Genomic DNA, 56533 nt, shown 5'->3' on the forward strand with positions numbered 1-56533 from the left:
CGGCAGCCTGACCAAGGCCGGCAGCGCCAACCTGACCCTGAACGGCGTCAACACCTACACCGGTGGCACCGTGCTCAACGGCGGCAGCGTGACCCTGGGCAACAACGACGCCCTGAGCACTGGCACCGTCAGCGTGACCGGCGCCTCGCTGCTGGACAGCACCGGCGCCCTGCAACTGGCCAACGCGCTCAACCTGACCTCGCAACTGACCCTGGCTGGCAACCAGGACACCACCTTGAGTGGTGTCATCAGCGGTACCGGTCGCCTGGTCAAGAACGGCAACGGTTCTCTGGTCCTGAGCGGCGCCAATAATTACAGCGGCGGCACCGCTATCAACGCAGGCAGCGTCACCGGCGATACCACCAGCCTGCAAGGCGCCATCCTCAACAACGGCGCGCTGACCTTCGCGCAGAACGCCGACGGCACCTACAGCGGCAGCCTGAACGGTTCGGGTACCCTGACCAAGTCCGGTACCGGCCAACTGTTGCTCACCGGCACCAGCGGCCTCACTGGCAACACCCTGGTCAGCTCGGGCAGCCTGGTCAACAACGGCACCCTGGCCAGCGCCAACGTGCAGGTCGCCAGCGGCGCCAGCCTCGGTGGCAGCGGCACCTACAGCGGCACCGTGACCATCGCCGACGGCGCCAACCTGAACGCCGGCACTGCCACTGCACCGCTGAGCGTGGGCAACCTCAACCTGTCCTCGGGCAGCAACCTGAACTTTGCCCTCGGTGCGCCAGGCGGTTCCACCACCGTGGTTTCGGTGGCGGGCAACCTGGTCCTGGACGGCACGCTGAACATCAGCAACGCCGGCGGCTTCGGCCAGGGCGTGTACCAACTGTTCAGCTACGGCGGCAGCGTCACCGACAACGGCCTGGAATACGGCACCCTGCCAACCGGCACCACGCTGGCGGACCTTACCCTGCAGACTGCCATCGCCAACCAGATCAACCTGGTGGTAGGCAGCAACCTGCTGTTCTGGAACGGCAGCAAGACCACCGGCGATGGCTCCGTCAGCGGCGGCAATGGCACCTGGGCCAGCGGCACCACCAACTGGACCAATACCGCCGGTACCAGCAGCAATGCCTGGAACAACACCTTCGCTGTGTTCGGCGGCGCGTCCGGCACCGTCACCGTGGCTGGCAAGCAGTCCTTCACCGGCCTGCAGTTCCTCGCTGATGGCTACACCGTGCAGGCGGGCACCGACGGCGAACTGGAGGCGATCAACTCCAGCAGCGGCGACCTTGCGGTGGTCCGCGTCGGCACCGGTACGGCGGTCATCTCGGCGACACTGGTCGGCACCGGCGGTATCGAGAAACTGGATGCCGGCACCCTGTACCTTACCGGCGCCAACACCTACAGCGGTGGCACCACCGTTAGCGGCGGTACGCTGAAGGGCAACACCACCAGCTTGCGGGGCAACATCACCAACAATGCCAACCTTATCTTCGCCCAGGACACCAACGGGCAGTTCGGCGGCATCCTCAGCGGCAACGGCAGCATCACCAAGCAAGGCACCGGTGACCTGCTGATCGTTGGAAGCCAGCCGTTCAACGGCGCCTTCGAGGTCAAGGAGGGGAGTCTGACCGTCGGCAACGCGGCCAACACCTCTACCGTGTTCGGGGCCCAAGTCACCGTCGCCAAGGACGCCGGTCTGACCGGTACCGGCAGCGTCGGTTCGCTGGTCAACAACGGCACCGTGCTTACTGGAACCGGTGGCAACAACCTGTCGGTGGCGGGCAACTTCAGCAACGCCGGGACGCTGGCGATCACCCTGACGCCGAGCGTGACCAACTACCTCAACGTGGGTGGAACGGCGAACCTGGGCGGCACGCTGAGCGTGGCCAACATCGGTAGCACCGCGGCCCAGTACACCCTGGTCTCGGCCACCGGTGGCGTGACCGGCACCTTCGCCAAAACCAATCTGGAAGGCATGGTGTTCCTCGACACCACGCTGAACTACGGTGCCAACGCCGTCACCCTGGATGTAGCGCGCAACGGAACCTCCTTCGCCAGCGTGGCGCAGACCCGCAACCAGCGTGCGGTGGCGAACGCCCTGGAAAGCGCCTCGGCGCCGGCCAGCCTGCGTAATACCATCATCAGCTCCACGGCCAGCGAGGCGGCGGCGGCCTTCGAAAGCCTGTCCGGCGAGATCTACGCCAGCACTGCGACCGTGCTGATCGAGGATTCGCGCTACGTCCGCGACGCGGTCAACGACCGTATGCGTGATGCCGGTTGCAGCGACGAGCAGGATCCACGTCGTACCCTAACGCCAAACAGCAACCAACAGACCACCGGTCGCGGTTGCAGTGGCGAAGGGGTGGGCTGGATCCGTGCCGTGGGCGGCTGGGGTGACTTCGACGGAGGCCACAACGCGGCCAACGTCAAGCGTGACCTGTCCGGCTTCCTGATCGGCTTCGACAACAACCTCAACGACCAGGTACGCGCAGGTCTCGCTGCCGGCTATACCAACAGCAGCATCAGCGCCAAGGGCAAGCCGCAGGACTCCTCGGTGGACAGCTACCACCTGGCGGCCTACATGAGCTACCAGATGGACGCCTTCGCTGCACGTCTCGGCGCCGGCTACACCTGGCACGACATCGACAGCAAGCGTTACGTCGAGGCCGGCAGCTACAACGAACGCCTGAAGTCCAGCTACAAGGCACGTACCGCGCAAGTGTTCGGTGAAGTGGGCTATGCCATCGACGCGGGCGGCGTGGCGCTGGAGCCGTTCGCCGGCCTGGCCTATGTCAACTACGACAGTGACAAGGCCCGTGAAAAAGGCGGGGTAGGGCGTCTGGAGTCTGACGTCAAGCAGGATGTGACCTTCTCCACCGTCGGCCTGCGGGCAGGCAAGTCGTTCACCCTGGGCAACGGTACCACCCTGACCCCACGCGGCAGCATCGGCTGGCAGCATGCCTTCGGCGATACCAAGCCGGATGCGGACCTGCGCTTCGTCGAAGGCGGTGCCGGGTTCAGCAACACCGGGGTTCCGATCGCCAAGGACGCTGCGGTGGTCGAGGCCGGCCTGGACATGAGTGTCGGTCCGATGAGCAAGGTGGGCCTGGGCTACTCCGGCAAGCTGGCCAGCGAAAGCCGCGACCATGCGGTAACCCTGAACTTCAGCATGGAGTTCTGATCCGCGGCTGACCTGATGGCCTCAGCGCTGGCTTGCCAGCGCCGAGGCCATCAGGCACACCATCAAATTGCTGTATTGTCCTGGTTTCATCCCACCACCCAAGGTCGCCGTATGGCGCGTCTCTACGTCACCCTCAGTCTTCTCCTCTATCTCCTGGCCCTGTGCCTCGACGCCGTGAACCTGAGCGGCGGCAATGTCGTGACGGCCCAGCAAGCCCTGTTCCAGGGGCCCTGGGGCGTAGTCTTCGGCCTGTTCGGCTGGTTCGCCAATCCGCTGTTCGGTCTTGCCCTGCTGCTGCGTCGGCGGCTGCGCTGGCTGTCGCTGTTCTTTGGGGTTTGGGCGTTTTACCTGGCGGTGAAGAGTCATGGCATCGAGCGCTTGCCAGACAACATCAACTACAGCTTCCACGACGTCATCGGTTTTGCGCCAGGCTATTACTTCTGGGCGCTCTCCATCGCTGCCTTCTGTATCGGCCAGGCGTGGTGGTGCAGCCGCGGACGCAACGCCGAAGTGCCCCGCTGGAGCCTGCCGGAGGGCGCACTGGCGCTGTTGCTGCTGGTGGTGATGGTGATCGGTCTGCGCGACGACAACCTGCGTTTCGATCTCGACAAGCTATTCGATGTGCCGCCGTCGGTCTGGGAAATGCCGCCGCCGGCCCGGGACGAGTCGATCTGATGAGCCTCTGATCGGCAGGGTGCAAGGACCTGCGCAATAAACGTCTGATGGAGATCCTGGTCAAGCCAGCTCGTACAGGTCCAGCGGCGCACGTGATCCCTGTGTGGCTGGCTTGCCAACGATTAGTCCATCAGTTGCATCCCAAGGCTCAGGCCTTGCGCTTGAGCGGCTCACCCTCGAACTTCACCCCGGCCAGGCCGTGGGTGATCAGGGCGCGGATATTGCCGTGGTCGCTGCCTTCCGGCGTGGCGAGCACCGAGCGGTAGTGCTCGCCGAACGCCAGCAGCGCTTCCTGGTCGCTCAGGCCTTCCAGCAGGGCCAGGCCCAGGGTCTTGCAGGAGCCTTCGTTCTGCCCCGCATTGCTGACCAGGCCGCCGTTGTCGAAGGCGGTCTGCTGGTAGTCGTAGTGGGCGGCAACGAAGGCCAGGGTGTCGGCGAACACGTGCTCGCCGGTGGCGAGGCTGGCACGCAGGGGGGTCAGGTCAGTCATGCGGTTTTCCTTTGGCGAACGCGGCTTGCTGCTCGGCGCTGGCTTCTTTCTGGTATTGGTTTTTCCACTCGGCGTAAGGCATGCCGTAGACCACCTCGCGGGCGTCATCCAGGCTTACCTCGATCTGGCGTTCATCCGCAGCCGCCTTGTACCACTTGGACAGGCAGTTGCGGCAGAAGCCGGACAGGTTCATCAGGTCGATGTTCTGCACATCGGTGCGGTTGCGCAGGTGTTCGACCAGGCGACGGAACGCGGCCGCTTCGAGTTCAAGTTGTTCTTGCGGAGTCATGGCTGTCTCGGTTTCAGGCGATTCGGTTCTTCAGGTGGCGGCCACCGTTGATGACCACATTGCTGCCGGTGCTGTACTGGCTCTCGAGGAGGAACAGCACGGCGTCGATCAGCGGCTGGGCGCCGGGTTCGAATTCCAGCAGGGCTTTCTTCAAGGTCTGCTGGCGATAGTGTTCGTCACCGCCTTCCTTGAGGATCAGCAGCCCCGGTAGCACGCCGTTCACCCGCACCGTCGGCGCGTACTTCTCGGCGAACGACAGCACCATGTTCTGCAACGCGGCCTTGGTCGCGGCGTAGCCGATATGGCTCTTGCTGCCGCGGGACGAGGTTTCGTCGCAGATGTGGATGATGTCCGACTTGTCCAGCTTGAGCAGTTGCTCGCCCAGGGCCAGGTTGAGGTGATATGGCGCCTCGACGTGCAACTTGAACATGGTAGTGAGGTTGTCGAGGTCGTCGTCGAGCCACAGCGAGGCGTTGTGGACGATCGCCCGCAGGCCGTCATAGCCGCGCAGGTGGTCGATCAGCGCTTCGCGATCGTCTTCGCGGCACAGGTCGGCCTGGAACGGAATGATGTTCGGGTGCGCGGGATGGGTGATCTTGCTGCGGCTGGCGCTGACCACCGTGTGGCCGGCCTGCGCCAGTTGCGTGGCCAGCGCCAGCCCGACTCGCTGGCTGCCACCGGTAACTAGGATTGGGCTGTTCATATGCGGGGACGATCAACTTCTCAGGTTCGCGGTCAGTTGCCAGCATACCCGAACTCACCTGGAATGACCGCCCCCGGCGGGTCAGCGGCTTTCCAGCGATTCGCCGCCGCTGGTCGGTCGCTTCGGCGAGGACGGACGGGCATTCAGCCAGCCGGCCAGCAAGCGGGTCGACAGCGGGATGAAGAAGTACACCATCAATGGCGTCAGGCCCAGGGTGCTGAGCAGGATCCGCGGCAGCAGGCTCAGTTCCGCCAGCCAGTGACCGAACAGCAGGTTGAACGCCAGGGACACCGGGAAGAACGCCAGCCAGATCGCCACGGCCTGCTTCCAGCGCGGCGGACGTTGTGCGGCGTCATTGCCGAACCAGCCTTCGATACCGCTCACGCGTTTTTCCGTAGGCTGCTGGAACAGCCCGTTGCCGCGGGCCAGCCAGGCGCTGCGCGAGGCGGAAAACTCCCAGGCGTGAAGGGTTTTTTCGTCGACGAAGCGAAAGATGATCTGGAATTCGTCGCCCTGGGGTGGCGGGGCCAGCACCCCGGAGCCGAGGTAGCCGGGAAAGTCGGTGGCGAGCTGCTCGCCTTCGTGCAACCAGGCGATCATGTCCTGATAACGGCCCTCGGCAACGCGCCGCGCGACCATCAAGGTAACGGGTGGGGTAGACATCGTGTATCTCCTGGCAAACGGTCGCGGCGGGTAGCCCAGACCTGAACGCCGCCCGGGGTGTTGGGCGGCGTCGGAAAACAAGCAAGGATTATTCCGTAAATAATGTGACCCGTCAGTGTCAGCTTTGACGGACTTCACGCCGATGTTTGATCCGACCTCTGGCGTCCGGGCTAGAATGGTCATCCGTTTCCTACAAATCTGCGGCGTGTCAGGCGATGATCGAGCTTTCCCCGGCGTCACTCAGTGAACGCGGTCTGGACCATGAGGAGCTGTTTCCCATCCGCGAGGTATCGCGACTGACGGGCATCAACCCGGTCACCCTGCGCGCCTGGGAGCGTCGTTATGGGCTGATCCAGCCGACGCGCACCGAAAGTGGGCATCGTTTGTACTCCCACGCCGATATCGACGAGGTTCGCCATATCCTGGGCTGGATCGAACGCGGCGTGGCGGTGAGCAAGGTCGGCAAGATCCTTGCCCGCGACCGCGCGGCGGATAGCCAGCCTCCTGAGCCTGCTAGCACATCCGGCTCCCGGGATCATGAGCAGTGGCGCAATCAACTGCGCCAGGCGGTGCAGATGTTCGACGATCTGCGCCTGGAGCGGCTCTACGGCCAGGTATTTGCCAGTTATCCACTGGCCGTGGTGTTCCAGGACATCCTCATGCCGTTGTGGCTGGAACTGCGCATGGCCCACGAAGGTTTCGGTCGTGCCAGCGAATGGTTGTTCCTCGATAGCTTCCTGCGTGCCCGTGCCTGGCAGCGCCTGCAACTGGCGCGAGAGGAGCAGTCCAGTCGCGTACTGCTGGCGGGCCTGCCCGAGCAATGCCGCGAGCTGGAATTGCTGGTCTGCGCGCTGTTGCTGGGCAGTAGCGATGTTGAGGTCTTAGTGCTCGCGCCCGGGCAGCCGTTGGAGGAGTTGACCCTGGTTTGCGAACGCAGGTCGCCGGATGCGCTGGTGTTGTTCTCCAATCACGCGCCCGCCGCCGATTTGCCCAAGCGCCTGGCACGCACTGCCCTGGCACTGGACTGCCCGCTGCTGTTCGCTGGCGAGGCGTCGGAAATGGCCCAGGACAGCCTGGTCGGCTCGCAGATCGTCTGCCTTGGCGGGGAAGGGCGGTTGATGCGGCGGCGTTTGCAGCAGTGCCTGGACGGCCATCTCGACAGCTAGGCGAAATGCACTTGCGGATGGGTGCGGCGGTGCTGTTGCAGCATGTACTGACGTAGCCTTTCGATTTCTTCGGGCTGGCGCTGGCTCAACTGATAGGCCGCCAGGCCTTCGATGGTAAGGCGTTGCAGGGTGCCGCGCAGAGCGATGGGGGCAATGCCGTCGGGGGCGAACCAGAGGTTGAAGGTTTTCGGCGCCTTGCGCCCCTCCGGCAGTTCCACCAGCACGCCCTTGAAGGAAATCTCCCGCACTTTGAGGCCACTACTCAGGCCCAGTTGGTCTTCCAGCATCACCGGCTGCTCCAGGGTCAGGCGCCAGGGCCGCACCACCTCACCCTCCTCGAAGATGCTCGGCGCGCCCAGTTGCAGGTGCAAGGCATGGAATTCGTCTTCCACCAGTTGCAACGGGAAGCTCATCTGCTGGTTGTCCAGCCGTGCGTGCACAGTGACCTGCTCGCTGGCTACCAGGCGGGTGAGCAGCTGCTGCACCTCGCGGCGACCGTTGAGGCGTAACGTCGCGTTGGGGTCCACGCGGTTGAGCTGGGGCGAGCGGTGCACGCTCTGGATGAAATCCAGTTCGTCCTGGGTCAGAAGGGCATCGGCTTGCATGGGAATGACTGCTGCGATTTTCCGGGTGATCGATGGACCGCGAAACGGTGCCTTTGTTAGGACCGTTGGTCGTTTTCCAGGCGCTGGATGTGCGCCCGCGCTTCGGCCAGTTGCTGTTTCAGTTCGGCCACTTGCTGTTCGGCCTCGACCTGACGGGTGACATCCTTCTGGATGCCGATGAAATAGGTGAGCTGGTCGGCTTCGTTGAACACCGGCGTGATCGACAGCTCGTTCCAGAACACGCTGCCGTCCTTGCGGTAGTTGCGCAGGACCTCGCGGCACGGCTGGCGGCTATTCAGAGCCTGGCGGATCCGTGCGAGAGCCGGTTGGTCGCGGTCCTCGCCCTGGAGGAAGCGGCAGTCACGGTAGAGGATGTCGTTGGCCTCATAGCCACTCAGGCGCTCGAACGCCGGGTTCACGTAGATCAGGATGGTGTCTTCGTCGCCTTCCTGTTCGGCGACCACGATGCCATCGTTGGAGGCATCGATCATGCGTTGCAGCAGTGTGGCGTTGATCATCGCGAGGTCCGGCGCAGGGGCGAGAGGAGTGGGCGATTCTAGTGCATGTAGGGCCAAGGGATAAGGCCTTTTGCCAGCCATCGGTGCTAGTATCCTACGCTTTTGCTCAGATACGGAATTCGTCATGAAAGTGGTCATCCTGTCCGGTTCGGTCTACGGCACCGCCGAAGAAGTTGCTCGTCACGCCCAGTCACTGCTCAAGGCCGCGGGTTTCGATGCCTGGCACGCCGCCCGTGCCACCCTTGCCGATGTCCAGGCCTTCGCCCCCGAGGCGTTCCTGGCCGTGACTTCCACCACGGGCATGGGCGAGTTGCCAGACAGCCTGGTGCCGCTGTTCAGCGAGATCCGCGACAGCCTGCCCGCCGCCTGGCGCGGCCTGCCGGGCGCGGTGCTGGCGCTGGGTGATTCCAGCTATGGCGACACCTTCTGCGGCGGCGGCGAGCAGTTGCGCGAGTTGTTCGCCGAGCTGGGGATCAAGGAAGTCCAGCCGATGCTGCGCCTGGATGCCAGCGAAACCGTGACCCCGGAAGTCGACGCCGAGCCTTGGCTGGCCGAGTTCGGCAACGCGCTGCGCGGCTGAATCCCCGGCAAATCTCTTGGCAAACCCTGTGGGAGCGAGCAAGCTCGCTCCCACAGGTTCCTGTAGATACCCATGTCCCTCTGCGCCGAGCCATTCGGCGCCTGTCCTGCAAGGTCATCAAGCTGGCTGCCAAGGAAACTTTCGCTTCGCCTGCGCCTGACTATGCTGTCCGGCAGAGCACAGAAAAATGTGCCGTCACCCCGACACTTACAACAATCACCAGCCGAGAAAGCCGCAATGCCACTGGCAGAGATTCCTCTGTGCGTCTGGCGGACACGGAGCCTGGGATTCACGTTCCGCGGCCAGAGCATTCGCTATTGGACGGCAGGGCAGGGAGAGCCACTGCTACTCATACACGGATTTCCAACCGCCAGCTGGGACTGGCATTACCTCTGGCAGCCGCTGGCCCAGCGCTTTCGCGTGATCGCTTGCGACATGCTCGGCTTCGGCGATTCCGCCAAGCCGCCGGGGCACCGCTACAGCCTGCTGGAGCAGGCTGACCTGCAACAGGCCCTGCTGGCGCACCTGCATATCGAGGAGCCTGTGCATCTCCTCGCCCATGACTATGGCGGCAGCGTCGCCCAGGAATTGCTGGCGCGGCATAACGAAGGTCGCCTCGCTATCGCCAGTTGCGTCTTTCTCAATGCCGGGCTGTTTCCGGAGTGCCATCGTCCCTTGCTGCTCCAGCGCCTGCTGATCAGCCGCCTCGGCTGGCTGGTGGCCCGCACCTTCGACCGCGACGACCTGGTGCGCAATGTCGGGCAGATCTACGGCCCCGGCACCCAGCCCAGCGAAAGCGCGCTGGATGATTGCTGGAGCCTGATCGTGTCGAACCGCGGCAATCGCATCCTGCACCGTCTGTCGGCCTATCTGACCGAGCGCCAGTCCCACCGCCAGCGCTGGGTCGGCGCCCTGCAGGCGGCCCGCCTGCCGCTGCGTTTCATCAATGGCGCTGCGGACCCGCTATCCGGCGCCCATATGGTCGAGCGCTACGAGGAACTGGTGCCCGAGCCCGATACCGTGCTGCTGCATGGCATCGGCCACTACCCCCACACCGAGTCGCCGTGCCAGGTGCTCAGCCATTACCTGGACTTCCGTCACCAACCGCTGGCATGGAGCCCGCAGAAGGTCGCCTGGTCCTGACCCAAGCGTCACTTATTACCCGCCATTCAGCGCCCGCCCGGTTCGTTGTCCGGGGCCGGGCGCTGGCTGACACTGGCCGTTCCGTTCCCTGTTCAGTTGGAGTTGAGCCATGACCGATTCGGTGCGCCTGGAAGATAGAGTGGTGATCGTCACGGGGGCCGGTGGCGGCCTGGGCCGGGCTCATGCCCTGTTGTTCGCCCGCCATGGGGCGAAGGTGGTGGTCAACGACCTGGGCGGCTCGACCCACGGCGAAGGCGCCAATGCCTCGGCGGCCGATCGGGTGGTCGCGCAAATCCGCGAAGCCGGTGGCGAGGCGGTAGCCAACCATGACTCGGTGACCGATGGTCAGCGCATCGTCGAACAGGCCCTGGACAGCTTTGGCCGGGTCGACGTGGTGGTGAACAACGCCGGCATCCTGCGCGACAAGACCTTCCACAAAATGGAGGATCCGGACTGGGACCTGGTCTACAAGGTTCACGTCGAAGGTGCCTACAAGGTGACCCGCGCCGCCTGGCCGCACCTGCGCGAACAGAACTGGGGGCGGGTGATCTTCACTTCGTCGACCTCGGGCATCTACGGCAACTTCGGTCAGGCCAACTACGGCATGGCCAAGCTCGGCCTCTACGGTCTGACCCGCACCCTGGCCCTGGAGGGGCGCAAGAGCGGCGTGCTGGTCAACGCCATCGCCCCGACCGGTGGCACGCGGATGACTGAAGGACTGATTCCGCCGCAGGTCTTCGAGCAGCTCAAACCCGAACTGATCAGCCCGCTGGTGGTGTACCTGGGCAGTGAGCAGTGCCAGGACAGCGGCAACCTCTATGAGGTGGGCGGCGGCTGGATCGGTCAGGTGCGCTGGGAGCGCAGCCTGGGTGTCGGTTTCGATCCGCAGGGCGGTTTCAGCGTCGAGGAAGTGGCGGCCAACTGGGGCCGGATCGGCGACTTCGAAGGCGCCGTGCACCCGCGTGACAGCCTGGAAGCCTTGCAGCAAATGATGGCCAACCTGCAGAAGTTCGCCAAGGTCTGAGTTCGCGTGCGTCCTGTCGCTGTCGCCTATGCTGGAATGCTTTGACCGCGACAGGAGTACGCAGCATGTATGAATCGAAGAACGAGGCCGTCATTTCCGCCGCAGCCTTTCGCAGCCGCCTGCTACTGCATGCGCTGGGGGCCGTGTTGCTGCTGGTGGGCTCGATCCTGATCGGCGTGGCCGGGCACTTGTATTTCGAGAGCGGGGTGCAGTGGTACGACGCGGCATTCAACGCCACCTTGCTGACGGGGGGGATGGGGCCGGTGACTTTGCCGGAGACCCAGGGCGGCAAGCTGTTCTTCGCGGTGTACGGGTTGTATGTGGGGCTGGTGTTCGTCGCCAGTATCGGGCTGATCCTGGCGCCGGTGGCGCATCGGTTGTTGCACCGGTTTCATTGCGATTGAAGCCGACGCGGCCGGTGTGGGAGTGCAGTACAGAAATAAAAAAGGCCGCTGCAAAGGCAGCGGCCAAATAAGACGCAGATCAAGGAGCTTCAAAATCAACGTCGGTGAACTGAAGGAAGACACTTCACAACAACAATCGGGGAGCACTCTAGGGGGAGAGCATTAACCGATCGTTAAGGGGCGCGAGGTGTCAACTTCGCGCCTTGGCGAACACCGGGTCGTCAAGGCAGGAGAAGGATAGTCAGACCTGACCCGCGGAAAAATAGTGCTTTCTGACATTCACTGTTGCATCGACGGCAACAGTGCACCAATTCAGTTCACTGCGCCTGCTCATAGCCCATGCGCCAGCTGATGGCCTTCGCGGCAGCGAGCAACTGGCGCGCCGCCGGGCCTTCTTCGTCGGCGTGGAAGATCGAGGTCGGGCCGACCACGGTGATCACCGCGACGATCTGGCCCATGGCGTTGAACACCGGCGCCGACAGGGCATCGACCCCCGGCATCAGCAGGCCATGCACATGGTGCAGGCCGCGTTCGCGGATGCTGGCGAACAGGCTGACGTAGTGGCTGGCATCCTGTCCCGACTGCGCCAGCTCCCGGTCCCGCAACTCGATGGTTTCCCGCTCCGGCAAATAGGCGCCGAACACCAGGCCGGTGGACGAACTGAGCAGCGGCAGCACCGAGCCGATCTGGGTGACCACGGTTACCGCGCGCACCGCCGGTTCGATGTTCACCACGGTGGCGCCCTGGTTGCCCCATACCGCGATGAAGCAGCTCTCGTTGAGCTGGTCGCGCAATTCCGAGAGCGGCACCGCCGCCACCTTCAGCACATCCATCCCGCCCAGCGCGGCCAGGCCCACGCGCAGTGCCTCGCGGCCCAGGCCGTAGTGGTTGGTGGCCGGGTCCTGCTCGGCGAAGCCACTGGCGATCAATGCCTGCAGATAGCGGTGCACCTTGCTCGCCGGCATGTCCACATGCTCGGCCAGGCGCGACAGCGAAGTGGCCGGCGCCAGCTGTGCCAGGGCCTTGAGGATATCGGTGCCGACCTCCGCCGAGCGGACCTTCTGTTTGCCGTTGTCGGCGGGGGGCGTGGCTTTGCTCATGGTCGGTTTCACTGTGCGGAGCGGGGGGAGGGCGTCTTTATAGCTTGACGACCCTTGGCGATCAAATTACGTTATGCGTAATCGAATTACGAATAACAATAACCGGCCTGTCGGCCAGGAGGCTCGATGAACTCCGATTTTCCTTCCGCCCTCGCTTACCAGAGCGGCTTCGGCAACGAATTCGCCAGCGAGGCCCTGCCCGGCGCCCTGCCGGTTGGCCAGAACTCCCCGCAGAAAGCCCCCTACGGCCTGTACGCCGAACTGCTGTCGGGCACGGCCTTCACCATGAGCCGCCACGAACAGCGCCGGACCTGGCTGTACCGCATCCGTCCGTCCGCGCTGCACCCGGCGTTCGTGCGCCTGGAGCGCCAGCTGGCCGGTGGCGGGCTCGGTGAGGTGACGCCCAATCGTCTGCGCTGGAGCCCACTGGAGCTGCCGGCCGAGCCGACCGACTTCATCGACGGCTGGGTGACCATGGCGGCCAACTCGGCAGGGGAAAAACCGGCTGGCATCAGCATCCATTGCTACCGTGCCAACCGCTCTATGGAGCGGGTGTTCTTCAATGCCGACGGCGAACTGCTGCTGGTGCCGCAACTGGGCCGCCTGCGCCTGGCCACCGAGCTGGGCGTGCTGGAAGTGGAACCGCTGGAAATCGCGGTGATCCCACGTGGCATGAAGTTCCGCGTCGAACTGCCGGACGGCGAGGCCCGCGGCTATATCGCCGAGAACCACGGCGCGCCGCTACGCATCCCGGACCTCGGCCCGATCGGCAGCAACGGCCTGGCCAACCCGCGCGACTTCCTCGCCCCGGTGGCGCACTACGAAGAGCAGGATGGCCCGGTGCAACTGGTGCAGAAGTTCTGCGGCGAACTCTGGGGCTGCGAACTGCAGCACTCGCCGTTGGACGTGGTCGCCTGGCACGGCAACAACGTGCCGTACAAGTACGACCTGCGCCGCTTCAACACCATCGGCACGGTCAGCTACGACCACCCCGATCCGTCGATTTTCACCGTGCTGACCTCGCCCACCAGCGTGCCGGGCATGGCCAACCTCGACTTCGTGATCTTCCCGCCGCGCTGGATGGTGGCCGAGAAGACTTTCCGTCCGCCATGGTTCCACCGCAACCTGATGAACGAGTTCATGGGCCTGATCAAGGGCGAGTACGACGCCAAGGCCGATGGCTTCCTGCCCGGCGGCGCCTCGCTGCACGGCTGCATGAGCGCCCACGGTCCGGACGCCGAGACCTGCGCCAAGGCCATTGCCGCGGACCTTGCGCCGAACAAGATCGACAACACCATGGCCTTCATGTTCGAGACCAGCCAGGTGCTGCGTCCGAGCCGCCATGCCCTGGACTGCCCACAGTTGCAGAACGACTACGATAGTTGCTGGGCCACGCTGCCAAGCACCTTCACCCCGAATCGGAGACAAGCATGAATCAGACCGCCATTGCCCGCAGTTGGGTGGAAAGCGCCAACGGGCATAGCGACTTCCCGCTGCAGAACCTGCCGCTGGGGATCTTCAGCCGCGCCGGTGGCGAACGCCGCTGTGGCGTGGCCATCGGCGACGCCATCCTCGACCTGGAGGCGGTATTGGCTGCCGGCCTGTTCGACGGTGAAGCCCGGGCCGCTGTCGAAGCCACCCGGGGTGACGCGCTGAACGCCTTCTTCGCCCTGGGCCGCGGCGCCCGCGTTGCTCTGCGCGAGCGGCTGCTGGCGCTGCTGGGTGAAGGTAGCGAGCATCAGGATGCACTGAAAGCTGCGCTATATCCGGCCAGCGCCTGCGAACTGCACCTGCCGGCGCGGATCGGCGACTACACCGACTTCTACGTCGGCATCGAGCACGCGAAGAACGTCGGCAAGCTGTTCCGCCCGGACAACCCGCTGCTGCCCAACTACAAGCATGTGCCGATCGGCTACCACGGCCGCGCCTCGACCATCCGCCCGTCCGGTGCCGATGTGCGCCGGCCCAAGGGCCAGACCCTGCCGGCCGGGCAGAGCGAGCCGAGCTTCGGCCCGTGCGCACGCCTGGACTACGAACTGGAACTGGGGATCTGGATCGGCCAGGGCAACGAGCTGGGCCAGCCGATCCCGGTGGGCGACGCCGCCGAGCATATCGCCGGCTTCTGCCTGCTGAACGACTGGTCGGCGCGGGATATCCAGGCCTGGGAATACCAGCCGCTGGGGCCGTTCCTGTCCAAGAGCTTCATTTCCACGGTATCGCCGTGGGTGGTCACCGCCGAGGCCCTGGCGCCGTTCCGTTGCGCCCAGCCAGCCCGTCCGAACGGTGATCCGCAGCCGCTGTCCTACCTTCTGGACACGCGCGACCAGGCCGGTGGCGCCTTCGATATCGAGCTGGAAGTGCTGCTGCTCACCGAGCGCATGCGCGAGCAGAACCTGCCGGCCCATCGCCTGACCTTGAGCAACACCCTGAGCATGTACTGGACCGTGGCGCAGATGGTCGCGCATCACAGCGTCAATGGTTGCCAGCTGCAGCCGGGCGACCTGTTCGGTTCCGGCACCCTGTCCGGTGCCGAGCCTGGCCAGTTCGGCAGCCTGCTGGAGATCACCGAGGGCGGCAAGCACCCGGTGGAACTGGCGTCGGGCGAGGTGCGCAAGTTCCTCGAAGACGGCGACGAAATCATCCTGCGTGCCCGCGCCAAGCGTGATGGCGTGGCCAGCATCGGCTTTGGCGAATGTCGCGGCAAGGTCGTTGCGGCGCACTGAGAGGCCTGAGGCATGGAACTGTTCACCTACTACCGCTCCACTTCGTCGTACCGGGTGCGTATCGCACTCGCGCTCAAGCAGCTGGAATTCCACTCGCTGCCGGTCAACCTGCTCAAGGGCGAGCAGCGCGAGGAACATTTCCTCGCACTCAACCCCCAAGGCCGGGTGCCGGCACTGAAGGCCGACTCCGGTGAGTTGCTGGTGCAGTCGCCGGCGATCATCGAGTACCTGGAGGAGGTGTATCCACAGCCGGCATTGCTGCCCCATGATCCGGTGCAGCGTGCCCGGGCCCGGGGCGTGGCGGCTCTTATCGGTTGCGATATCCACCCGTTGCACAATGTCAGCGTGCTCAATCGCCTGCGCGAACTGGGGCAGGACGAGGCGGCGGTGAGCCAGTGGATCGGTCACTGGATCAGCCAGGGGCTGGCGGCGGTGGAACAGCTGATCGGTGATGAGGGCTTCTGCTTCGGTGACGAGCCGGGGCTGGCGGATGTGTACCTGATTCCCCAGGTGTATGCGGCCAAGCGCTTCAATATCGACCTGGGCGGCTATCCGCGGATTTTGCGGGTGGTGGGGCTGGCGGAGGAGCATCCGGCGTTCGTGCTGGCGCATCCTTCGCGCCAGCCGGATACCCCGGCAGCCGGGTGACAGCCTACGCCTACCCTGTGGGAGCGGGTTCACCCGCGATAGCGTCGGTGAATTCACTACCGTAATCGCGGGTAAACCCGCTCCCACAGTTGGTCGCGTAAACCTACGATCAATGCACCGATCGTTTCCCACTGGGCAAATGACTCAACCGCTCCGTCAGCCGCAACCGCTGGATCGGATCATCGGTCAGCAACAAGGCATGCTCCAGATCGAATCGCTCCGCCTGCGGACACTCCAGATGCTGGTACAAGGTCGCCCGCGCCAGGTAGTCACTGGCCAGCGCCGGCCCCAGTTGCAGCACACGTTCGGCGTCCCTCAACGCTGCCAGGTCATCGTCTTGGGTCGAGTGCAACTGGCGCAGGTTGCGTGACAGCCGCTGCAGCATCTGCCTCGGCGTGGCCGTCTGCAGATGTTCCTTGCTCAACACCATCTGCGGTCCGAACTGCCGCCCCAGCAATTCCCGACAATCCGCCGGATACAGCCGCCGTCCGCCACAGGGATCGAGCAGATGATCCGCCCCTGGTACGCGCAGGAGGAAATGTCCGGGAAAATTCACCCCCTCCAGTGGAATCGATAACCCCCGGGCCAGCTCCAGGCTGAGCAGGGCCAGCGCCAACGGCTGCCCGCGCCGCCTGACCAGCACCTGATCGAGCAACGCAGCCTGCGGTCGCAGCGGATGGTATTCGTCTTCCTGGAACCCCAGCGCGCACAGTTTGCGCAGCAGCGGCTGGGCCAGTTCTTGCAACGGCAGCAGCGGCAGGTCGTTGCTGATCTCGTGCTGCAGGTCTTTCACCGCGCGCATCACCCGCGCCGGCTCCACCGTGCCATCGTGCTCGACAGCAATCCACAACCCGGCCTCGAACAAAGCCGGGGGCGTGCGTTCCAGACAGGCCAGGCAGGCTTGGCGTGGGTTCATGGCGGTCTCCGCTGAGAGCTACTGTTTTAGCCCCGGGGAATCGTTTCGTCCAGTGTCCGGGCAGGCGCCGAAGTGCCACCTATACTGGATGGAGCACTTGAACGAGGGCTCGTAGATGTTCGCTCTCATGCAAAGCACCCGCACCCAGTCACTGCACCTGTGTGTAGACCCGCCCACCGGCCTCAAAGCGGTGATCGCGATTCACAACGAGCACTTGGGGCCCGCGCTGGGCGGCTGTCGCTACCTCGCCTACCCGGACGACGACAGCGCCATGACCGATGCCATTCGCCTGGCCCAGGGCATGACCTACAAGGCCGCCCTGGCTGGCCTGCCGTTGGGCGGCGGTAAGGCGGTGATCATCCGCAACCCCCATGTTGAAAACCGCGCGGCGCTGTTCGAGGCGTTCGGGCGTTTCGTCGAATCCCTTGAAGGTCGCTTTATCACCGCTATCGACAGCGGCACCTCGACCCTGGACATGGACTGCATTGCCCAGTCCACCCGCCACGTGACCAGTACCACTCGCGCTGGCGACCCGTCGCCGCATTCGGCCATGGGCGTGTTCGCCGGCATTCGCGCCACCTCGATGGCGCGCCTGGGCAGCGACAACCTGGAAGGCTTGCGCGTGGCGGTGCAGGGGCTGGGCAATGTCGGCTATGCGTTGGCCGAGCAACTGCATGCGGCGGGGGCCGAGTTGCTGGTCAGCGATCATGATCGGGGAAGGGTACAGCTGGCGATGGAACAGTTTGGCGCGCAACCGGTGGCTGCGGAGGCCTTGGTGGGCACACCCTGCGATATCTTCGCCCCGTGCGGGCTGGGTTCGATCCTCACCGGGCAGAGCGTGATGCAACTGCGCTGCGCGGCGGTGGCCGGCTCGGCGAACAACCAGCTGACCAGCCTGCAAGTGGCCGATCAGTTGGAAAACCGCGGTATTCTCTACGCCCCGGACTACATCATCAACTCCGGCGGGCTGATCTACGTGGCGCTGACCCACCAGGGCGTGACGCCCGCCGACATCACCGCGCACCTGGCGCGGATTCCCACCCGGCTCACCGAGGTGTTCGCCCACGCCCAGGCAGAAAAACGCTCGCCGGCGCGGGTCGCCGAACAGCTTGCCGAGCGTCTTGTATACGGCGGCTGAGGCTTATTCCTCGGCCGCGGTACCGTCCAGCAGTTCCGACAGCGCGTCCGGCTGGCTCTTGAAGGCCTTGGCGAACACGTCGCGATTCTTCGCCATGTAGATGCCGATGTCGTCGACCTGCTGTTCATCCAGCGACGGCACGGCCTTCTTCAGGACTTCAGCCAGCATTTCCGCAAGCTCAAGCATCTTGTCGTGACGATCTGCTTCGGCTTTATCCATGAACAAACGCTCCAGGTCGCGGCTGCTGCGGTACACCACTTCGACGGCCATTCATCACCTCACGCCTTTCTCGAAAATTGGGGGAATACGAATACTGGGTATTTATACAGTAATCGTCCGGCATTGGATAGTGGCCTTTTTATAGCCCAGTTTTTGCACCTTGATGGCGAGACGGCGTGTCTTGCGGCAATCGGTCGCCTTCTCAAGCGAGGCCGCTGGCCTTTTTACTGCATGCAGGCAAAGCGTCATGTGCCTGCCGCATCCTCCTCCAGGCCGTATCAGGGAAACTGCATCGTGAACATCAAATGGGCTGAAAAACTGCGCAAGGGCCTGCACGGCACCGCCGACTCGCTGGGTAACCTCTGCGTCGAATCGTTCCACTACCTGGCCTTGTTCGGGATTGGCGGGATCACTGCCTATGCCGCGGTGATGACCTTCCTCGACATGCTCGGCAAGGGCGGCGTGAGTGTCGACGACATCCTCTTGCTGTTCATCTACCTCGAACTGGGCGCGATGGTGGGGATCTACTTCAAGACCAACCACATGCCGATCCGCTTCCTGCTCTACGTGGCAATCACCGCGCTGACCCGCCTGCTGATCGGCGACGTGTCGCACCACAAGGCACCGGATGAAGGCCTGCTGTACCTGTGTGGCGGGATCCTGCTGCTGTCGTTCTCGATCCTGGTGGTGCGCTATGCGTCGTCGCGTTATCCGTCGAGCCGGGTGATCGATGCCAATGGCAAGGATGTGGAGGAGGGCAGGTAGTCTTTCTTTGCTCTTTCGGGCTTCATCGCGGGCAACGGCCGCTCCCACAAGGACCGCCAAGAACTTGTGGGAGCGAGCGTTGCCCGCGATGAGGCCCGAAAGGCATGACCTTATAACCAAACGATCTGCAAGATTTCCCCGCCTCGTTCCACAGGGGGTCATAGCCATGACTCAGGACCTCCGCCATGCCCAACTACCTCGACGACGCCCAGCGCGATGAAGTGCTGCGCCTGCAGTCCAGCTTCCTCGGCCGCAGCGAATGGCCGACCTGGCTGCTGCTGATCGGGGTCTACGCCGGCTGGTTCGCCCTGATGCTGGCCAGTCCGCTGCTCGGAACGTGGCCGACGACGCTGTTGCTGATCCCGCTGCTGGTCCTCTGGCTGTCGCTCCAGCACGAGCTGCTCCACGGCCATCCAACCCGCTTCCCGTGGCTGAACAAACTGCTCGGCTACGCCCCCTTCGCCGTCTGGTACCCCTACACTCTGTACCGCGACAGCCACCTGCAGCATCACCGCGACGAAGACCTGACCCTGCCCGGCATCGACCCGGAAAGCCGCTACCTCAGCCGCCGTCACTGGCCCCGCACGTCCTGGCTGGCGCGGGCCTTGCGCTGGCTGGACAAGACCGTACCCGGCCGCCTGCTGACCGGTGCCCCGCAGGCGCTGTCCGGTCTCGCCCGCGAGGAATTCATCCGGCTGAAGCAGGGCGATCGCCAGGCCTGGCAGATGTGGCTGAGCCACGGCGCCTGCACTTTGCTGATGTTCGCCTTCATCACCGAATACAGCGCCCTGTCGGTCAGCCAGTACCTGTTCTTCGCCAGCGTGCCTGCCCTGTCCCTGGCCATGCTGCGCTCGTTCTACGAACACCGTCCCGCCGCCCGTCCGGAGCAGCGCAGCGTGCTCAACGAGGCAGGCTGGCCGCTGAGCTGGCTGTTCCTGCACCTCAACCTGCACCTGGTGCATCACGACCTGCCGGGCCTGCCGTGGTACTTCCTGCCCCGGGTCTATCGCCAGCGCCGCGAGCAGTGGCTGGCACGCAGCGGTGGTTTCCTGGTGCGCGGCTATGGCGAGCTTTTGCGCCGTCACGTCGTGCGGCCGATCGATAGCCCCGCACACCCCTTTGCCTGAACCGGAGTCACCCATGGCCTATGCCGAACTGCTGATGTACGTGGCACCGTCCCGGGTATGCGAGGCCAGCGAAGCCTGGCTGCAGCGCACCCTGGCGGTGCTCGGTGCCCGCCGCGACGACGCCAGCCACCTGGACCTGCCGGCGCTGTGGTTGTCGCGCGACTTGCTGTTCACCCAGACCTGCGGCTACCCGCTGATGACCCTGCTGCGAGACAAGGTCAAGGTCATCGGCCGCCCCGTCTACGAACTGCCCCACGCCACCGCCGGTAACCATCACAGCCTGCTGCTGGCCCGCGCCGACGATCCGCGCAGCGCGCTGGAGGACTTCTTCGACAGCCACGGCCTGGTCAACAGCCCTGACTCCAACTCCGGAATGAACCTGCTGCGCCATCGCCTCGCGCCCTTGCAGCGCGACGGCCGCTTCTTCTCCGCGATCAGCTATACCGGCGGCCATCGCGACAGCCTGCGCGCCCTGCGCGAAGGACGGGGCGACCTGGCTGCTATCGACAGCGTCACCTATGGCTACCTCGCCCGGGACCACAGCGAGGAAGTCGCCGGCTTCAAGCTTGTCGCCCTCAGTGCGCCCAGTCCGAGCCTGCCCTTCATCGGCCCGGCCCATCTCGATGACGCCGCCGTGCAACGCATCCGCGAGGCACTGAACCAGGGGCTGCCTGAATTTGCCGACGCCCTGGCGATCCGCGAGATCCTTCCCGCCAGTGCCGCCGACTACCAGATCCTTCTGGATTACCGCGACGCTGCCGCCCGGCAGGGCCTGCCCGAACTAATTTCCGAATCGAATAAATGAATGAAATTTAAATATTTTTAAAGAATAAGCAGTCCCTCTAGCATGGCGTCACCGGACCACCGGACATTTCACGCAATCCTCCTTCTGGAGTCGTTCATGTCCGGTTTCGACACGTCCCACAGCGATTACGTTGGCGGTCTTTTCCGCAGCCATTATTCCTGGCTGTGCTCGCGCCTGCGCCGGCACCTGGGCGATGGCGGCGCGGAAGACATCGCTGCCGACACCTTCGTGCAACTGCTCAGCGCCCCGGTGGCCGAGCCGATCCGTCAGCCCCGGGCGCTGCTCACCACCATCGCCCAGCGCCTGATGTACCAGCTCTGGCGCCGCCGCGACCTGGAGCGCGCCTACCTCGAGGCCTTGCAGCACGACGACCAGGCCGAGGCGCCCTCGCCGGAGGCATTGGCGCAGATGCTCGAAGCGTTGCAGATCATCGATAACCTGCTCGACGGCCTGCCGGCCAAGGTCAAGGCGACCTTCCTGCTGTCCCAGGTCAACGGCCTCACCTACCCTGAGATCGCCGCACAACTGGGCATCTCCCAGCGCTCGGTGAGCGACTACATGGCCAAGGCCATCCACCGTTGCCTCAAGGCCAGCCTGGAGTGACATGAGCAGCGAACAGGAACACCTGATCGAACAAGCCACGCGCTGGATCGTCCTGCTGCGCTCCGGCCAGGCCAGCGAAGCGGATCGCCAGGCGTTCCTGGCCTGGCGCGCTCGCGACCCACGCCACGAGCAGCTGTGCCTGCGCCTGGAGCGCACCCTTGGCGTATTCCAGGTGCCGATCGCCCAGGGCGTGGATGGCGGCGTGCTGCAACGTGCGCTGAACGCACCGTCGAGTCGGCGCAAGGTATTGCAGCGGGCCTTGCTCGGCGCCGGGCTGATGATCGGCGGCGGCTGGAGCCTCAGCCCGTCGCTGGAGTCCTTGCAGGCCGATATCTCCACCGGCATCGGCCAGCGCCAGACCGTACAACTGGAAGACGGCAGTGAATTGCTGCTCAACGCCCAGAGCGCGGTGGACGTACGTTTTGATGGCCAGCGCCGACTGCTCGAATGGCGCGGCGGGGAAGGGCTGCTGCACGTGGCCGGCGACCGCCGCCCGTTTATCTTGCGTACCAGTGGCGGCGAGGTATATGCCCGGGACGCCCGGGTGCTGCTGCGTGATCGTGGCGGGGAATGCCGGGTCGGCGCGCTGGAGGCGCCGTTGCAGATCGTTACTCGCGGTGGTGACCGCCTGCAGTTGCAGGCCGGCCAGGAGGTCAGCTACGACCGCTATCGTTTCGGCCTGGTGCGCGCCGTACGCAGCGGCGACAGCGCCTGGATCAATGGCCTGCTGGAAGTGCGCGACAGTCCGCTGAGCGAAGTGATCGAGGCACTGCGTCCCTATCGCCATGGCGTCCTGCGCCTCGACCCGGCCATCGCCGGGTTGCGGGTCAGCGGCTTGTACCGCCTGGACCAGAGCGACCTGGTCCTGGAAGCCCTGGGCCGCACCTTGCCGATCCGCATCACGCGGCGCAGTGATTACTGGGTCACCCTGGTCCCGGCGTGATCCGGTTCTAAGCCCATAACCAAACGATCTGCAAGTTTTCCCCGGCCCGCGCCACAACCCTCCCGTAAGCGCTGCCGAGGGAGCAGCGTCGTTTGATTCCGTGGGGGGAATCGCAGTGCACAAGAACCGACACAACACCATTCGCAACGCCCTGGCCATCGGCCCGCTGCTGGGCCTGCTGGTCAGCACCGCCGCCCTGGCCGAAGAGGCGCGACAGACCTATCACATCAATCCGGGCCCGCTGGACGAAGTGCTGCTGAGCATCAGCCGGCAGAGCGGCCAGGTGATTTCCTTCACTCCGGACGTTGGCCGTTTTTCTTCGGCGCGGGTCGACGGCAGCCTGTCCGCCGAGCAGGCCATCAGCGCCGCCCTGCGCGGTACTGGCCTGGCCCTGGAAGTCAGCCCGAGCGGCGCCTTCATCATCAAGGACCGCGGCAACGTGCCGTCGGCCAGCACCGCTGCTGCGGCGAGCAGCGTGGCCAGGCAGGATACCGCCGCCAGCGTGCCGACCCTGGACCGGGTGGTCGCCCTGGGCACCCGGCGTAGCGATGCCACGGCCCTGACCAGTGCCGCGCCGGTGGACGTGATCAACAACGAAGAGCTGGTGCAGACCGGCGCCACCACCCTGAACCAGGCGCTGTTCCAGTTGCTGCCGTCGTTCAACTTCCCGCAGAACCAGAGTGCCACCCGCGGGCAGAACCCCAAGGGAGCCTCGCTGCGCGGCCTGGCCCCGGACCAGACCCTGGTGCTGGTCAACGGCAAGCGCCGGCATGCTTCCGCGGTGGTGAACATTTCCGGCGGCGTGCCGTTCATTGGCTCGCAGCCGGTGGACCTGGACATGATCCCGATCAGCGCCATCGACCACGTCGAGGTGCTGCGCGATGGCGCCTCGGCGCAGTACGGTTCGGACGCGGTGGCCGGGGTGGTCAATATCGTCCTCAAGGAGCGCGACAGCGGCGGCCAGCTCAACACCCAGGTGGGCAAGTACGGTCAGGGCGACGGCTTCAGCAAGAGTGCCGATGGCTGGTATGGCCTCGGCCTGCCGGGGGATGGCTTCCTGACCCTGAGTTTCAACGGGGTGAACACCAAACCCACCGATATCGGCGACCAGTACGCGGCCGGTGGTACCTGGCAGGACCCGCGCTGGGGCGGTGCGTCCCGCGACAAGTACAACCTCGCGGCCAATGCCGAGGTCGGCCTCAACGACCAGTGGCGCCTGTACAGCTTCGCCACCTTCGGCCAGGACAAGTCGGTGAACAACACGCCGCCGCTGCTGGCCTCCAACCCCAACAACGTTGCGGCGATCTACCCCAACGGTACCATTCCCAGGTACCGCTACCGCTACGAGGATGCCTCGTTCACCGTCGGCTCGCGCTTCGACGACGCGACCCTCGGGCGCCTGGATATCAGCGCCACCTATGGCCGCGACAAGCATGACGAGCTGGCCTTCGATACGGTCAATCCGAGCTACGGCGCCAACAGTCCGACCAAGTTCGATGTCGCTACCCTGGTCAACGAGCAGACCAACCTCGGCATCGACTACGCCAAGGACCTGGCCGTGGGCTGGTCGGACAACCCGCTGACGGTGTCCGCCGGTCTGGCCTACCGCCACGAGCAGTACCGCCTGGAGGAGGGCGACTACGACTCCTATTCCTTCGGCGGCATCGGCGGCGTGCAGGTCGGCGCGGTGCAGGCTTCGGGCCTGATGCCGGACGATGCCGGGACCTACAAGCGCGATGTCGGCGGGGTGTACTTCGGCCTGGAGAACCAGGTCACCGACAGGTTCCAGGTGGGCATCGCCGGGCGCACCGAGCACTACTCGGACTTCGGCTCGGCGACCACCGGCAAGATTTCCGCACGCTACGAGCTGACCCCGCAGGTCGGCGTGCGCGCCACCATCAACAGCGCCTACCGCGCGCCGACCCTGGGCCAGATCGGTACCTCGTGGACCACCACCACCAACGTCGACGTCAACGGCAACCCGGTGCTGACCCGCATCCTCCCGGTCGATCACCCGGCGGCCCAGGCCCTTGGCGCCGAGGCGCTCAAGCCGGAGAAGTCCACCAACTACTCGCTGGGCCTGGTACTGCGTCCGAGCGAACAGGCCTCGCTGACCATCGACGCCTACCAGATCACCATCCGTGACCGCCTGCTCTACAGCGGCGGCATTTCCGGGCCGGACGCCGAGCGCATCCTCGCGGCCGCCGGCTACGGGCAGTACAGCTGGGCGCAGTTCATGACCAACGCGGCCAACACCCGTACCCGGGGTGTCGACATCGTCGGCAAGTACAACCTCGACCTGGAGCGCTTCGGCAACCTGGCGCTGTCGGCGGGCTACACCCGGGCGCGCACCACTATCGAATCGGTGAACGCCAACCCCTACGGCTTCGACGTGCTGACCCGGGAAGCGCGGGGCTATCTGGAGCATGGCTATCCAGAAGACAAGCTGGTGCTCGGCGCGGTGCATCGCTACGGGCCGTGGACCGTCAGCCTGGCCCAGACCCGTTTCGGCGAGTACCGCAAGTACGCGGCGTCGGCGGCCAACGCGCAGTACGACCAGACCTTCTCGGCGCAATGGACCACCGACCTGGACGTGAACTACGCGTTCAGCAAGCAACTGAAGCTGTCGGTGGGGGCCAACAACCTGTTCGACAACAAGCCGGATGACTTCAACCTGCGCCTGCGGCAGACACCGGGGCAGCAGTACAGCTACCTCGCGCCGTCGGCACCGGAGGGGGCGTTCTACTACACCAAGCTGACCTACGACTTCTGATCCTTCTGGGGCCGCTGTGCGGCCCTTCGCGAGCGGTCCCATAGCACCGAGGTACCCATGAAAAAACTCAAATCCCTGCTGGCCACCTCGCTCCTGGCCCTGTCCCTCAACACCCAGGCCAGCCAGCCCATCCACTTTGGCGACATCACCTGGGAAAGCGGCAGCCTGATCACCGAGCTGCTGCGCACCATCGTCGAGAAGGGCTACGGCTACCCCACCGACACCCTGCCAGGCAGCACCGTCAGCCTCGAAGCCGCCCTGGCCAAGAACGATATCCAGGTCATCGGCGAAGAATGGGCCGGGCGCAGCCCGGCCTGGATCAAGGCCGAAGCCGAGGGCAAGGTGTTCGGCCTCGGCGACACCGTGAAGGGCGCCACCGAAGGCTGGTGGGTGCCGGAATTCGTGATCAAGGGTGACCCCGAGCGCGGCATCGCGCCCCTGGCTCCCGAGCTGAAATCCGTGACCGACTTGCCGCGCTACGCCAAGGTCTTCCAGGACCCGGAATCCCCCGACAAGGGCCGCTTCCTCAACAGCCCCACCGGCTGGACCTCAGAGATCGTCAACAGTCAGAAACTCAAGGCCTACGGCCTGAACGACAGCTTCGTCAACTTCCGCACCGGCTCCGGCGCGGCGCTGGATGCCGAGGTGTCGACCTCGATCCGCCGCGGCAAGCCGGTGCTGTTCTACTACTGGTCGCCGACCCCGCTGTTGGGGCGCTACAAACTGGTGAAACTGGAGGAACCGCCGTTCGATGCCGAGGCCTGGAAGACCCTGTCCAACCCTAAGGAGCCCAACCCGCGGGGCACCCGCTCAATGCCAGCGCGTCTGGCAATCGGTGTGTCGGCACCGTTCCATGCGCAGTACCCGGAGCTGGTGGAATTCTTCGGCAAGGTCGACCTGCCCATCGACCTGCTCAACCAGACCCTCGGCCAGATGAGTGAGAAGCGCCTGCAGCCGCGCGCCGTGGCCCGGGCCTTCCTGCGTGAGCATCCAGCGGTGTGGCAGGCCTGGGTGCCGGCGCAGGTCGCGGCGAAAGTCAGCGGGAGCCTGTGATGAGCGAAGTGACCATGGCACCGATCCATATCGATTTTCTCAACGGGCTGGACATCGCTGAACTGAACCTGGACAACCACGAGATCCTCACCGCCGTCGAAGCCGGCCTGGCCTTGCAGGGGCAGGGGGCGGCGGTGATCGAGCCGCGTACCCACCTGGTGCCCGGTGGCACCGTCAACGGCCACTTCAATGTGCTGCGCGGCGTGCTCGGTGGCGATATCGGCCGCGCCGGGGTCAAGGTGGTCGGCGACTTCGTCGACAATTACCGCCAGGGCCTGCCCTCGGAACTGGCCATCCTTAACTTGATGGACCCGGCCACCGGCGTGCCCCAGGCGATCCTCGACGCCTCGGCGATCACCGACATGCGCACCGGTGCGCTCACCGCCCTCGGTGCCCGTCACCTGGCCAATCCGCGCAGCAGGGTGCTCGGGCATATTGGCGCGCGAGGCACGGCGTACTGGAACGTGCGGCTACTCGACCATCTGTACGACTTCGACGAGATCCGCGTGCATTCGCGCCGCACGGAAAGCCGCGAAGCCTTCGCCGAGCGCCTGCGTCGTGATCTGGGCAAGCCGGTGGTGGTCACCGAGGACTGGGAAAGCACAGTGCGTGATGCCGATATCGTCGTCGAGGCCTCGCGCCTGGAGCGCCCCCAGCCGCTGTTGCGCACCGAGTGGATCAAGCCCGGCGCCTTCGTCGTGCCCTACGGCACCATGAGCGCGGTGGAACTGTCGCTGACCGACATCATGGACAAGCTGGTGGTAGACGACTGGGGCCAGTGCAAGGGCGGACAGTTTGGTTCGCTGCGGGCCCATGTCGAGGCCGGCAAGCTGAGCGAGCAGACCTTGCATGCCGAGCTGGGGCAGATCGTCGCCGGGTTGAAGCCGGGGCGCGAGCATCCGGGGGAAACCATCCTGTTCTGGCACCGCGGCCTGAGCCTCAGCGATATCGCCCTTGGCCATGCGCTGCTGGCCAAGGCCCGGCGCCTGGGGATCGGCCAGCGGCTGCGGTTCGCATGAGCCGCCTGGAGCTGGGCTCAGACGGTTTCGGATTGGAGCAATTGCTGGCGGTGGCGGATGAGGCCGCGCCGCTGGGTTTCAGCCACGCGGCGCGGGAGGCCATTGCCGGCGGACATCGCCTGTTGCTCGACCTCGTCGCCGCCGGCGCGCCCATCTATGGGGTCACTACCGGGCTTGGCGCGGCGGTGGACCAGGTGCTGGACGATGGCACCTTCCAGCAGCGCATCGCCGCCGGGCGTGCGGTTGGCGTCGGCCGTCTGGCCTCGCGGCGCGAAGTGCGCGCGATCATCTGCGCGAGACTGTCCGGGCTGGCCCAGGGGCGCTCCGGGGTTTCCCCGGATAGCGCCGAAGCGTTGCTGGCGCTGCTCGACCACGGCATCCACCCGGAGGTGCCCTTGCTCGGCTCGCTGGGGGAAAGCGACCTGGCGCCGCTGGCCCATGTGACCCTGGCCTTGCAGGGGCAGGGCTGGGTCGAGTATCGCGGCGAGCGCCTGACAGCGGCCGAAGCGCTGCGCTGCGCTGGCCTGCAACCCCTGGTGCCGCGGGACAAGGACGGGCTGGCGCTGGTGTCGGCCAACGCCGCGAGCATCGGCTTGGGTGCGCTGTTGGTCGCCGGGGTGGAGCGCCTGCTGCAGCGGCAGTTGGCGGTGCTGGCGTTGTCCTGCGAGGGCTATCGCGCCAGCCTCGTGCCATTCCAGCCGTGGGCCGCGCGCCTGCGTCCGGCGCCTGGGCAGGCCGAGGCGTCGGCTGATCTGTTGGAACTGCTGGCCGGCAGCGACCTGCTCGCTCCGGAACAAGCCCGACGCTTGCAGGACCCCTTGAGCTTTCGCTGCGCCACGGTGGTGCTGGGCGCGGCACGGCAGGCCTGGCGGCAGGCCCGCGAGGTACTGGAGATCGAACTGGGCAGCGGCGCGGACAATCCGGCGTTGATTGGGGAGAGTCGCCAGGTGCTGGTCACCGCCAACTTCGACAGTACGCACCTGGCGTTAGCGTTCGAGGGGCTGGGGCTGGCCTTGAGTCGGCTGGCGGTGGCCAGTGCCGAGCGTATGGCCAAGCTGTTGTCGCCGACTTCCAGCGAACTGTCGCGCGGACTGACTACGCGGCCCGGGCGGGTCGGGCTGATCGCGTTGCAGCGCACTGCGGCGGCGCTGGTGGCGGAGATCGTGCACCTGGCCAATCCCTTGCCGGCGCTCAGCGTGCCGGTAGCGGACCGGGTCGAGGATTATGCCGGGCAGGCGCTGGCGGTGGTGGAGAAGACCGCGACGCTGGTGCAGCGGGTGGAATGGCTGGTGCGGATCGAGGTGGTGATCGCGGCGCAGGCGGTCGATCTGCGCGGGGAACTGCGGTTGGGGGAGGGAGTGGCCGAGGTGTACCGGCAGGTGCGGCGACGAGTTGGGTTTGTCGATGAGGATCGGGGAATCGATGTCAGCGGGGAGTTCTGGGGAGATTGAACCGGCCTCGTCGCGGGCAACGCCCGCTCCCACAAGGACCGCGTGCGCCGCAAAACCTGTGGGAGCGGGCGCTTAGCGATGAGCGCTGCTGCTCCAGCGGCTGGCGCTTGAACTCCGCTCGGTCATCGCCGCCAGCACCTCCATCGCACTGTGTCCCCGCTCGATGGCGATGCCGAACCAGACGCTGTCGATCAACCGCTCCAGGCGTTTCGGATCATTGCGCTGGGCCGGGCTGATCAGGCGTTTGGCGACGATGGCGCCATCGTCATCGGACAGGGTCAGCATGATGCTGCCGTCGAGACGCTCGATGCTCAGGTTGACCCGGTACTGCGCCGAGAACGCGGCGCTGATCTGCTGAAAGGGATTGTGCATGACGCGTACACCTTGCAATGACAGTCATCGATTGACTGGGTGGAGAAGGAGGTAGTTCAGATCCATAGCAAGGTGCGGGCCTGATCATCGACGGGCGGTCAGGCGGCGCCCACCAGCACCGGACACCCCACCTGATCGATCACCTTCGAGCTGATCGACGGATCCAGCATCCGCCCCAACCGCGACAGATGCCGGTGCCCCATCACGATCAACTCGCACTCCAGCTCCCGCGCCTTGTCGACGATTGCCTCCACCGGCTCCTTGGCCACCATGCCCCCCATGCAATCCTCGAAACCGCTGTCGCGCAGCGCCCACACCGCCTCCGCCACAGCACGCTCGGCCTGTTGCTGCTCGTCGCAGGCCGCCGGGTACTCCGTCAGCTCGCCACGGGTATAAGGCGCCGTGTGGTCATGCACGGCGAAGCTGCTGTCGATCGCCAGCAGCACATGCAACTGGTGCTCCCGTGGTCGGCAATAACGGCGCACCAGATCGAGCAGGGCAGTGCAGGACGGGGAGGCATCGATGGCGATGAGGACCGGGCGGGACATGGCAACTCCTGGGAAGACAACGAGAACAGGGCATTCTCGACCCATCGCCGTGCCCTGATAAATGGCCTGATATGCACTGGAATGTTGCGCCAGACGCAATCCGCCGAGCTGCTAAGATCGCGTTTCCATCATTTGCCAACTGGAACCCGGCCATGCCACTCCCGGACATGAACCTTCTGGTCGCCCTCGATGCCCTGCTCGACGAAGGCAGCGTGGTCGGCGCTGCCCAGCGTATGAACCTGAGCCCGGCGGCGATGAGCCGGACCCTTAGCCGCATCCGTGAAGCCCTTGGCGACCCGATCCTGGTCCGCGCCGGTCGCGGCCTGGTGCCCACACCCCGGGCCCTGGCCCTGCAGGAGCAGGTGCGGACCCTGGTGGAGCAGGCGGGTCAGGTGTTTCGCGGCGGCGACGAGGTAGACCTGAGCAGCCTCGACCGCGCCTTCAACATCCGCACCAATGACCTGTTCATCGCCCTGTATGGCGCCCGCCTGCTCAGCCTGCTGCATGAGCAGGCGCCGCGCATCGTGCTGCGCTTCGTGCCGGAAAGCGGTGGCGGCGACGACGACACCGTGCTGCGCGACGGGCGCACCGACCTGGTCCTCAGTTCCAGCATCGACCTTGGCCCTGAGATCAAGGTACAGAGCCTGTTCAACACGGTGTTCATCGGTCTGGCGCGACAGGACCATCCGATCTTCGATGGTGAGATCACCCCCGAGACTTTCGCCGCCTATCCGCAGATCAGCGTGTCGCGGCGCGGCCGGGCCAATGGCCCGATCGATGTCGAACTGGCCAACTACAAGGTGCAGCGGCGGGTGGCACTGGTCACGCCGAGCTTCTATTCGGCGATGTTCTCGTTGCCGGCCTCGGACCTGATCCTGCCGATGCCGGCGAATATCCTCAACAGCGTGCGCCGCCTCGGCCTGCCGCTGCGCTCTTTCGAGATTCCGTTGCCGATGGAGCGGGTCACGGTGATGCAGGCGTGGCACCCACGCTTCGACAACGATCCGTCCCACCGCTGGCTGCGCCAGACTGTGAAAACCTGCTGTGAAGTCGATCCATGACGGGTCGATTGCGTCTGGTGCAACAGTAAGCTGCCAATAAGTCAGTTTTCGTCAGCATTCAAGGTTTTTAGACTTCTCCAGGTCAATTTGTTGCTGGAGATTTCTGATGACATCCCTGTCCGTGCCCCTTGCTGCGCCCGCTGCCGTTCCTGCGGCAGCCGCCCCCGCGCAGCCGGCGTTCGGTCTGCGGGTGGTGGTCGGGTTGTTCGGTGTGTTGCTGGCGGTATTGTGCGCCGGGCTCAACGAAATGGTGACCAAGGTGTCGCTGGCCGATATCCGCGGCGCCATGGGCATCGGCGCCGACGAAGGTGCCTGGCTGGTGGCGGTGTACGCCGCCGCCTCGGTATCGGCCATGGCCTTTTCACCGTGGCTGGCGACCACCTTTTCCCTGCGCCGCTTCACCCTGTCCGCCATCGGCCTGTTCGCCGTACTCGGGCTGGTCCAGCCCTATGCCCCGGACCTGCACAGCCTGATGCTGCTGCGCATCCTGCAGGGCCTGGCCTCCGGCGCACTGCCGCCGATGCTGATGAGCGTGGCCCTGCGTTTTTTGCCGCCGGGGATCAAGGTCTACGGCCTGGCCTGCTATGCCCTCACCGCCACCTTCGGTCCCAACCTTGGCACACCGCTGGCCGGCCTGTGGACTGAATACGTCGGCTGGCAGTGGTCGTTCTGGCAGATCATCGTGCCGTCACTGCTGGCGATGTTCTGCGTCGGCTGGGGTCTGCCCCAGGACCCGCTGCGCCTGGAGCGCTTCCGCCAGCTGGACTGGCGCGGCGTACTGCTTGGCCTGCCGGCGATCAGTTCGTTGGTACTCGGCCTCACCTTGGGTGATCGCTGGGGCTGGTTCGATTCGCCGCTGATCTGCTGGCTGCTCGGCGGTGGCCTGGTGTTGCTGGTGCTGTTCATGTTCAACGAGTGGTCCGAGCCGCTGCCCTTTTTCCAGTTGCGCATGCTCGGCCGACGCAACCTCAGCTTCGCGCTGGTGACCCTGGCCGGGGTGCTGATCGTGCTCTCGGCGGCAATCAGCATTCCGTCGGCGTACCTGGCGCAGATCCAGGGCTATCGCCCGGCGCAGACCAGCCCGCTGATGCTGCTGGTGGCGATGCCGCAACTCATCTCGCTGCCGCTGGTGGCGGCGCTGTGCAACATCCGCGCGGTGGACTGCCGTTGGGTTCTGGCCTGCGGTCTGGGCATGTTGGCGCTGGCCTGTTTCGGCGGCACCTTGCTGACCTCCGAGTGGATCCGCGACAACTTCTACGTCCTGCAACTGCTGCATGTGTTCGGCCAGCCGATGGCGGTGCTGCCGCTGCTGATGCTGTCCACCAACGGCATGACCCCGCAGGAAGGCCCGTTCGCCTCGGCCTGGTTCAACACGGTCAAGGGCCTTGCCGCCGTGATCGCCAGCGGCCTGCTGGATGCCCTCGGCACCCTGCGTCGGCATTTCCACTCCACCCACCTGGCCGACAGCCTGGGCAACGCGCCGTTGATCGACGACAGCGCCGCCGGCCTGGCCCGGCGCATTCATGAACAGGCCCTGGTACTGACCTCGGCCGACCTCTACCTGGTCACGGCGTGCATTGCCGTGGCGCTGATCTGCCTGATTCCTTTCGTGCCTACCCGGGTCTACCCACCGCGCGCGGTGGCCTGAGCCCGGAAGAATTCGAGACTTGCCAAGATGACCAACACACGCAAGAACATCCTCATCGGCTCGGCCCTCGCCATTGCCGTCCTCGCCGCCATCGCCGGCCCGCACCTGCTCGGCAACGACCATCGGCAAAGCACCAACGACGCCTACGTCAGTGCCGACTACACGGTGGTTGCGCCGAAGGTGGCCGGATTCATCAAGCAAGTGCTGGTCGAAGACAACCAGCAAGTGCAGGCCGGGCAGTTGCTGGCCACCCTCGACGACCGCGACTACCAGGCTGCGCTGGATGCGGCCCAGGCCCAGTTGCTGGTGGGTCGTGCGCAGAGCGCCGATGCCCGCGCCACCCTGGAACGCCAGGCCGCGCTGATCGCCCAGGCCGAGGCGGCGGTGAAGGCGGCGCAGGCCGAAGCGGCCTTCGCCGACCATGAAGTGACCCGCTACAGCCGTCTCGCCGAGCAGGGCGCCGGTACCGTGCAGAACGCCCAGCAGGCGCGCAGCGGCGTCGATCAGGCTCGCGCGCGGCTGTCCAACGCCCAGGCCGCGCTGCTGGCGACGCGCAAGCAGGTGGATATCCTCCAAGCCCAGGTCGCCAGCGCTGACGGCCAGCTCAAGCGCGCCGAGGCGGGGCTGGAGAAGGCCAACCTGGACCTGTCCTACACCCGCATCGTCGCCCCGGTGGACGGCATGGTCGGCGAGCGTGCACTGCGCGTCGGTGCCTACGTCAACCCGGGCGCGCGGCTGCTCTCGGTGGTGCCGCTGAGCCGTGCCTATGTGGTCGGCAACTTCCAGGAAACCCAGTTGACCCACGTGCAACCCGGGCAAGCGGTGAACATCAGCGTCGACACCTTCTCCGGCGAGACCCTGCGCGGTCATGTCGAGAGCATCGCCCCGGCCACCGGGGTGACCTTCGCCGCGGTCAAGCCGGACAACGCCACCGGCAACTTCACCAAGGTGGTCCAGCGCATCCCGGTGAAGATCGTCTTCGACGCCGACCAGCCGCTGCTCGAACGCCTGCGCGTGGGCATGTCGGTGGAAGCGACCATCGACACCCGGGGCGATGTCCTGGCCGGCAAGGAGGTCACCGCACGATGAACAGCCTGTTTCGCCTGAGCCCGCTGCTGCTTGGCCTGGTCCTGGCCGGCTGCACCCTGGGCCCGGACTTCCAGCGGCCCGACAGCCAGGCGCCGCAACAGTGGGCCGCGCTGCAGGGCGAGGCCGCACCGAGCCAGCCCCAGGCCGAGCCGCTGGAGTTGCGCTGGTGGGAGAGTTTTCATGACGCCCGTCTCAGCGCCCTGATCCAGCGAGTCGCCGACAACAACCTCGACCTGCGCATGGCCAGTGCCCGGCTGGCGCAAAGTCGCGCCCTGCGCAGCAGCATCGCCTCCGAGCAATCGCCGTCGGTGGATATGAACGCCGGCTACAGCCGCGCGCGCAACAGCGCCGACGGCCTCAGCGACCCGTCGGGCAAGAGCGGCAAGGCGGCGTACAACCTGTGGCAGGGCGATCTGGTCGCTGGCTGGGAGCTGGACCTCTGGGGCCGGGTGCGGCGTCAGGTGGAGGCCGCCGACGCCAGCGTCGAAGTGGCCGAGAACGACCGTCGCGGCGTGGTGCTCGCGCTGCTGGCGGAAACCGCTGGCGACTACATCCAGTTGCGCGCGGTGCAGCACACCCTGGCGGTGACCCGCGACAACCTCAAGGTCGCGCAGCACAGCCTGAAGCTCTCCAACGACCGCCAGGCCCAAGGAGTCGCTACCCGCCTCGACGTGGCCCAGGCCAGTGCCCAAGTGGCCTCGATCGAGGCGCGCCTGCCAACGCTCGAGGCGCGTGAGGCCGATCTGATCAACGCTTTGAGCCTGCTCGCTGCTGAGCCGCCGCGCAGCTTGCAGGCGAAACTGTTGCCGAGCGCCGACCTGCCGGCGCCGCAACAGCGCTTCGCCATTGGCCTGCCGTCGGAGCTGGCCGAACGGCGTCCGGATATCCGCCAGGCCGAGGCGCGCCTGCATGCCGCCACGGCCAGCATCGGCGTGGCCAAGGCCGACTTCTATCCGAGCATCCGCCTGTCCGGCAACTTCGGTTTCCAGGCCATGCAGCTCAGCGATTTCGGCGCTTGGGATTCCCGTCGTTTCGCCATTGGTCCACAGGTGTCGCTGCCGATCTTCGAGGGAGGGCGCCTGAGTGGCGTGCTCGAACTGCGCGAGGCCCAGCAGCAGGAAGCGGCGATGAATTATCGCCAGGTGGTGCTGCGCGCCTGGCATGAAATCGATGATGTGCTACGCCTGTACAACGCCAGTCAGTTGCGTCGTGACCACCTGGCCGAGGCCGTGCAGCAGAACCGCATCGCCCTGGAGACCGCGCAGCGCCAATACGTCGAAGGTGCGGTGGACTTCCTCAACGTGCTCAGCGTGCAGGCTGCGCTGCTGGCAAGCGAGGAACAGTGGATCGACAGCTCGGCGGCGGTATCCCAGGCGCTGGTGGGGTTGTACAAGGCACTGGGCGGGGGCTGGCAAGCCTTCGACCTTGCTGACACAGCGCAACTGGCCAAGCACCACTGAACCGCAGCTCCCACAGTGACCGAGTCGCTCTTTTGAACTGCATTCTCCCAGGAGACCTCTTCATGCACATTTCCCTGAACGGCAAACGCGCCATCGTCAGTGGTTCCACCGCCGGTATCGGTCTGGCCATCGCCATCGGCCTGGCCGAGGCGGGGGCCGAGGTGGTGCTCAACGGGCGCACCCAGGCGCGGGTCAACCAGGCGTTCACGCAGGTTCGCGAGCGCGTGCCGGCAGCGCGGCTTATCGGTGTTGCCGCCGACCTCGGCACCGCCGAAGGTGCCCGCCAGTTGTTCGAGCAGGTGCCGCAAACCGACATCCTGGTCAACAACCTGGGGATCTTCGAGCCCAAGGGCTTCTTCGAGATCAGCGACGAGGAATGGCAGCGCTTCTTCGACGTCAACGTGCTGAGCGCGGTGCGCCTGTCGCGGCATTACGCGCAGGGTATGAAGGAGCGCGACTGGGGACGGGTGCTGTTCCTTTCCAGCGAGTCGGCGTTGCAGATCCCCACCGAGATGATTCATTACGGCACCACCAAGACCGCGCTGCTTGCGGTGTCCCGTGGTCTGGCGGAAACCCTGGCCGGTACCGGGGTGACGGTGAACGCCGTGCTACCGGGGCCGACCCGCTCTGAAGGGGTGGGGGATTTCTTCGGCGAGATGGCCAAGGCCCAGGGCGTGTCGACGACGGAACTGGAAGCCAGCTTCATTGCCGAACACCGCCCCAGCTCGATCATCCAGCGCCTGGCGACGGTGGAGGAGGTGGCCAACCTGGTGGTGTACCTGGCCTCGCGCCAGGCCAGTGCGACCACCGGGGCGGCGATGCGAGTGGATGGTGGGGTGGTGCGGTCGATCGCGTGAATCCTGTAGGGCCTCATCGCGGGCAACGCCCGCTCCCACAGGTATCTTGTGCACCGCCGATACTTGTGGGAGCGGGCGTTGCCCGCGATGAGGCCCGAGAGACCACTACAGTTGCCGGTCCAGCCCGAATTTCTTCTTCAACACCTTCTGCAGCAACCCGCTCGGCAACCAGTTGGCCAACAGCGGCAGCGCCCGGCTGCCATTGCCCAACCTGACCAACCCCGGCACCGGCGACTTGCCCACCGCCTGCAATACTCCTCGGGCAAACTCGCTGGCCGGTGTCGGCCTGTCCTGCGACGCCCGCGCCCGCGCCCGGATGTTCTCTCGCAGCGGCCACCACGGCGAATCAGGCTTCAGTAACTGTTCCGCCTGATGCCCGGCATTGCTGGCGAAACTCGACTGGATCGCCCCCGGCTGCACTTCCATCACCCGCACGCCGAACGGCGCCAGTTCCAGACGCAGGGCGTCGCTCAGGGCATGCACCGCCGCCTTCGACGCGCAATAGGCCCCGGCGAATGGCGTCACCAGCACCCCGGATACACTGCCGATGTTCACCACCACCCCCCGGCTGCGACGCAGCGCGCCGAACAGCGCCCGTGTCACGCCGACCACGGCGAAGACATTGGTCTCGAACTGCTGGCGCAGCGCCTCGACTCCGCCATCCAGCAGCGGTCCCATGGCGCCGTAGCCGGCATTGTTGATCAACACGTCGAGGCCGCCATGCTCGCGTTCGATGGCGTCGGCCAGTAGCAGCAGCGCATGCCCGTCATTGACGTCCAGCTTCCAGGTGCGAAAACCCGCGGCCTCCAGCTGTACCACATCCTCGGCGCGACGTGCGGTGGCCCACACGGTGTAGCCGGCGTCACGAAAGGTGTCGGCCAGGGCGCGGCCAATGCCGCTGGAACATCCGGTGATCAGGGCGACAGGCATGAACGCAGTCCTTCGAATGCTGGGGGAAGCTGCGATCATAGCCCGGATTCTCCGACCTTCAACGTCCCGCGCATTTGCGAAACAGGTTGAGGAGTCCGCCTGGCTTGCGCGGTATCACCGCGCGCTGGGGTACCGGTAATGGCTGGGCAGCGCGCGGCGGCCGGGACGTCTGCCGCCGGACCGGGGTTGCCGCTGCCGTTGCCTGTTCGGCGCGACGCCGATGGACCTCATCGAGACTCAAGCCCTCGTCCGCCATGGCGAAGAGCACGTTGAGCACGGGGTTGTCCTGGTGCTCCTGGCGGGCGCTATCCCAAAGCCCTTGCTCCTTCAGGTAGCCGATCAGCTTCGTCTTGTCGGTGCGCAAGCGGCTGACCAGGTCGGCGTACTGTTCGGGGCCGTTCACGCCGACCAGTCGTGCCTGGCTGGCGAACCCGGTGGATTCGGCAACCGGCACGTAGCTCAGGTTGCTGGCGCCGGGTGCAAGCTCTTCCAACAGGGTGTTCACCTCTCCGACCGCTGCCGGTGGCTTGTAATGCCCCGAGTGATTGCTGAAGAGGATCTGCCCATTGTTGCCGCGCTGGATCAGTCCGGCGAACAGCGGCAGGCCCATGCCGGGCTGGATGCCCATGTGCTGGTGGTAGGTGTTGGTGAACAGCCGCAGCGCGTTATCGCTGGCGCGGAACAAGGCTACCGCGCTGCCTTCGTCGGACAGTGACCATTGCGCCGGTTCGCTGCGCAGCGGGTCCATGCCTCGGGTATAGACGTTGCGCGAAGGTACGAAGCCCTGGCTGCCAGTGTCCCACAGCAGTTCCTCGTACCAGCCGCTGCCGATCGACTCACTGGCCGGATCGAGGACATCCACCAGCAGGATATCCAGCGGAATCTTCACCGTGCCCTGGCGATCGCCGAAGCCGAGCGGGCTGTTGCCGACCATTTGGTAGCGGTTGAGACCGTCGGCGCTGCCGGCAGGATCGGGATTGATCCAGCGTTGCAGCCACGGCGCGTAGTAACGCAGGCCATAGTAGTAGAGGCCACTGGCATCGCGTTCCTTGCCGGCGTAGCGGCGCCACTTGCAGCGCGCCTGGTTGCTGCTCGCCGCCGCCCACCAGGCTGTGCCGCCGAAGGGATAGTGGATTTCCTGGCTGAGCAGGACGGCGTGCGCGTCGACTTCCAGGCTGTGCGAGCCCAGGTGATCGCGCAGCGGGTAGCGCTGCTGATCGTTGTCGATCCGCTCCGGCAGCCCCTGCTCCCAGTGCAGCACCTGCGCCACCCCGCAGAGCATGACTTGCAGGCGTTCGCTGCTCGCCTCGTCGCAGCGCAGTTCCAGGCCAGGCAGGTAGCGCACTTCGGCCTGCAGGCTGCGTGCCGCGACCAGATGCTGGTGCACCTTGCGCAGACGCTGGCCGGCGCTGTCGTAGACATAGCGCTCCTGGTCGTGCGGCGCGAGCTGGCGAACCACCAGGCTGATGCGTTCGAGTTGCTGGCGCAGGTTCCAGTGCAGTTCCTGGCCGGGGAGCAGCCTGAGCAGGTTGCCCGCCCCATCGAACGCGTTGTCGACGTCATTGCGCCGGGTGTCCAGCGGTAAAGCGCGATTGCTCCCGGGGGCGACCTGCATCTTGCGGGTGTAACCGTGGCTGCCGACATGGCGCAGGAGCAACAGGTTGCCCGCGGCATCATAGTCGTAGTGCTGGCGGTAGTTGCTTTGTCGCGCCGGGTCGGCGGGCAGCGGTTGCAGCGGCGGCAGATCTGGGCCGGGGAGGGCGTCGGCCAGTTCATGGCCGCTGGCTTCGACCAGTTGGTAGAGGCTGTCGTAGCGGTAGGTGCAGCGCGGTTCGACACGCTGGTTGGCGAAGTGACGGACGGGCATGGCCTCGTCGACCAGCTCGACCAGGTTGCCACAGGGGTCATGCTGGTAGTGCAGGTCTTGCAACGCCGGCTGCCCCGGAACGCCGTGCTGCAGGCGCAGCAAGCGGCCATTGGCCGGGTCGCGGGTGTAGCGGCTGAGCACGCCATTGCCGGCGGTCTGCTGCTCGACCTGCCCCCAGGCGTCGTAGATGACATGGCTGAGCAGTTGCGTGGGCGTGCTGCTTCCGGCCAGGCGCAGGGCTATCGGCCCGGGTCGGGCGCCGAGGGTGTGGCCGAAGAGTGTCTGGTTGCCCCGCGCATCGGTGCGCGAGATCAACTGGCCGGTTGCGTCGTGCTGCTCGGCGGTGGTGAAGCCTTCGCCGTCTTCCAGTAACGCATCGCGCTCGGCAACTGCAACTGGCCAGTCCACCGGATCGAGTGCCTGGAGGAAATGCCGGGTCTGCCGGCTGAGCGCACCGCCCAGCGAGTAGCCGTGCAGATGCAGGGTGCCGCCGGGGTCGTCGTGGCGCAGCAGGCGGCCACACTGGTTGCGGGCAGCGAACTCGGGATCGGCACCGGCATAGGCGAAGCGCTCGCTGATGTGTTCGCTGCCTTGGGCTGCGGTTTCACCTGTTTCCAGGGGGCGCAGCAGGTCGTCATGGCGCAGGTGCCGGCGGGTGCCGCGGCTGTCCCAGGTCAGCACGGGCAGGCTGGTTTCTGCCGGCAGTCGCAGGCTCCAGCCGGCATCCACGCTGTCGCTGAACAGCACCTGGCCCGACAGGCCGTGCACCTGCTGCAGGTTGGCTGTGCTGCCCTGGGCCCACAGGCGCGGGTCCCAACTGGCCTGGTGGTGACCGGCGGCAGTGTGCTGATGGCGTTCGATGCGTGCTTGCGGCATCTGCTCGCTGCTCGCCCGGCAGTAACCGACCGTGCGCAGCGGCAGGCCGCGAGGCTCGACCACGGCGAGGGTCGGCGTGTGGCTGTGAGGCGACGCGGCAGTGCGCAAGTCAATACAACCGCTTCAGCGCCCTGTCGATCTCCTCGCAACGCGTGACGTGCAGGGTCGTGGGCAGGTGGTTACTCGGCAGCAGCACCTGTGCCGGGGCGTCGATCTGCCAATCCTGCAACAGGCGTTTGAGGGCCTTGGCGTCGGCTGGGGTCCGGTAATCGTCGAGGTCGAGTTCGTAGAAAACGAACTGGGGCAGCCTGGCTGCCAGGTGCCGGACATGGGTGAACAGGCTCGAGGGATGCGGTGCGCTGGAGCAGCCGACCAGCATCAGGCCGGGCTTGCCGCGCTCATCGGTGGTCAGCAGGGTTTCCACGGAATCGACGGTATCGAGGTGTCTTACGTCCATGGGTCCTTCCTTTGCGGCAGGCTGTGCATGAACGCTATTCAACACCTGGGCGGTATTTGTCGAAACTGACAAAAATGCTAGTCGGCGAAACTGCCCTGTAGATGTTCGGCACGAAACTCCAGGGTTTGCGGACGGTAGCCAGGGCGTAGTGGCGGCAGCGGCAGGCAGTCGCTCCAGTCGGCGCCGGCCTGGAGTTCGCCGGGGCCGCGGTAGCGTGGTGCGGCGTAGGTGTTCTCGGCCAGGTTGACGGTATCGCCGGGGGCATAGGCGGCGACGCGCCAGCGCAGTTCCACCAGTGGCACGTCGTTGCCGTTGTTCATCCGCACCCGTAGCGGGCGTCCGGCAGGGCATTCCTGCGGCACGTAGTCCAGGCGCAACTCCAGGCGCGCCAACTGGCGTGCCTCGCGGTTGTCCAGCCAGACCACCCAGGCCCCGACCATGACCAGCCCGAGCAGCGCCGCCAGCGACACCGGCAGGGCCTTGGCCGGGTAGCGCAGGAGCAGGACCAGCCAGGTGAGGATGAGCAGGATGCCGATGATCATGTGCGTGGTCCCCGGGAAAACGATTCCCTGATCCTAGCGGCTCGGTGGGGGACCTGTCATTTCTGCCAGCTGTGGCGGCGCGGGTTTGCGGTTATGCTGCAGCGATCGAAGACCAGCGCAAGGATTCCCGGCATGTCCCTCGCCGTCCATGCATTGACGCCTGTCCTGGCGGTTCGCGATGCTCGGGGGCTGGCGCTGCGCGAGGTGAATTACTGTCGTCGTGCGTCCGCCGATCCGCTGCAGTCGCGCATTCAAGGCAACCAGTACGATACCGCTGGACGCCTGCAGGCGTGCCGCGATCCGCGCCTGTGGATGCTGCATGAACAGGAGGCCGCTACTCCCGCCAACCTGAGCCAGGTGCATTCCCTGTCGGGCCGGGTCGTGTGGCGCGAGAGCGTGGACTCGGGAAGTGTTTGCAGCCTGTTCGGCGAGGCGGGACAGGTGGTGCGGGCCGAGGATGGCAGGGGCATTTGCCGCGAGTTCGACTACGACGCGATGCTGCGGCCCGTTGCCCTGCATGAGCAGGCCAACGGCCAACCGCGCGCCTGTCGCGAGCGTTTTGGCTACGCCGATGCGGCCCTTGAGCACGCTGCGCAGAATGCCTGCGGGCGCCTGTTGCGCCACGACGACACGGCGGGAACCCGGGAATTTCGGGGTTACGCACTGAATGGTGAAGTCCGTGCCGAGGACCGCCGTTTCAGCCGCGACGCGCAATCGCCGGACTGGCCGGTGCCGATCGCGGAGCGTGACCTGTTGCTTGAGCCTGATGCTGCGGCGGTTCTCTACTGCCATGGCCCGCTCGGCGAGGTGCTGGAGCAGACCGATGCCAGCGGCAATCGGCAGTCGCTCGGCCTGACCCTGGCCGGTGAGCTGCACAAAGTGCAGGTGCAGCTCAAGGACGGTAGTCACCACTTGCTGCTGGCGGCTGCCCGCTACAACGCCCTCGGCCAGATGGAAGAGGAAACCCTGGGCAATGGCCTGCGCCTGCAGCGTCGTTATCGCGAGGAAGACGGCCGCCTGTTGCACCTTGCTGCCCGGCGTAGCAACGGCGACCCGCTGCAGGACCTGCACTACGACTACGACCCGGCGGGCAATGTGTTGTCCATCGAAGACCGGGCCATGCCGGTGCGCTATTTCGCCAACCAGCAGGTCGAACCGCGTTGCGAGTACGGCTACGACAGCCTTTATCAATTGATCGAGGCGAAAGGCTGGGAAGCCGGTGCGGCCAGCCAGGGACCGGGTTCGCTACTTGATCCCGGAGCGGTGAGCAATTACCGGCAAAGCTATGAATACGATGCCGGGGGCAACCTCCTCAAGCTGGTGCATGCCGGCGCCCAGACCCACGGTCGCACGCTGGTCGCGGCAAGGCATTCCAATCGCTGCCTGCCGGCGAATGAAGACTTCGAGAAAGGCTTCGATGCCAACGGCAATCTGCTGCGCCTGCAACCCGGTCAGGACCTGTTGTGGAACCCGCGCAATGAGTTGCGGGAAGTCCGGCCCGTGATCCGGGAGGGCGCGGCTGATGATTGGGAACGCTATATCTACGATGCTGCGGGCCAGCGTGTGCGCAAGCTGGCGTCGAGGCAGGGGGCGAACCGGACTCACAGCCGCGAAACCCGCTATCTGCCCGGACTGGACCAGCACAGCGACAGCGCCACCGGCGAGCGTTTCGAGGTGATCGTCCTGCAGAGTGGCACCTGTAGCGTGCGGATCCTGCACTGGCTGGCAGGACGTCCCGATGAGGTGGCACAGGATCAGGTGCGCTACGCCCTTGGCGATCATCTCGGCTCCAGTTGCCTGGAACTCGATGGTGAGGCGGCGCTGATCAGCCACGAGGTGTTTCATCCCTTCGGCAGCACGGCATGGTGGGCCGCTCGCAGTGGGGTTGAGGCGAGCTACAAGAGCGTTCGTTACTCGGGAAAGGAACGCGATGCGACCGGACTCTACTACTATGGTGCACGGTATTGCCGCACGGACTGGCAGCGCTGGTTGAGTCCTGACCCGGCGGGAGCGGTGGATGGTTTGAACCTGTACCGTTTTGTGCGGAACTCGCCGATGGGATGGGTTGATATCCAGGGACACAATGCTTTTCCATTTGCGGCCATCGAGTCCAGCGAGGTCCGGGCCAAAGCCAGCGAAGGGCGCTTCATGGCAGCCCAGGCAAGCGCTCGAAGGGAAGCTTCGAACGATATTTCGGTTATCAACGATTGGGTCGTTTCGCTGATTCCGACAATCGATTTTCAATCCATGACGCTTTTCGATAACCGTCTGAACAACAGTCTTTACAAGGCATCGTCGACAGTTGAAGGCGTCGACTTCGTCGTCAAGAAAATGCACTCCCCCGAGCGCGCTCAACGCGAGGAGCTGGCCTACAGGGTCAGCGAGGTGCTGGGCTTTCATGTGGTGCCCCCGGCCAAGGCCAGGGCCAAGTCGCTGGTTCAGCAAATGGTGCCGAATATCAAGGGCGCCGGGCACAGCGAGCGCAAGCTCTCGGCTCGGGACAAGCTGTTCTACTTCCTGATCAACGAGTTCGACGATAACTCGGGGAACCAGCTATGGGACGAGTCGGGTGATGTGCAACTGATTGACCATGAGGCCGCGTTCAGTACCCGTGACAATGGGGTCTACAATCTGTCCACCGTTGATCTGGCCAGCGTATTCGATCAGCGCAGTTGGGAGCGGTTCAAGGCTATCGGGCCTGCCGAGTGGAAGAGCGTCCTGGGGGGCGACATGCCGAAGATTGGCAAAGGCGAGGCCAAGGCGTTCATGGCACGAATCAATGACACGAGGAAGGCGGTGCAGAAAGGTATCGACCGGGGTGACTTGAAGTTTGGCCAGAAACGCGGCCTGTTGAGCAAAGTCCTGGGTAAAAAGGTGGCATAAGAACTACCTCACCAGCCCGTCGCGGAGCTGGTGAGGTGGTTCAGCGTCTTACTGCGCGATGGTCTTGATCGACACGCCACGCTCGATCGGCGTCGAGCGCCCGTAGATATCCTCGAAGCGCTCGATATCGTCCTCGCCCAGGTAGCTGCCGGACTGCACCTCGATGATCTCCAGCGGGATCTTGCCCGGGTTGCGCAGGCGGTGGATCGAGGCGATCGGGATGTAGGTGGACTGGTTCTCGGTGAGCAGGAACACGTTCTCGTCACAGGTCACTTCGGCGGTGCCGGAGACCACGATCCAGTGCTCGGCACGGTGGTGGTGCATCTGCAGCGACAGGCTGGCGCCGGGCTTGACCGTGATGTGCTTGACCTGGAAGCGTCCGCCCATGTCCACCGAGTCATAGGAGCCCCACGGTCGGTACACCTCGCAGTGGTTCTGGGTCTCGCTGCGGCCCTGGGCGTCGAGGGTGTTGACCAGTTGCTTGACCCCCTGAACCTTGTCCTTGTGGGCGATCATCATGGCGTCCTTGGTCTCGACCACGACGATGTTCTCAAGGCCGATCACCGAGACGAGCTTGCCGTTGCCGTGGATCATGCAGTTGTGGCTGTCTTGCACCACCACGTCGCCCTTGGTGACGTTGCCGTTGTCATCCTTGGGATGCACGTCCCACAGCGACGACCAGCAACCGACATCGCTCCAGCCTGCGGACAGCGGCACCACGCAGGCGCGCTGGGTCTTTTCCATCACCGCGTAGTCGATGGAGTTGTCCGGGCAGCAGGCGAAGGTGGCTTCGTCGATGCTCAGGCTGTCGCCGTCTTCCTGGCTGCGCTCCAGGGTCAGCAAGCAGGTGTCGTAGATGTCCGGGTCGTGCTTCTTCAGTTCTTCGAGGAAACGGCTGGCGCGGAACAGGAACATGCCGCTGTTCCAGAAATACCCGCCGGCCTGGACGAACTCGCGGGCACGTTTTTCATCGGGCTTCTCGACGAACTGGGCGACCCGGCTGACGCCCTCGGGCAGCAGCGCGTCCTGGCTGGAACGGATGTAGCCGTAGCCGGTTTCCGGCTTGGTCGCCGGGATGCCGAACAGCACCATCTCGCCGCGCTCGGCGGCGATGGTGGCCAGGGCCAGGGCGCGTTGCAGGGCTTTCTGGTCGTCGATCACGTGGTCGGCCGGCAGCACCAGCATCAGCTCGTCGCGGCCTTCGTTGACCAGCTTCATGGCGCTCAGGGCCACCGCCGGCGCGGTGTTGCGGCCGAAGGGCTCCATCAGGATCGCCTGGGTCTCCAGCTTCAGGGTGCTCAACTGCTCGTTGACGATGAAGCGGTGGTCCTTGTTGCACACCACGATGGGGGTGTCCATGCCGTCGAACACCAGGCGCGACAGGGTCTGCTGGAACAGCGTGTGCTCACCGGTGAGGGCGAGGAACTGCTTGGGGAATTGCTTGCGCGACAGTGGCCACAGACGGGAACCGTTACCACCGGACAGGATGACTGGAATCATGATCGTTCTCCAAATAACTGTAGGTAAGGTGGATCAACGGGTCGCCACTGGGCGCTTGACCCAGACTGGCGAAAGGTTGCTGCCGGAACCGGTGACGTAGAGCACTGCCGCTTCACCGCGTTCGAGGGCGACGGGTTTCACGTCGCTGACTTTCTTGTCGCCTTCATAAAGGGCCAGGCTGACTTTCACCGGGTTGATCTCGCGTTCGCCGCGGCCGCTGGCGGCTACCGGCTTGACCACTTCGGTCTTGCCATCGGCGGTTTTCAGGGTCAGGGCCTGGTCGCTGAGGTTCTGCACCCGCACCAGGGATTTCTGCTTGTTGCGAAACGGCGGCTCTTCCACCAGCTGGGCCTTGCCGTCGGCGTGGTTGACCAGGGTGTAGTAGTGATCGGCGGCGAGCTTCACCGGCAGGGTCTGGCTGCCCACCTTGGCGCTGTAGTCGCCTTGGGGCATGAAGCTGAAGTCGCTGCTGGACTGGGCGCCGACCTGGTTGATCGGGGTGTTGCCGACGCTGGCGGCGACCGGTGCGCCGGAGGCGTTGTACAGGCGCACGAAGGTCGAGCCCTTCGGCGCGCTCGGGCCGTAGAGCGCGGCGTCGGCACCGGCCCAGGCCTGCAGCGAGGCGAGGGTGAGGCCGGCGGCCAGGGCGCAGGCTTTGGCGATGCGGTGCTTGGAAGTGTGCAAGGTCATGTGCGTTTCCTCTTCAGTGTTCCGTCCGATGGGACGACAGGGCCAGCTCTTGATTGGCAGTACGGGGTTGTTTCAGTTGCGCGATCCACTGTGGGTCGAAGCCGCTGAGATCGTTCTTGATTGGCAGATAACGCTCGGGGAATTCCCACACCAGCAACTGGGGCGGGTTGTTCTTGAATTCGTCGCTTTGCAGGTACTTGAGCATTGGCAGGATCGGGCCGTGGCCGTCCTCGGCGTAATTGGCGACATCGCTGTGCAGCGCTTGCTGCAGGGCGCCGAGGAAGTTCCAGTTGGGGTTGGCGCTGTAGCTGGTGCCGACCAGGGCCACGGGGATCTGCTTGTCGCCGAACAGCGCAGCGTCGCCTTCGCCCGCGTCCTGCGCCGGGCGGGTTCTGCGTTGTTGCAGCTGGTCCGGTGCCGGCATCAGGTTGCTGAATAGCGGGTCCAGCGGCAGGAAGTTGGTCAGGTCGCCCTTGTGTTCCTTCTCACCGGTCTTCTCGGTGATGAAGGTCTGTGGCTCGCCGCTGAGCAGGGTCTGTCGGGCCACGGCGTCGGCCAGTTGCCGGGCGGCGACTTCGGCGCCCATCGGCGTCCAGTGGCTGTCGGTACGCAGGAATACCTGGCCGCGGGACTTGGCGGCCTGCAACGGGCCGAACAGGTCGGGGGCGAAGATGTTGGCCTGGCGGGCCTGGGCGTGGAAGGCGTTGTACAGGTCATCGTGCAGGCTGGCCGGAGCCTGCTCGCCGATGTACTCGGGATAGACCCGGGCCTTGGCCGGGACGATGGCCAATACCAGTTCCACGCCCTTTTCGCGCAGGGTGTCGCGCACGCCACGAAGCAGGGCGAGGTTTTCCGCCTCGCTGGCCTCGGCATGCACGGCGGGCTTGAATTCCTCGTCGCTGAACAGCCACTGCTCACGGCCGAGGACCACGCCCGGGCGACCTTCGTTGAACAGCTTGAAGTCCAGCGCCGCCCACAGGTTGGTTCCGATGCGCTTGAGCGGGAAGTGCTCGTCGTAGTGGGTCTCGGTGGCCTTGGCCAGCTTGCCATCGAGCAGGCTCATCTGTGCCGTGCGCTGGAACCCGGCGAAGCCGCCGAGGGACCACAGGCCCAGCGCCGTGAGGAGGGCGAGGAACAGCAGCGAGTAGAAGATGCGAAGTGATCGGGTCATGGTCGGCTCGCTCAGAACTGGAAGTAGAGGAAGGGCGAGTAGCTCTGCGCCGAGAGCTTGAGGATCGAGGCCACGAACAGCAGCAGCACCAGCACGCGGGTGGCGTACAGGCTCCAGTCCAGGCCGACGCTGCCGTCGTGGTGCACCACTACCGGGCTGGCCTTGGCCGTCGGCCTGGCATTGCGGTAGAAGTCGCGCAGGCCGAACCAGGCCAGGGTGACGTAGGCCAGGATCAGGGTGGCGACCTGCAGGCCGGTGAGGCTGGCGCGGTTGAGCTCGGAAAGGTTCCAGTCACCGAGGCTGAACATGGCGGCGTACATGCGTCCGGCCACGTGCAGGTTTTCGGCGCGGAAGATCACCCAGCCGATCACTACCAGCAGGAAGGTGAACGCCCACTTGACCGGGTTGAAGCGCTGCGGGTTGGTGTCGATGCCCAGCGCCCGTTCGATGGCCAGCCAGATGCCGTGCCAGGCGCCCCAGAGGATGTAGGTGAAGTTGGCGCCGTGCCACAGGCCGCCCAGGAGCATGGTCAGAAACAGGTTGCGGTAAGTGGCGAAGGTGCCGCCGCGGTTGCCGCCCAGGGTGATGTACAGGTAGTCGCGCAGCCAGGTCGACAGGCTGATGTGCCAGCGTCGCCAGAACTCGGTGATCGACTGGCTGATGTAGGGCTGCTTGAAGTTCTCCATGAAGCGGAAGCCCATCATCAGGCCCAGGCCGATGGCCATGTCGCTGTAGCCGGAGAAGTCGAAGTACAGCTGCGCGGTGTAGGCCAGGGCGCCGAGCCAGGCGTCGCCCGTGGTGGGGTTTTCCAGGGCGAAGCAGTGGTCGGCGACCACCGCCAGGGTGTCGGCGATGAACACCTTCTTGATGAAGCCCTGCATGAAGCGGGTGCAGCCTTCGGCGAACTTGTCGACGGTGTGGGTGCGGTGGTTGAACTGGTCGGCCAGGTCCTTGAAACGCAGCACGGGGCCGGCGATCAGGTGCGGGAAGATTGCGACGAAGGCGGCGAAGTCGATCAGGTTGCGCGTGGCCGGGGTGTCGCCGCGGTACACGTCGATGATGTAGCTGATGGACTCGAAGATGTAGAACGAGATGCCGATCGGCAGCAGCACGTGGGTGAGGATGAAGGGTTCGAGACCGAAGGAGGTCATGATTGCGTTGATGCTGTCGACGCCGAAGTTGGCGTACTTGAAGTAGCCGAGGATGCACAGGTCGACGGCCACGCCCAGCAGCAGCCAGCGCTGGGCCGGCCTGGTGCGCACGCCGGCGGCGCCGACTTTCAGGCCGATCCAGTAGTTCCACAGGGTGACCCCGGCGAACAGGGCGAGGAAGTCCACCCGCCACCAGGCGTAGAACAGGTAGCTGGCCAGCAGCAACAGCAGGTTGCGGTAGCGTTGCCCGCTCAGGTAGTACAGGCCGAGGAAGGTCGGCAGGAACAGGAACAGGAACACGTTGGACGAGAAGACCATCCCGGTTCTCCTTGGTGGTCAGCTACGGGGCAACAGCGCCCCCCAAACCCCCCAGCCATGTGGATGGGGGAAATCGATGAATCAATGCCGCGTTGTCGCCTCTACTTGTGTTCCGCCTGCGGGTCATAGATCCGCGTCACATCGCCACCCAGGCGGAAGCTGTTAAACGGCTGCATGCCGTGCCGGCGCTGCTGCACCTCGGCATTGCACTGGTACAGGCTGCACCACGGCTCCAGCCAGGCGTACTTGCTGTCGACCTTGAGGTCGTCCATGTCCTGCTTCTCGCCGTTGCGATTCTTGAACTGCGCCGGATCCCTGGCCCCACTGAGCACCCGATCCCCCAGGCGCTTCAGCGCACCATGGTTCTCGTCCCGCAGGTCGACGCCATTGACCTGGGCGAAACTGGCGATCATCGCCAGCGGCGGCAGGGCGTAGTTGTGGTAGGCGAGGGCGCGTTGCTTGCGCTTGAGTTCGTTGGGCAAAAAGCCCTGCTCGTCGACCTGGTTGGCGGCCACGCGGTACTCCTTCAGCGACCAGTCGAACAGGTCGCGCCGGTCGGTCACCACTGCGGTCGACATCACCGACCAGGCGGCCCAGTAGCTGTGGTTGTTGATCTTCTCCAGCGGCAGGTCGTTCCAGTCGCGGACCACCTGGTCGGCAAGGCGCCCGAACCATTTTTCGATTTCCTCGGCCTGGGCCTGGTGCGCCGCCAGCGGCCGGGCATTGGAGAACTTCAGGCGCAGCCACGAGCCGCTGAGGCTGCCCAGCGCCCATTTGCGCATGGACTTGCCGGTGTGGTTGAAGTCGGTCGACAACAACGCATCGGCCCGCGCCCAGGTGTCGAGCCAGGTCAGCGCGCAGTCCAGTTGCGCCGGACGGCCATCGCGCATGTACTGGGTGACCAGCTTGGTGACACCGCGCTCCAACGTGGTGATGTCCTTGGTCGAATCGCGGAACGCCTGCTCCGAGTCACGGTTGAGCGTGGCGCGAGCCTTGTCCGAGCCCTCGTACTTGCTGCGGAACTGCAGGCTGCCGGTGAACGGCTTGGGCACGGCTTCGCAGGTGAAGTCGCCGTCGCCGGTCTTCTGTTTCTCGATGCCGGCGTAGTAGCCCGGCGGCGGGACCAGCGCGGCCATGGCCTGCCCGGAAAGGGCAAGCAGCACGGCGCTGGCAAGCATGCTGAGTCTGTTCATGGTGTCCTCACAATCCGGCCTGGGCATTGCCCGAGGCGCCGCGTTTGCACAGGGTGGCCTGGACCTTCTGGCTGCCGCTTTCCGGCCCTTGCAGTTCGACGGCGAGCAGGGTCTGCCCGGCCCAGTCCTCGTCCTCGCGCAGCTGGAAGGCGAAGCGGCCGTCGGTGTCGGAAGTGGTCGGCTTCTCGATCTTGATGTCCTCGTGACGCCCGTTGAGGTACCAGAGGGTGGCCTGCAGGACCTTCACCGAGGTGTCCTCGAAGCGCACGTCGAGCTGGTGGTTGCGGTTGGTCAGGTCCTTGATCACGCCGTTGCGACCGTTGACCATCAGTTCGTTCTTGCCCGGCTTGAGCGCGGTGCTGGCGCTCATCTGCGCCGGCTTGCCCTCGCAGCCGTTGTCGAGCAGGGCGAGCATCTGGCGCCAGATGGTTTCCTGGTTCAGCGGGTAGAGCGGGGAGAATTCCCAGACCAGGATCCTTGGCGGGTTCTTCTTGAATTCCTCGCTGCCCAGGTACTGGATCATCGAGCCTTCCAGGCCGCCGCCGGGGAAGGCGACGTTGAGCACGTCGGCACCGATGTACTGTTCGAGGAAGCCGGCGAAGTTGTAGTTCTTGCCGCTGTGGCTGGTGCCGACCAGGGTGATCTGCGCATTGCCGCTGTCACCGAAGAGATCGTCGCTGCCGCTCTCGCCCTTCGGCTCGGTGGCGAACTGATCCATGTACTGCACCGCGTAGCTGGTGCCGCAGAGTTGCCCGGCAACGTTGTGCAGGGTGCCGGTCTTGCCCATGCGCCCGGATTTCTTCGTTTCGAACTCCTTGCGCGGGATGCCTTCGAAGGCCGGCATGCCGTGCACGGTGTCGGCGACGATCTTCGCTGCGCGCTCGGCGCCGTATGGGGTCCAGTGCTGGTCGCCGCGGAAGTAGAAGTCCTTGCCCTGGTCGGCGGCGGCCAACTGTTCGTTGGTCAGCGGCGACAGGTCGGGGACGTTGTAGCCCATCTTGCGGAAGCGCCCGAGCATCGTCTGGTAGTTACCCAGGGCTTTCTGGTAATCGAACTTCGCCTTGTCCTCGGGATTGAGCATGTTGCGGTTCACCAGGCCGCGGGTCGGCTGGTAGACCACCACCAGCTCGATGCCGCGGGCCTTGAAGGCGTCGTGCAACTGCTGCAGGCGCTTGTAGCCGGCGGGGGTGGTGTCGAACTCGGTGCGCAGGTCCTCGCGGGTACGGAACAGCCAGTCGCCCTTGGCCTGCACCAGGGTGGTGAAGTTCTGCTGGTAGCGGGTGGTGTAGCGGCTGGCATCGTGGGCCTCGGGGCACAGCTGGCAGCAGGGTTCGGCATGAAAGGCCGGCGCCTGGACGTCAGCGGCGCGGGCGGTGTTGCCCAGGGCCAGCAGGGTGGCGCTCAGGCCAAGCAGTTTGGTCAGATGTGGAGTCATGGTCCGGGCTTCCTCAGTCCATCATGTCGGTCTGGCGTTCGACCGGGTCGATCAACACCGCTTTCTGCTGGCGCACCATCAGGTCGAGGATCTCGTCCTGGCGCTCGCCCAGCACGCCGGAAAGGCTGATGCCGCTGGCCTTGCTCGGGGCCAGCATCGACACCCGGTACAGCTCGACGCTCAGCGGCGAGTCGATGGACAGCGGTCCGCTGCCATTGGCCGCCAGCTCGCCGCCGACCACGATCAGCGACACCTTGGTGTCGAAGGGGTCGAGGGCGATGTCGCGGTCGGTGTCGGAGAGGTCCTTGATGTGGCCGTAGACGCCGACCAGGCCGTTGGCCATGGCGAGGTTTTCGTAGAGGCGGATGTTCACGCTGTTGCGCACGCGGATGCCGTGGCGGCGGTTGCTGATCAGCTTGTTGCCCCAGATCAGGTTGTCGCCGCTCTCGTACAGGGTGATGCCGTCGGTATGGTTGCGGTAGATCTCGTTGTAGGCGATCAGGTTGTTGACGCTGTTGCGGTCGATCACCACGCCGGAGAGTTTGTTGTCGTAGCTCTTGTTGTGGATGATCCAGCTGTCGTTGACCTCGCGGGAAATGATGATCCCGTGCTTCTTCTTGGTCCCGTAGACGGTGTTGCCGGCGATCACCAGGCGGTGCGAACGGTCATGGGGGTCGATGCCGTAGACGATGTTGTCGTGGTAGGTGTTGTCCTTGACCACGAAGTCGCTGGTCTCGTAGCAGTAGAAGCCGTACCACATGTCGCTGAAGGTCGAGCCGATGATCCAGCCGGTGGGTTCGGCACGGCCCATCTGCTTGGCCATGTTCGGCGTGTACTGGGAGATGCTGACGCCGTAGGACTTGCTCTTGGCGTAGCCGAAGCTGGCCATGGTGCTGTTGACGATGTAGGTCTCGGTGCCGCCCCAGGACAGCAGGAACGGGCGGAATTCATCCGGCTTGCGGAAGCTCGCCGGGCCGTTGTCCTTTTCCCGCCAGCCGATCACCCGGGTGTCGCTGACGAACAGCTTGCCGTCGTTGACCAGGAACGAACCGCCTTCCTGGGACAGACGCAGTTCCTTGACCTTGCCGTCGATTTCCAGGGTCGCACCATGGCCGACCACGATCGGCAGGCGGGCCAGGTACACGCCCGGCGCGGTTTCGCGCAGGTAGCGTTCGGGGACCTTTTTCGCCAGGTGGGTGAAGTCGACATGGCCGCCATCGACGAAGATCGCCTGCGGAATGCCGTGCTGGCGCACCACCCATTCGGCGCCTTTATTGTCGCCGCCGATGAACTCCTTGAGGGTGTCCTCCTGGAGCATACGGCGCACCGAGACCTTGCCGGGCCTGGAGCGGTCGATCTTCTTCTGCACGGCCTCGGCGGTGTAGCCGGACAGGTCCGGCAGCTTCGGCGGATCCAGATGCAGCGGCTCCACCGGCGGGCTGCTGATGGTGTAGGTCCTGGCCTGCTGCAGCTCCTTGGCCATCGGCGCCGCCTGGCCGTTGGCCTGGGCGATGCCGGCGGCCAGCAGCAGGGTGCCGGCCAGCAGGGCGTGAAGCGGGTTTGCGTGAAGGTTCATGTCAGTGCTCTCCGCCCATCAGAAGCGCCAGACCACGTCGATGAAGGCGCGGTGCATGTACGAGTCGGCCTCTTTGCCGTAGGCGTCGCCCGGCTTGAACACGCCGCCGCGAAAACGCACCAGCGCCGAGGGTTCGTCGATGGATTTGCTCAGCGCCGCCGGCAGCAGGCCCTGCTTGAAGTACTTGGTGACGACCAGGTCCATTTCCTGGCCGACGTCCTTCTCGCCCTGGACCATCGGACGGTTGATGCCGCCATCGTCGACCACCGCGTTGATCCCGCTGCTGCCGATGTTCTGGTCGCCGTCGACGCGCCAGAACTTGTGGTAGATCAGGCTGGCGTCGTAGTCGTCGCGCAGTTGCCAGGAGGTGAACAGGGTGGCCGCCTGGAGGTTGCCCAGTTCGCCGCGGAAGGCTTCGCCGAAGCGGTGCACGCGCGAGCGCGTTCCGGTCCAGTTGGAGCGGTTGGATTCCAGGCCGGTCTGCTCGTAGTTGCTGGAGCCGTCGTTACCGCCGCCGCTGCCACGGGCATAGGCAGCGCCCACTTGCCAGTTGGGGTCCAGGCGCAGGCGCACGCCGAGGTCGGTGGCCCATGCGTTGACGTCGCCGCTCTGCTTGCCAGTGGCGACCTGCTCGCCATTGACCGTGGTGGTGCCGAGGGTGTCGCGGTCGCCGGTCAGCCAGGTGACGCTGCCCCAGTAGTTGAGGGTGTTCTGGTTACGCCAGTTGTAGGCGTCGCTGTTGGCTTCGAGGCCGAGCCAGGTGAGGTCGCCGGTGCGGGTCTTGTCCAGGGCGTCCACGGTTTCGCCGGCGTTCTTCAGCTTGCCGTCGTCGTGGCTGTGGTGAGCGCGCAGGCCGACCCAGTGGCCCGGGGTCCACTGCGCGGCGACGTCGCCATAGACGTGCAGGCGGTCCTTGTCTTCGGCGGCCAGTTCGGTGAGGTCGGTGCGGTACTCGCTGAAGCGCTCGGCGACGCCGAGGTTGGCTTTCAGCAGGGTGGTGTCGAAGGTCCAGTTGAGCGCTTCGATATTGGTGTCACGCCACATGCCGTCGTCATTGCGCAGGCGCTGGCGGCCGAAGCGCAGCTCCTCGCCGGGGTAGGCGGTGAGGCCCTTGTAGCCGACCCAGAATTCGCGCAGGGCCAGGTAGCTCTTGTCGGCCTTGCGGCTGTCGTCGCTGTTGTTGCTGTCCTGTACTTCGCTGCCGTCGGCAGACTGGCGGGTGGTGTCGGTCTCGATGATGTCGGTGGCGGTGACCGCCTGGCCCATGGCGTAGGCGCTCCAGTTGCCGCGCTCGAAGAACACCCACGGGCGCAGGTCGAGACCCAGGCCATTGACATCGCCGCCATCGCGGGTGCCGAGGTCGCGGTCGTCCTCGGACTGGCCGGTGGCCTTCACTTCCAGGCCGAAGTTCTTCTCGGCGGTTTCGGCGGCCAGGGTCGGGCAGGCCCAGAACAGGGCGAAACCCAGGCCGAGACCGGCTTTCATCCACGGATTGAGCATCATAGCGACGAGTCCTCGACTTCTTCTTCAGGGCTTTGCACGGCGTGCAGGGCCAGGGCGCCAGGGCCCGGACCCATGGCGCCACGGGCGGCGCGTTCCTGCTCCAGCAGGCGCTGCGCGCTGGCTTTCTGTTGCGGATTGAGTTGGGCATCCAGCTCGCCGGCGAGGGCGGTGGATTGTTCGCTCGGGTTGACCTGCGCCAGCTGGGCGAAGACCCAGGCGTTGACCGGATCCTGGCGGATGCCGTGGCCTTCGCTGAACAGCTGGGCCAAGGCGTAGTCGGCGCTCAACTGACCACCTCGGGCGGCCTGCAGCAGGTGGTCGACGGCCTTCTGCGGCTCGACATTGCCCAAGTAACCGCGGCGGTAGAGCTGGCCGAGGTAGTAATGGGCGCTGATCTCGCCGGCCTGGCCGGCGGCGATCAGGTGAGTCTCGGCCTGCTTCGCATCGGCGGGCAGGATCTTGCCTTCGTAGTAGAGGCGACCCAGCAACAGTTCGGCGCGGGGTTGCTCGGCGGCGCGACCTTTGTCGATGTAGCCGAGCAACTGGTCGCTGTCGCCCAGTTCGGGGAAGTCGTAGAGCAGCTGCGCCAGGCTGACCCAGGACGCCGGATTTTGCGCAGCGATGTCTTCCAGCAGGGCCTGGGCGGTCTTTTCATCGGTCTGACCGAGGCTACGGTCGGCGAGCACGCGGGCCACGCTGTCGACCCGGCTGGCCGGGATCTGGCCGCGCTGGTACGCGCTTTTCATCTGCTCCAGCAGCGCCGCCTGTTGCTCGGGCTGGGCGCGCTTCTGGTAGACGGTGGCCAATTCGACGTAGCAGATGTCGGTGGTGGCGAGTGCCGTCTTGCAGATGCGCTCGACTTCGGCCATGTGCTGGTCGTAGGTGCCCTGGGTGCGGTAAAGCAGGACCTGGGCCAGGCCGGCCTCGGGGTAGCCGGCGCTGCGCCATTGGTCGATCTGCTGCTGCGCGTTGACCTTGGGGAAGCTCTGCGGGTATTGCAGGTAGAGCATCGCCAGCGGGATCAGGGTGTTGCTTTCGCCGGCGGCGAAGGCTTGCTTGAGCAGGGCTTCGGCTTCGTGGCGTTCTTCCTCGCTGGCGTCCGGTCTGGTCGCCAGCAGGCGGCCGAGGCGGCCCTGGGCGCGGGACGAGGTTTTCGCCGCGTCGCGGTAGGTGGCTTCGGCCTGCTTGAGCTTGGCCGGGTCGCCGGTTTCCACCTGGATATCGGCGAGGCCAACCTGGGCATCGCTGTAGCCGAGGTCGGCGAGTTGCCGGTAGTTGCGCTCGGCGGTGGCGGTGTCGCCGTTCTTCAGGGCTTCGTTGGCCAGGCGCTGGTCGGGGAGGCCGGCGCAGCCGGACAGGGTGATGGCCAGGGCCAGGGCACACAGGACCGGCCTCATCGCCGGTAAACCCGCGCCCACATGGCTAGCGTGCCCCCCTGTGGGAGCGGGTTTACCCGCGATTGGGTGCACCATGGAATAACTGTTCATCCCAGAACCCTCTTCAGAGCCCATGCGCCATGGCGCTGTCGATCAGCCAGTCCAGCGACGGCCCACGCTTGGCATTCACGCTGGCCGGACGCCCGACCAGTTCCGCCGGCATCGGCGCATCCGGCTTGATCTGCACGCGGATGTCCGAGGACAGGTCCTCACTGTTCAGGCTGGTGCTGCTGACGATGATCCCGCTGCGGGCCTCGTCGTCACCGGCCACCTGGAAGTTCACCCGGGTGCCCGGCTTGACGTCGTCGAACTGGCGATAGGTGAAGCGTGCGTCCACGGTCGGGTTGGTGGTGCGCGGGATCAGCTGGAAGATCGGTGCGCCCTTGGCCGCGTACTGGCCGTCGTCCACCAGCTGGCGGGCCACGGTGCAGTCGCAGGGGCTGGTGAGGGTGCCGCTCATCTGCTTGCCGAACAGTTCCTCGACCTTGGCCGGCTCCAGCTGTTCGTCGTCCAGGTGCCCCTTGAGCAGGTCGAGCATGCTGGTGCTGAACGAAGCCAGCGGCGCGCCCTTGACCACGTCGGCGCCGTTTTCCACCAGGGCCTGCACGGTGCCGTCGCGGGGCATGGTGACCTGGGTGGTGGGCACGCTGACCACGCCGGCTTCGGCATGGCTGACGAAGTAAACGCCGTACACCGACTTGGCGATGAAGCCGAAGGCCGCCACGCCGACCACGAACACACCGAGGCTGAAGGTCACCGCCCGCAGTCGGCCCAGCGGGCTGAGACCGCCGTCTTCATGCTTCTGCTTGCGCGCCTTGGTGAAGTTGTCGCGCTGCAAAGTGCTGAGCACGTCACCGATGCTGATCAGCTCGCCCGAGAGGTGCGAGGTGATGATGTGGCGCAGGGTCGCGATATCCCGTGGCTCCAGATTCTGGAACTCGACGCCGGTACGTCCGGTGTTGGCGTTGTACATGCGCACCAGGAACTCGACATCCATCGACAGGCCGAGGTTGTCGACGGTGAACTGCAGGCGCCCGCGAATCACTTCGCCGATGGTCAGCGGTTGCTTGGCGTGGAAGCTCATGCCGCCGGCGGAGAGATCGTCGATCTTCACTTCCAGGGGCTCGCGGTTCTCGCCCAGGTAGCGCAGTTTGGCGGGGATTTTCACCCGGGCGTGCTGGCGCTGGGTCTCGGATTCATGCACGACATTGACGTTCACGGCGGTATTCATGGTGATGTTTTTCCTGTTGGATCCGTAGGGGGCTGCGACTCACACGACCACGAACAG

General features: G+C 65.4%; 52 protein-coding genes (2 of these 52 only partly in view). 26 read left to right on the forward strand and 26 right to left on the reverse strand.

Annotated features, from left to right (window positions below):
• Together AC5QPF_RS05160 and AC5QPF_RS05165 are read left to right on the forward strand one after the other, a co-directional pair.
• Positions 1–3139 carry the 3' end of an autotransporter-associated beta strand repeat-containing protein gene (locus AC5QPF_RS05160; RefSeq protein WP_494964127.1) on the forward strand. It extends 13157 nt beyond the left edge of the window, so the window shows 3139 of its 16296 coding nt (coding positions 13158–16296); its start codon lies beyond the left edge, outside the window; it ends in the stop codon at positions 3137–3139.
• Positions 3140–3250: 111 nt separating this feature from the next.
• Positions 3251–3814 carry a hypothetical protein gene (locus AC5QPF_RS05165; protein WP_494962291.1) on the forward strand — a complete coding sequence of 188 codons (564 nt, stop codon included), beginning with the start codon at positions 3251–3253 and terminating at the stop codon, positions 3812–3814.
• A gap of 148 nt (positions 3815–3962) precedes the next feature.
• Here the strand turns inward: AC5QPF_RS05165 and AC5QPF_RS05170 are convergent, their stop codons facing one another.
• The 4 genes from AC5QPF_RS05170 to AC5QPF_RS05185 all read right to left on the reverse strand — a co-directional run bounded on the left by AC5QPF_RS05170 (position 3963) and on the right by AC5QPF_RS05185 (position 5959).
• Positions 3963–4304 carry a HopJ type III effector protein gene (locus tag AC5QPF_RS05170; RefSeq protein WP_494962292.1) on the reverse strand — a complete coding sequence of 114 codons (342 nt, stop codon included), beginning with the start codon at positions 4302–4304 and terminating at the stop codon, positions 3963–3965.
• A complete protein-coding gene (locus tag AC5QPF_RS05175; RefSeq protein WP_494962293.1) occupies positions 4297–4593 on the reverse strand; it encodes a DUF1244 domain-containing protein in 297 nt (98 codons plus the stop codon). Before AC5QPF_RS05175 ends, AC5QPF_RS05170 begins: the two co-directional genes overlap by 8 nt.
• 13 nt (positions 4594–4606) lie before the next feature.
• Positions 4607–5296, reverse strand: a complete 690-nt coding sequence (gene folM / locus AC5QPF_RS05180; protein WP_494962294.1) for a dihydromonapterin reductase — start codon at positions 5294–5296, stop codon at positions 4607–4609.
• An 81-nt stretch (positions 5297–5377) separates the two neighbouring features.
• Positions 5378–5959 (reverse strand): antibiotic biosynthesis monooxygenase, encoded by a 582-nt coding sequence (locus tag AC5QPF_RS05185; RefSeq protein ID WP_494962295.1) that lies wholly within the window; start codon positions 5957–5959, stop codon positions 5378–5380.
• 215 nt (positions 5960–6174) lie between these two features.
• Between AC5QPF_RS05185 and AC5QPF_RS05190 the strand changes: the two genes are divergently transcribed.
• Entirely contained in the window at positions 6175–7125 is a 951-nt protein-coding gene (locus tag AC5QPF_RS05190) for a MerR family transcriptional regulator (RefSeq protein ID WP_494962296.1), read from the forward strand.
• Here the strand turns inward: AC5QPF_RS05190 and AC5QPF_RS05195 are convergent.
• A complete protein-coding gene (locus tag AC5QPF_RS05195; protein WP_494962297.1) occupies positions 7122–7730 on the reverse strand; it encodes a hypothetical protein in 609 nt (202 codons plus the stop codon). The genes AC5QPF_RS05190 and AC5QPF_RS05195 overlap by 4 nt on opposite strands.
• 56 nt (positions 7731–7786) lie before the next feature.
• Positions 7787–8248 carry a PAS domain S-box protein gene (locus AC5QPF_RS05200; protein WP_494962298.1) on the reverse strand — a complete coding sequence of 154 codons (462 nt, stop codon included), beginning with the start codon at positions 8246–8248 and terminating at the stop codon, positions 7787–7789.
• 124 nt (positions 8249–8372) lie between these two features.
• Between AC5QPF_RS05200 and AC5QPF_RS05205 the strand changes: the two genes are divergently transcribed.
• From AC5QPF_RS05205 to AC5QPF_RS05220, 4 genes are all read left to right on the forward strand, one after another.
• Complete coding sequence (locus AC5QPF_RS05205) at positions 8373–8828, forward strand: flavodoxin (protein ID WP_494962299.1); 456 nt, start codon at positions 8373–8375, stop codon at positions 8826–8828.
• Positions 8829–9065: 237 nt separating this feature from the next.
• Positions 9066–9971: an alpha/beta fold hydrolase gene (locus AC5QPF_RS05210; protein WP_494962300.1), complete on the forward strand. Its 906-nt coding sequence runs from the start codon at positions 9066–9068 to the stop codon at positions 9969–9971.
• A gap of 109 nt (positions 9972–10080) precedes the next feature.
• On the forward strand, positions 10081–10995 hold the full coding sequence (locus AC5QPF_RS05215; RefSeq protein ID WP_494962301.1) for an SDR family NAD(P)-dependent oxidoreductase: 915 nt from the start codon (positions 10081–10083) through the stop codon (positions 10993–10995).
• Positions 10996–11060: 65 nt separating this feature from the next.
• Entirely contained in the window at positions 11061–11399 is a 339-nt protein-coding gene (locus tag AC5QPF_RS05220) for a hypothetical protein (RefSeq protein WP_494962302.1), read from the forward strand.
• Positions 11400–11716: 317 nt separating this feature from the next.
• On the opposite strand, the gene AC5QPF_RS05225 is transcribed toward AC5QPF_RS05220, so the two are convergent.
• A complete protein-coding gene (locus AC5QPF_RS05225) occupies positions 11717–12499 on the reverse strand; it encodes an IclR family transcriptional regulator domain-containing protein (RefSeq protein WP_494962303.1) in 783 nt (260 codons plus the stop codon).
• Between the two features lie 126 nt (positions 12500–12625).
• On the opposite strand from AC5QPF_RS05225, the gene hmgA reads away from it, so the two are divergent.
• Genes hmgA through maiA form a run of 3 tightly spaced genes read left to right on the forward strand, consistent with a single transcriptional unit; the run spans position 12626 to position 15870 of the window.
• Positions 12626–13933, forward strand: coding sequence for a homogentisate 1,2-dioxygenase (gene hmgA, locus AC5QPF_RS05230; RefSeq protein ID WP_494962304.1), 1308 nt, complete (start codon positions 12626–12628; stop codon positions 13931–13933).
• Complete coding sequence (gene fahA / locus AC5QPF_RS05235) at positions 13930–15222, forward strand: fumarylacetoacetase (protein ID WP_494962305.1); 1293 nt, start codon at positions 13930–13932, stop codon at positions 15220–15222. Before hmgA ends, fahA begins: the two co-directional genes overlap by 4 nt.
• Before the next feature lie 12 nt (positions 15223–15234).
• Positions 15235–15870, forward strand: coding sequence for a maleylacetoacetate isomerase (gene maiA / locus AC5QPF_RS05240; RefSeq protein ID WP_494962306.1), 636 nt, complete (start codon positions 15235–15237; stop codon positions 15868–15870).
• A 109-nt stretch (positions 15871–15979) separates the two neighbouring features.
• Here maiA and AC5QPF_RS05245 read toward each other — a convergent pair whose 3' ends face one another.
• Positions 15980–16786, reverse strand: coding sequence for a transglutaminase family protein (locus AC5QPF_RS05245; protein WP_494962307.1), 807 nt, complete (start codon positions 16784–16786; stop codon positions 15980–15982).
• A gap of 115 nt (positions 16787–16901) precedes the next feature.
• Here AC5QPF_RS05245 and AC5QPF_RS05250 point away from each other — a divergent pair, with 115 nt between their 5' ends.
• Positions 16902–17924, forward strand: a complete 1023-nt coding sequence (locus AC5QPF_RS05250; protein WP_494962308.1) for a Glu/Leu/Phe/Val dehydrogenase dimerization domain-containing protein — start codon at positions 16902–16904, stop codon at positions 17922–17924.
• Between the two features lie 3 nt (positions 17925–17927).
• Here the strand turns inward: AC5QPF_RS05250 and AC5QPF_RS05255 are convergent, their stop codons facing one another.
• On the reverse strand, positions 17928–18194 hold the full coding sequence (locus tag AC5QPF_RS05255; RefSeq protein ID WP_458975278.1) for a YebG family protein: 267 nt from the start codon (positions 18192–18194) through the stop codon (positions 17928–17930).
• A gap of 243 nt (positions 18195–18437) precedes the next feature.
• On the opposite strand from AC5QPF_RS05255, the gene AC5QPF_RS05260 reads away from it, so the two are divergent.
• From AC5QPF_RS05260 to AC5QPF_RS05300, 9 genes are all read left to right on the forward strand, one after another.
• On the forward strand, positions 18438–18908 hold the full coding sequence (locus AC5QPF_RS05260) for a phosphate-starvation-inducible protein PsiE (RefSeq protein WP_330076160.1): 471 nt from the start codon (positions 18438–18440) through the stop codon (positions 18906–18908).
• A 185-nt stretch (positions 18909–19093) separates the two neighbouring features.
• A complete protein-coding gene (locus tag AC5QPF_RS05265) occupies positions 19094–20035 on the forward strand; it encodes a fatty acid desaturase (protein ID WP_494962309.1) in 942 nt (313 codons plus the stop codon).
• Between the two features lie 13 nt (positions 20036–20048).
• A complete protein-coding gene (locus AC5QPF_RS05270) occupies positions 20049–20840 on the forward strand; it encodes a PhnD/SsuA/transferrin family substrate-binding protein (RefSeq protein ID WP_494962310.1) in 792 nt (263 codons plus the stop codon).
• Positions 20841–20936: 96 nt separating this feature from the next.
• Positions 20937–21443, forward strand: a complete 507-nt coding sequence (locus AC5QPF_RS05275) for a sigma-70 family RNA polymerase sigma factor (RefSeq protein WP_494962311.1) — start codon at positions 20937–20939, stop codon at positions 21441–21443.
• Between the two features lies 1 nt (position 21444).
• On the forward strand, positions 21445–22386 hold the full coding sequence (locus tag AC5QPF_RS05280; protein ID WP_494962312.1) for a DUF4880 domain-containing protein: 942 nt from the start codon (positions 21445–21447) through the stop codon (positions 22384–22386).
• 115 nt (positions 22387–22501) lie between these two features.
• The gene (locus AC5QPF_RS05285; protein ID WP_494962313.1) at positions 22502–25159 is read left to right on the forward strand and encodes a TonB-dependent receptor domain-containing protein; all 2658 of its coding nucleotides are present in this window, start codon (positions 22502–22504) and stop codon (positions 25157–25159) included.
• A 57-nt stretch (positions 25160–25216) separates the two neighbouring features.
• On the forward strand, positions 25217–26212 hold the full coding sequence (locus tag AC5QPF_RS05290) for a glycine betaine ABC transporter substrate-binding protein (protein ID WP_494962314.1): 996 nt from the start codon (positions 25217–25219) through the stop codon (positions 26210–26212).
• A complete protein-coding gene (locus AC5QPF_RS05295) occupies positions 26212–27231 on the forward strand; it encodes an ornithine cyclodeaminase family protein (protein WP_494962315.1) in 1020 nt (339 codons plus the stop codon). Before AC5QPF_RS05290 ends, AC5QPF_RS05295 begins: the two co-directional genes overlap by 1 nt.
• Entirely contained in the window at positions 27228–28682 is a 1455-nt protein-coding gene (locus AC5QPF_RS05300) for an aromatic amino acid lyase (RefSeq protein ID WP_494962316.1), read from the forward strand. Before AC5QPF_RS05295 ends, AC5QPF_RS05300 begins: the two co-directional genes overlap by 4 nt.
• Positions 28683–28754: 72 nt before the next feature.
• Here the strand turns inward: AC5QPF_RS05300 and AC5QPF_RS05305 are convergent, their stop codons facing one another.
• Both AC5QPF_RS05305 and AC5QPF_RS05310 read right to left on the reverse strand, forming a co-directional pair.
• Positions 28755–29054: a DUF3509 domain-containing protein gene (locus AC5QPF_RS05305; RefSeq protein ID WP_494962317.1), complete on the reverse strand. Its 300-nt coding sequence runs from the start codon at positions 29052–29054 to the stop codon at positions 28755–28757.
• 98 nt (positions 29055–29152) lie between these two features.
• Positions 29153–29602, reverse strand: coding sequence for a universal stress protein (locus AC5QPF_RS05310; RefSeq protein WP_494962318.1), 450 nt, complete (start codon positions 29600–29602; stop codon positions 29153–29155).
• Positions 29603–29754: 152 nt separating this feature from the next.
• Between AC5QPF_RS05310 and AC5QPF_RS05315 the strand changes: the two genes are divergently transcribed.
• The 5 genes from AC5QPF_RS05315 to AC5QPF_RS05335 all read left to right on the forward strand — a co-directional run bounded on the left by AC5QPF_RS05315 (position 29755) and on the right by AC5QPF_RS05335 (position 35717).
• On the forward strand, positions 29755–30663 hold the full coding sequence (locus tag AC5QPF_RS05315; protein ID WP_330076171.1) for a LysR family transcriptional regulator: 909 nt from the start codon (positions 29755–29757) through the stop codon (positions 30661–30663).
• Positions 30664–30769: 106 nt separating this feature from the next.
• Complete coding sequence (locus AC5QPF_RS05320; RefSeq protein ID WP_494962319.1) at positions 30770–32311, forward strand: MFS transporter; 1542 nt, start codon at positions 30770–30772, stop codon at positions 32309–32311.
• 27 nt (positions 32312–32338) lie between these two features.
• The gene (locus AC5QPF_RS05325) at positions 32339–33400 is read left to right on the forward strand and encodes an HlyD family secretion protein (protein WP_494962320.1); all 1062 of its coding nucleotides are present in this window, start codon (positions 32339–32341) and stop codon (positions 33398–33400) included.
• Entirely contained in the window at positions 33397–34860 is a 1464-nt protein-coding gene (locus AC5QPF_RS05330) for an efflux transporter outer membrane subunit (protein ID WP_494962321.1), read from the forward strand. The genes AC5QPF_RS05325 and AC5QPF_RS05330 overlap by 4 nt, the downstream gene beginning before the upstream one ends.
• 62 nt (positions 34861–34922) lie before the next feature.
• The gene (locus AC5QPF_RS05335) at positions 34923–35717 is read left to right on the forward strand and encodes an SDR family oxidoreductase (protein ID WP_494962322.1); all 795 of its coding nucleotides are present in this window, start codon (positions 34923–34925) and stop codon (positions 35715–35717) included.
• A 105-nt stretch (positions 35718–35822) separates the two neighbouring features.
• Here AC5QPF_RS05335 and AC5QPF_RS05340 read toward each other — a convergent pair whose 3' ends face one another.
• From AC5QPF_RS05340 to AC5QPF_RS05355, 4 genes are all read right to left on the reverse strand, one after another.
• Positions 35823–36647: an SDR family oxidoreductase gene (locus AC5QPF_RS05340; RefSeq protein WP_494962323.1), complete on the reverse strand. Its 825-nt coding sequence runs from the start codon at positions 36645–36647 to the stop codon at positions 35823–35825.
• A gap of 58 nt (positions 36648–36705) precedes the next feature.
• Positions 36706–39498, reverse strand: a complete 2793-nt coding sequence (locus AC5QPF_RS05345) for an RHS repeat-associated core domain-containing protein (RefSeq protein WP_494962324.1) — start codon at positions 39496–39498, stop codon at positions 36706–36708.
• Position 39499: 1 nt separating this feature from the next.
• Positions 39500–39847, reverse strand: a complete 348-nt coding sequence (locus AC5QPF_RS05350) for a hypothetical protein (protein WP_494962325.1) — start codon at positions 39845–39847, stop codon at positions 39500–39502.
• Positions 39848–39924: 77 nt separating this feature from the next.
• The gene (locus tag AC5QPF_RS05355) at positions 39925–40389 is read right to left on the reverse strand and encodes a multidrug transporter (RefSeq protein WP_494962326.1); all 465 of its coding nucleotides are present in this window, start codon (positions 40387–40389) and stop codon (positions 39925–39927) included.
• Between AC5QPF_RS05355 and AC5QPF_RS05360 the strand changes: the two genes are divergently transcribed.
• Positions 40390–43272 carry an RHS repeat-associated core domain-containing protein gene (locus AC5QPF_RS05360; RefSeq protein WP_494962327.1) on the forward strand — a complete coding sequence of 961 codons (2883 nt, stop codon included), beginning with the start codon at positions 40390–40392 and terminating at the stop codon, positions 43270–43272.
• A gap of 48 nt (positions 43273–43320) precedes the next feature.
• On the opposite strand, the gene AC5QPF_RS05365 is transcribed toward AC5QPF_RS05360, so the two are convergent.
• The 11 genes from AC5QPF_RS05365 to alg8 all read right to left on the reverse strand — a co-directional run.
• Positions 43321–44772: a mannose-1-phosphate guanylyltransferase/mannose-6-phosphate isomerase gene (locus AC5QPF_RS05365; protein ID WP_494962328.1), complete on the reverse strand. Its 1452-nt coding sequence runs from the start codon at positions 44770–44772 to the stop codon at positions 43321–43323.
• Between the two features lie 33 nt (positions 44773–44805).
• Positions 44806–45462: an alginate O-acetyltransferase AlgF gene (locus AC5QPF_RS05370; protein WP_494962329.1), complete on the reverse strand. Its 657-nt coding sequence runs from the start codon at positions 45460–45462 to the stop codon at positions 44806–44808.
• Positions 45463–45475: 13 nt separating this feature from the next.
• A complete protein-coding gene (locus AC5QPF_RS05375) occupies positions 45476–46633 on the reverse strand; it encodes an alginate O-acetyltransferase AlgX-related protein (protein ID WP_494962330.1) in 1158 nt (385 codons plus the stop codon).
• 11 nt (positions 46634–46644) lie between these two features.
• Entirely contained in the window at positions 46645–48102 is a 1458-nt protein-coding gene (locus AC5QPF_RS05380) for an MBOAT family O-acyltransferase (protein ID WP_494962331.1), read from the reverse strand.
• Positions 48103–48203: 101 nt separating this feature from the next.
• A complete protein-coding gene (locus tag AC5QPF_RS05385; RefSeq protein ID WP_494962332.1) occupies positions 48204–49295 on the reverse strand; it encodes a mannuronate-specific alginate lyase in 1092 nt (363 codons plus the stop codon).
• A 7-nt stretch (positions 49296–49302) separates the two neighbouring features.
• Positions 49303–50730, reverse strand: a complete 1428-nt coding sequence (locus tag AC5QPF_RS05390; RefSeq protein WP_494962333.1) for an alginate O-acetyltransferase AlgX-related protein — start codon at positions 50728–50730, stop codon at positions 49303–49305.
• A 13-nt stretch (positions 50731–50743) separates the two neighbouring features.
• The gene (gene algG, locus AC5QPF_RS05395; RefSeq protein ID WP_494962334.1) at positions 50744–52306 is read right to left on the reverse strand and encodes a mannuronan 5-epimerase AlgG; all 1563 of its coding nucleotides are present in this window, start codon (positions 52304–52306) and stop codon (positions 50744–50746) included.
• 18 nt (positions 52307–52324) lie between these two features.
• Positions 52325–53809 (reverse strand): alginate export family protein, encoded by a 1485-nt coding sequence (locus tag AC5QPF_RS05400; protein WP_494962335.1) that lies wholly within the window; start codon positions 53807–53809, stop codon positions 52325–52327.
• Positions 53806–55206 (reverse strand): alginate biosynthesis TPR repeat lipoprotein AlgK, encoded by a 1401-nt coding sequence (algK, locus tag AC5QPF_RS05405; protein WP_494962336.1) that lies wholly within the window; start codon positions 55204–55206, stop codon positions 53806–53808. Before algK ends, AC5QPF_RS05400 begins: the two co-directional genes overlap by 4 nt.
• Before the next feature lie 103 nt (positions 55207–55309).
• On the reverse strand, positions 55310–56476 hold the full coding sequence (locus AC5QPF_RS05410) for a PilZ domain-containing protein (protein ID WP_494962337.1): 1167 nt from the start codon (positions 56474–56476) through the stop codon (positions 55310–55312).
• A gap of 39 nt (positions 56477–56515) precedes the next feature.
• On the reverse strand, positions 56516–56533 hold the end of the coding sequence (alg8, locus tag AC5QPF_RS05415) for a mannuronan synthase (protein ID WP_494962338.1). It continues 1464 nt past the right edge of the window; only the last 18 of its 1482 coding nucleotides appear in the window; the start codon falls outside the window, past its right edge; its stop codon occupies positions 56516–56518.

The sequence above is a fragment of the Pseudomonas sp. Con_6 genome (assembly GCF_059379395.1).

Bases quoted from the DNA above. Each gene is read 5' to 3' on its own strand.
- AC5QPF_RS05225 (WP_494962303.1), bottom strand. From the start codon at position 12,499: ATGAGCAAAGCCACGCCCCCCGCCGACAACGGCAAACAGAAGGTCCGC.
- AC5QPF_RS05215 (WP_494962301.1), top strand. From the start codon at position 10,081: ATGACCGATTCGGTGCGCCTGGAAGATAGAGTGGTGATCGTCACGGGG.
- AC5QPF_RS05290 (WP_494962314.1), top strand. From the start codon at position 25,217: ATGAAAAAACTCAAATCCCTGCTGGCCACCTCGCTCCTGGCCCTGTCC.
- AC5QPF_RS05310 (WP_494962318.1), bottom strand. From the start codon at position 29,602: ATGTCCCGCCCGGTCCTCATCGCCATCGATGCCTCCCCGTCCTGCACT.
- hmgA (WP_494962304.1), top strand. From the start codon at position 12,626: ATGAACTCCGATTTTCCTTCCGCCCTCGCTTACCAGAGCGGCTTCGGC.
- AC5QPF_RS05270 (WP_494962310.1), top strand. From the start codon at position 20,049: ATGGCCTATGCCGAACTGCTGATGTACGTGGCACCGTCCCGGGTATGC.
- AC5QPF_RS05305 (WP_494962317.1), bottom strand. From the start codon at position 29,054: ATGCACAATCCCTTTCAGCAGATCAGCGCCGCGTTCTCGGCGCAGTAC.
- AC5QPF_RS05300 (WP_494962316.1), top strand. From the start codon at position 27,228: ATGAGCCGCCTGGAGCTGGGCTCAGACGGTTTCGGATTGGAGCAATTG.
- algG (WP_494962334.1), bottom strand. From the start codon at position 52,306: ATGAACCTTCACGCAAACCCGCTTCACGCCCTGCTGGCCGGCACCCTG.
- AC5QPF_RS05245 (WP_494962307.1), bottom strand. From the start codon at position 16,786: ATGAACCCACGCCAAGCCTGCCTGGCCTGTCTGGAACGCACGCCCCCG.
- AC5QPF_RS05175 (WP_494962293.1), bottom strand. From the start codon at position 4,593: ATGACTCCGCAAGAACAACTTGAACTCGAAGCGGCCGCGTTCCGTCGC.
- AC5QPF_RS05330 (WP_494962321.1), top strand. From the start codon at position 33,397: ATGAACAGCCTGTTTCGCCTGAGCCCGCTGCTGCTTGGCCTGGTCCTG.
- AC5QPF_RS05195 (WP_494962297.1), bottom strand. From the start codon at position 7,730: ATGCAAGCCGATGCCCTTCTGACCCAGGACGAACTGGATTTCATCCAG.
- AC5QPF_RS05295 (WP_494962315.1), top strand. From the start codon at position 26,212: ATGAGCGAAGTGACCATGGCACCGATCCATATCGATTTTCTCAACGGG.
- AC5QPF_RS05380 (WP_494962331.1), bottom strand. From the start codon at position 48,102: ATGGTCTTCTCGTCCAACGTGTTCCTGTTCCTGTTCCTGCCGACCTTC.
- AC5QPF_RS05320 (WP_494962319.1), top strand. From the start codon at position 30,770: ATGACATCCCTGTCCGTGCCCCTTGCTGCGCCCGCTGCCGTTCCTGCG.
- AC5QPF_RS05325 (WP_494962320.1), top strand. From the start codon at position 32,339: ATGACCAACACACGCAAGAACATCCTCATCGGCTCGGCCCTCGCCATT.
- AC5QPF_RS05265 (WP_494962309.1), top strand. From the start codon at position 19,094: ATGCCCAACTACCTCGACGACGCCCAGCGCGATGAAGTGCTGCGCCTG.
- AC5QPF_RS05200 (WP_494962298.1), bottom strand. From the start codon at position 8,248: ATGATCAACGCCACACTGCTGCAACGCATGATCGATGCCTCCAACGAT.
- AC5QPF_RS05165 (WP_494962291.1), top strand. From the start codon at position 3,251: ATGGCGCGTCTCTACGTCACCCTCAGTCTTCTCCTCTATCTCCTGGCC.
- AC5QPF_RS05185 (WP_494962295.1), bottom strand. From the start codon at position 5,959: ATGTCTACCCCACCCGTTACCTTGATGGTCGCGCGGCGCGTTGCCGAG.
- AC5QPF_RS05365 (WP_494962328.1), bottom strand. From the start codon at position 44,772: ATGATTCCAGTCATCCTGTCCGGTGGTAACGGTTCCCGTCTGTGGCCA.
- AC5QPF_RS05250 (WP_494962308.1), top strand. From the start codon at position 16,902: ATGTTCGCTCTCATGCAAAGCACCCGCACCCAGTCACTGCACCTGTGT.
- AC5QPF_RS05390 (WP_494962333.1), bottom strand. From the start codon at position 50,730: ATGACTCCACATCTGACCAAACTGCTTGGCCTGAGCGCCACCCTGCTG.
- AC5QPF_RS05190 (WP_494962296.1), top strand. From the start codon at position 6,175: ATGATCGAGCTTTCCCCGGCGTCACTCAGTGAACGCGGTCTGGACCAT.
- AC5QPF_RS05400 (WP_494962335.1), bottom strand. From the start codon at position 53,809: ATGATGCTCAATCCGTGGATGAAAGCCGGTCTCGGCCTGGGTTTCGCC.
- AC5QPF_RS05280 (WP_494962312.1), top strand. From the start codon at position 21,445: ATGAGCAGCGAACAGGAACACCTGATCGAACAAGCCACGCGCTGGATC.
- AC5QPF_RS05370 (WP_494962329.1), bottom strand. From the start codon at position 45,462: ATGACCTTGCACACTTCCAAGCACCGCATCGCCAAAGCCTGCGCCCTG.
- AC5QPF_RS05410 (WP_494962337.1), bottom strand. From the start codon at position 56,476: ATGAATACCGCCGTGAACGTCAATGTCGTGCATGAATCCGAGACCCAG.
- algK (WP_494962336.1), bottom strand. From the start codon at position 55,206: ATGAGGCCGGTCCTGTGTGCCCTGGCCCTGGCCATCACCCTGTCCGGC.
- AC5QPF_RS05350 (WP_494962325.1), bottom strand. From the start codon at position 39,847: ATGGACGTAAGACACCTCGATACCGTCGATTCCGTGGAAACCCTGCTG.
- fahA (WP_494962305.1), top strand. From the start codon at position 13,930: ATGAATCAGACCGCCATTGCCCGCAGTTGGGTGGAAAGCGCCAACGGG.
- AC5QPF_RS05205 (WP_494962299.1), top strand. From the start codon at position 8,373: ATGAAAGTGGTCATCCTGTCCGGTTCGGTCTACGGCACCGCCGAAGAA.
- AC5QPF_RS05385 (WP_494962332.1), bottom strand. From the start codon at position 49,295: ATGAACAGACTCAGCATGCTTGCCAGCGCCGTGCTGCTTGCCCTTTCC.
- AC5QPF_RS05335 (WP_494962322.1), top strand. From the start codon at position 34,923: ATGCACATTTCCCTGAACGGCAAACGCGCCATCGTCAGTGGTTCCACC.
- AC5QPF_RS05340 (WP_494962323.1), bottom strand. From the start codon at position 36,647: ATGCCTGTCGCCCTGATCACCGGATGTTCCAGCGGCATTGGCCGCGCC.
- AC5QPF_RS05355 (WP_494962326.1), bottom strand. From the start codon at position 40,389: ATGATCATCGGCATCCTGCTCATCCTCACCTGGCTGGTCCTGCTCCTG.
- AC5QPF_RS05210 (WP_494962300.1), top strand. From the start codon at position 9,066: ATGCCACTGGCAGAGATTCCTCTGTGCGTCTGGCGGACACGGAGCCTG.
- maiA (WP_494962306.1), top strand. From the start codon at position 15,235: ATGGAACTGTTCACCTACTACCGCTCCACTTCGTCGTACCGGGTGCGT.
- AC5QPF_RS05255 (WP_458975278.1), bottom strand. From the start codon at position 18,194: ATGGCCGTCGAAGTGGTGTACCGCAGCAGCCGCGACCTGGAGCGTTTG.
- AC5QPF_RS05170 (WP_494962292.1), bottom strand. From the start codon at position 4,304: ATGACTGACCTGACCCCCCTGCGTGCCAGCCTCGCCACCGGCGAGCAC.
- AC5QPF_RS05220 (WP_494962302.1), top strand. From the start codon at position 11,061: ATGTATGAATCGAAGAACGAGGCCGTCATTTCCGCCGCAGCCTTTCGC.
- folM (WP_494962294.1), bottom strand. From the start codon at position 5,296: ATGAACAGCCCAATCCTAGTTACCGGTGGCAGCCAGCGAGTCGGGCTG.
- AC5QPF_RS05375 (WP_494962330.1), bottom strand. From the start codon at position 46,633: ATGACCCGATCACTTCGCATCTTCTACTCGCTGCTGTTCCTCGCCCTC.
- AC5QPF_RS05275 (WP_494962311.1), top strand. From the start codon at position 20,937: ATGTCCGGTTTCGACACGTCCCACAGCGATTACGTTGGCGGTCTTTTC.
- AC5QPF_RS05315 (WP_330076171.1), top strand. From the start codon at position 29,755: ATGCCACTCCCGGACATGAACCTTCTGGTCGCCCTCGATGCCCTGCTC.